Source organism: Rufibacter sp. XAAS-G3-1 (assembly GCF_013623775.1).
Taxonomy (GTDB): domain Bacteria; phylum Bacteroidota; class Bacteroidia; order Cytophagales; family Hymenobacteraceae; genus Nibribacter.
The window spans coordinates 1-57,671 of the sequence record NZ_JABFAM010000020.1; the positions used below are offsets into that span (position 1 = coordinate 1).

The following is a 57,671-nucleotide window of genomic DNA, read 5'->3' on the forward strand; positions in this document are numbered from 1 at the left end:
CAGGGTTCAGGAAGTTTATCACCACCTGATAGCCATCCTTGGTCTTGCCATCACCACCATGTACTTCATAATAGTGGTAGATGTTCCCGTACTGCTGCCGTTTGAAATAATGGGCCATGTCGAAATTTACTTTCTATTTTTCGTATATCCATCTACTTGATCTATTACATCTTCTTTTACATTAAACAGCTGTCAAATCCTATTAGCCCATAATGCCTCTTATGTAAAGCAGGCATGCTGCTCAACTCGAAAATAGTACTCTGCGCTATCCGCCACCATTCTTATAAAATTCATTTCTATAGCACATTAGGCTGTTCATTGCTTTTATACATGCTAAATATTTTAGATTTATATATCTATTTTGCTAATATTGTTCGTAAAATGCGACAAAACAAGCAGAGGCAGAATGGAAGCAGCGATCATCCCACTACACCCGATTGAGGAACAGCGGTTCCTTATAATCATTGACCAAGGCAATTCTTTGCCCCTATTCACCACCACCGTGCAGGCCGGTTTCCCTAGCCCTGCGACGGATTACTCGGCCGAGCCGATTGACCTGAACACCTACTCCTCGGCTCACCCCGCCTCCACGTTTTTGGTGGAGGTAGTGGGCGAATCCATGGTGAAAGCAGGTATAATGCCGAAGGACTTAGCCATCGTGAACCGTGACCTCAAGCCCAAGGACGGGAACATCGTGCTGGCCTTCGTGGACGGCGGGTTCACCATCAAGCGGCTGCGGCTGGAGAAGGACGCCACTTACCTGGTGGCGGAGACCGAGAGCGACAGTTTCCCGCCTATAAGGGTGGACTCCCCGGAGGACGGTATGTTCTGGGGCGTGGTCGTGGGCATCCACCGAAAATATTAGGCTATGACCTCCCTTTTCGCACTGGTTGACTGCAACAACTTCTACGCGAGCTGCGAGCGGCTCTTCAAGCCTGACTTAGCGGAGAAGCCCATCGTCGTGCTCAGCAACAATGACGGCTGTGTGATCGCCCGCAGTAACGAAGCAAAAGCGCTGGGCATCAAGATGGGCACACCCCTCTTCGAGATAAGGGACCTGCTGGCAAGGGACGGCGTGCACGTGTTCTCCAGCAACTACGAACTCTACGGCGACATGAGCAGGCGCGTGGTGCTGATCCTCTCCGAGTACTCGCCCAATGTGGAGGTATATTCCATAGACGAAAGTTTTCTAGACCTTGGCAACTTCCTGCACGTGGACATCCACCGGCATGCGAGTGCCATCTGGGAACGGGTGCCCAGGGCCACAGGCATTCCCGTCGCGGTCGGGGTAGCGGCAACCAAGACCCTGGCCAAGCTGGCAAACCGTTTGGCGAAGAAATCCAGGAAAGCCAACGGGGTGCTGGTACTCACCGAACCGGCGCACATCCAGGCGGCACTGAAGGCTACCGAGATCGGGGACGTGTGGGGCGTGGGCAGGCGCTATGCCAAGAAACTGGCTACATTCGGCGTTCATACCGCCTATGACCTCACGCGGAAACCCGACAGCTTCGTGAAGAAGCACCTGACCATCGTGGGGCTGCGCACGGTGAAAGAGTTGCGCGGCGAACCCTGCATTGACCTGGAGATGGTACCGCCCTCCAAGCAGAACATCTGCACCTCCCGCAGTTTCGGACAGCCGCTCACCGACCTCTCGGATATTGAGGAGGCCCTGGCCACGCATGCGGTGAGGTGCGCCACCAAGCTCAGGAAACAGAAGTCCTGCGCCGCCGCGCTCACCGTGTTCCTGGAGACCAGCCGCTTCGGGCAGGCAGGCCAGATGTACTTCAACAACCGGACGGTGAAGCTGGACAGCCCGAGCGCGAGTGAGTTGGTGCTCATGCCCGCCGCCCTGGAGGCACTCAGGGCCATCTTCCGGAAAGGCTTCCGCTACAAAAAGACCGGCATCATCGTCACCGGTATCTGCCCCGCGGGCCAAATCCAGGAAAGCATCTTCTCGGCCGGTACCCGGGAACGGGACACCGGACTGATGCAGGCGCTTGATTCTCTTAGGGAAAGGTATGGGCACGGCACAGTAAAATACGGGGTGCAGGGCACGGAGGGGAAGTGGCAGATGCAGAGCGGCAATGTCTCCCCCTGCTACACCACGCGGCTGGATGACCTGATAAAGGCCTGGTAAGCATACTTGGCTGCCAAGACCAAAACAATAAGCCTTTCCCTTCGTTTCCGGATGAGAGACTAAAACCATTCCGATGCATGTACCCCTACCCCGCAGGTACCGAAACCTCTGCCTGCTGCTTCTCACCGTCCTGGCCCTCGGCTGCAAGGAGGCGGAGATAGCGCCACGCAAATCGCTTACCCTGGCCGACGAGCAGCTTCTGCTGGGCAACCCGAGCGGGGCCACCGCCGAGATCGGGTACGAGGACAACCACCTCATCATGCGCCCCCAGTACGCGCTTTCCTACAGCCGCTCCCGGGCCACGCCCAACTGGGTGAGCTGGCACGTGTCACCCTACTGGCTCGGCACCTCCCCCCGGCAGGTAGATGATTTCCGGACGGATACCGGCCTGCCCGAGGGCTGGTACCGGGTCAGGGCCTCCAGCTTCCAGGGCAGCGGCTTCGACCGGGGCCACAACGCACCTTCCGCCGACCGGACCCGGACGGAGGAGGACAACTCGGCCACCTTCCTGATGACCAACATCATCCCCCAGGCACCCAGGAACAACCAGGACACGTGGGGAAACCTGGAGGCCTACACCCGGGACCTGGTGCGGGAAGGCATGGAGGTGTACGTGGTCATGGGCAGCTACGGCCGGGGCGGCACCGGGGCCAACGGACCGGCCGTGACCGTGGACAACGGGCGGGTGACCGTCCCGGCCCGCATCTGGAAGGTGCTGGTGGTCCTGCCGTTGGGGGAGAATGACCTGGAGCGCATAACTTCCGGCACCAGGGTGATCGCCGTGGACACGCCCAACAGCAACTCCGCCAGCCCGCAGTGGGGCACCTACCGCACGAGCGTGGACGCCATCGAGAAGGCCACCGGCTACGACCTGCTCTCGGCCCTGCCACAGCAGCTGCAGAAAGTGCTGGAGGCGAAGGTGGACAACGGCCCCACCTCGCTCTAGAAATTTCATATACTGATACCTAAGAAATGGAGAACAACGATACCCGGGGACTACTCGAAGAGCTGCGCAGGCTTTCCGAGGGACTGTTCTATAGGAGCGAGACGGACGCGCCGCTGGAGCCGGTCTCTATCCCAGCGCAGCGGAATGAACTCACCTTGGAAGAAGCGGTGGCTCTGTCCGGTCAGCCGGAAGGCACGAAGGCCGAGGCAGTGGAACTGGACTGGTTCCTGCGCCACATGGTGCGCGAGCCGGACGATGCGCTGGAAGAGGAAAAAAAGCAAGCGCAGGGTTTCCGGGAGCTGAAGGCGTTTCTGGAGCGGCACCTTTCGGGGATACGGGTCTACCGTGTTGGGGAGAGAAGGATTACCGCCCTTGTGCTGGGGAAAGCCCCCGGCGCTGGGTTCGCGGGCCTGAAGACGTTTCTGGTGGAGACCTGAGGCAGGTGCCTTCCGTCAACTTTACCCGAACAAGCCTCTCTGCTGGGCCACCGGCTGCAAAAGTTCCGGAGTATCGTTCTTGGGTGAGTTCACCAGAGTGGAGACTGGGTACGCCTTCATCTCTTCGGCCGGATAGGGCCGTAGCAGTTCGGCCAGCAGTTTCACGTCATCGGTGCCTGAGAGCCAGATGCGCTCCTCCTCGGGGTGCAGGATGACCGGCATGCGGTTGTGGATGCCCGCCATCAATTCGTTGGGTTCAGTGGTGATCACCGTGAAGGAATGCAGCACCTCACCCGTACTGTGGTCCACCCACGCGTCCCAAAGGCCCGCGAACGTGAACAACTGCTCATTTCTCAGCAAAATCCGGTAAGGGGTCTTGGTCTTGCCCACCCTCTTCCACTCATAGAACGAATCCGCCGGAATAAGGCATCGTTTGCTCCCTATCAGTTGCCGGAAGGTGGGCTTCTCCAGGATGGTTTCCATACGGGCGTTGATGGGCCTCAAGCCATGTTCCTTTTCCTTGGCCCAACTGGGCAGCAGCCCCCAGGAGAAATGCTGCACCTTGTCAGGCTCTCGGTTGGTGATGACCGGCAGGAGTTGGGTAGGGGCGGCGTTGTAGCGGGCCTCTTTCTGGTACTTGGCCAACACCTCCGCTACGGAGCCTTTCTGCCCGGCTACGGCTTTCTTCTTCTTGGTGATTACTGAGTAACGGCCGCACATAGAACCTGTTTTTGGTTACTGAACAAACGGAAAAGCCAAGCTACTAAGACATGGGCTAATGTCAAACCTCAGGCTGTCAACAGTTCTACCTTTGTTGGCTCTTCTCCATCTTTCTGACCCTAAGATAAAGCACCCAATCTCTCAGAAGCTGAATGCAAGCTTATATAGAATAATATGTTAAACTTAGACTGAAATTGTATCTTAAATAGCTATAGCTTCCTGTGACACGGGAGCATGCCTATTTTATATCGTATTGCAGAGCCCTGAGCAGGGCGATTTTGGATATACTTATTTTGATACACCTTCAGACATTGAGGACCTCACTTGTAAAGCACCAAGCTTCTAGGATCCTTTAAGAAATACCCCTTCCATTTCAGTAAAAGGCAAACAGAGGAGGGTGGCAATGCTTCGAAGAACCATGATTGGGGTTTGCAATGAACTTCTGGTTATGAAAAGAGCCAATTAAAGTAGAGTGGGGCTTAAAACAACTGGTGTCTGAAGTTGAAAAATTACGAGGGCAACCTCCTTTCAAAAAAGGAGGAGGCCTTAACTGATACTGAAACTGGGGTTTTAATGATAAACCGGAAGTGCGAGAGAGGTGACTTTGAAGGGGAAGCGGCTACAAATACAGAGTCATTGGTCATTGAAAAGAAGATCATTGCCTGACTGATCAGTTAGTTTTGCAGAATGTCCATTTTGCAAGGCGTTGCTTATAACCGTACCAGAAAAATTGTGAACGAGCTGATTGTAGAACTGGAGCAGCTAAAGATGTTTGCCCACTATTGGAAGTGGGCTCAAAAAGAGTGAGATACTTTGACAGTTTAGGCAAATTGATTTAATATGAGGTTTTTGGACTTGCGTTTATGGTATAACAGCTAATAATATAACCCCGTATAGCATCAAAAGAAATACCCTACTTATCCACATAATATTGTGAATATGGTTTATTTTATATTATTTCGTGCCATTACTAAGAAATATGCCAAAATACCCAAAGGCCCCCATTATTGAGGTTGTTTTTGAAATGTTCTTTCAACCTAAAAAATGGGATTTAACCATACCTGGGCTTCTCTGGAGTAGAATCCAACACGATTTTCCTACTACTCGGCCTCTTCCTAGAACCGGATTTGTGATGGGACCAGGGGGCCTAAGTGTTAGGACTGAAAATTCTGATGTAACACAATTCTTGTCTGAAGGCGGGAATTGTTTAACTCAGCTTGGGAATGGAATGTTAACAGTAAATAGGTTAGCACCCTATGAAAGCTGGGAAGAGTTTTACCCTAAGATTGCACTTGTTTTGTCTGCTTACTATGAACTGAACGGAATAGAGAAGATAACCCGTTTAGGTTTTAGGTATATAAATAAAATCAATCGGCAGGGAAAACAAGGAATAGAGAACGTTAGCCAAGTTCTAAAGCTTCATCCTACTTATCCACCTGAATTAGGTGAAAATTTCATTACCATCAATAGTGTTAACGAATTCTTGGGAGAGTCTGAAAATGAGAGGTTGATTATTCAAACGAACACTTTAAAACCAGACTCAGACGGAGAGGCTCCTATCCTACTTGATATAAGCTACGTAAATATAGCACCTACTTTCGTAAGTAAGGAAGATGTGAATGATTGGTTAGTACTGGCTCACGAAAAAGCTTCTAATGCTTTTGAGGCGGTAATAACTGAGGATTATAAAAAAGAAATAAAATAGAGAAAATGATGGGAGCTCCTGCGCTACATAATACTTATGGGAATGGTTCTGTCGCAGCGTATGTCGAATCAAATGTGCGCAACCAAAACTATTCAGCAGCTCAATTAGGAGAAGGCACACTTCTACTTGTGAATGACTTGTTTAGGCCATTAGCTGTTTCCCTACCAACACAGTCATTTGAAGGCAATTCTTCCCCTAAAACCTCTATAGCATCAAACTATGGTTTAATTGAGGATTTCTTGCGGGATTTAGAGTGTTTCTACATTGTTAGAACACCTCAAAGACTAGCGAAAGAGTTAACTAAGAATCCAGACCTATATAATATTCTTCTTGATGCTTCCTACCATGCTCAACAAAGCATGCCTGAAGCCCATGCTTTTGAACTTGAAGTGCGTGAGTATGAAGATGGTATAGCCAGTTCTATCTTCATTATTGCTGATTTCAAAAAAGCTCCAGAAGATATTGAGGAACAAAAAGACAAGTTTCTTTTTAACTGGTACTTTCCTAAGGCATTTAAGAAAGCTCCTTCATTAAACATCAGCTATCAGAATGCATGAGTTTTAAATGGGGGGAGTTTCTTGAAACAGCTAGACTTTTGGCTCAAGGCAGTAAGGAATCCGAGTATAGATGTTCAATAGGCCGATCATATTATGCTGTATACCATACACTAAAGAAACATTTTCCATTTCAAGACAGTTCTCCGAGCGCCCATCGTGGGTTCTATAACCACCTTCAGCGAAATGATGATAATTGGATAGTTGTAGCTATTGGTAAAAAGTTACAGGAGCTATATGACAATAGGCATCATGCAGATTATAAAGATTTCCCGGAGATTAAGCAGCATGCAGCCGAAGGAGCATTGAGAACAGCTGAAGACATACTTAAAAAGCTTGATGCTTATCTCAAAGAAGACGAAGAATAACTTTATAAATGATTTCTCAACGGGAGCCTTGGCAAATTTGTCGAGGTTTTTTTATTATATCTTCACGAGTAACACAAGATTAATATAATACAAGAAGCAAATAACACTCAGGATAAAGCTGATTTATGGAGATAGATTTTAGCACAGTTGGGGCCGCTATAATTAACGGTCTCAACTGTTTAAATCCCAAGAGAATGATTGATTGCCTACATAGAGTTTGCAGCAGTGACGCAACAAGCTTCCGTGCAGAATTTCATCACCTAAGTGCCGGCAGTGAAGATTTATTCACAAAATACTAGCCTTTAGAGCGGTCGGGCTGCTAATCGACTGGTGTGCCACAGCAAATGGCAAAACCAATCCACCTCAAAAAACTCGAAACACTTAGGTAGGCTAATTATTTTAGCATCCCTCATTTCTATGGCACTAATATTAGTATATTCCCGAGCCTGTTTAAAAGGCACAGAACTGGGTCAGACTAATAAAAAATAAATTGATGGCAAAAATTGGATTTGTCAGCGAGTCAGGATCGCATGGGTTTGGGATCGGCTCCTTTGAGGACACCCACTTCTTCATAACGGCTGTGCTGGTGGAGGAGGGAAAGAGAAGGGAAATAGAGGGAGAATTCCTCCGGCTCCGGGAGCACTGTTTCCCCGATGGGAACCTACCGGCCTACGATTCCGAAAAGGGCCAAGCCAGTCGCAAGAGATTATTCAAAGGTTTGCAGACGCTGGAGTTTTCGTTCCACTCGCTGCTGGTCGACAAGCGCAAGCTGCACCAGAAGTCACCCCTCCAGTACAAAGGCACGTTTTACAAGTTCCTCTCCGGGCTGATCTACAACAACCTGTACCGCACCATCCCGAACCTCTCCATCGTGGCCAACGAGCTGGGCACCCCGGAGTTCATGGAGAGCTTCCGGCGCTATGTCCAGGAAAACCACCAGGTGGACCTTTTCTCCCCGGCGATCTTCACCTTCTCCAACGGGGAAGACTCGGCCTTGCTGCAACTCGCCGACATCCTGGGCAAGGAGCTCAACGCCTTCCAGGCCGGCAAATCCAATATGGATCCCCAAAAGGAGTTGGCCGGAAAATGCGTAGGGGTGGAGCGCTGGCCCGAGCAGTACACTCCTTACACGGTAGACGCCAGTTTGGGAGAGGATCCCTATGCGGAAACCATCACGGAGGCGGCGCTGCTGCGCGCCCGGAACTACATCCAGCAGCATGCCGGGAGCGAGGACCCGATCCTTAGGAGCCGGGTGGCCTTTGTGGAGTACCTGCTGATGGTGTTCACCTATAACTACCGAACCAGGTACATCCACACGCACGAGCTGCTACAGCACCTGAACTCCTTCAAGTACGAGACCTTCACCGAGCACCGCTTCCGCTCCACGGTGGTAGGCCCGGTCCGGGACGAGGGCGTGCTGATCGTCAGCTCCAGCGCCGGCTACAAGCTGCCCTGCTGCTCCAAGGACATTTACGGGTTCTTCAACTACTACAACCAGCAGATCCAGCCGATGCTCCACCGGCTGAACCAATGCCGCCGGGCCATGGAGCTGGCGACCGGGGGTGATCTGAACATCCTGGAACAGCCTGCTTACACCAATCTGCAGAGGCTATTGCTACATATGAAAATCTGATATCTTAACAATGTATAACCCTCAGAGAAGGAAGCCGACTCTAAATCTGGCGAATGTGAATAGGTGCTCGCCTTTAGGCAGGATGCGGTAGGGAGTAAGGTGTTTAAGACGGAATTGTTTTAGATAAAGAATTACCTTTGCCGGTTCATCCCCAGCTTCAACTTTGGCTAAACAGATACCTACGTACTTCTAGAATCCTGACTGTTGTCTTTCCTCGTATGCCAAGACGTCGGACATGGCGTTGTTGGGGTTGCCCAGGGACAGGTGGTCGTTGTCGGGGAAGAAGGTCCCGAAGGGCGTTACGAAAAAGTCGTCGATGTTCAGGCGGGCGTTGTGGGCGGTGACCTTGCGCACCTCGAAGCGCACGCGCCCCGGGATGTTGACGGCGAAGGAGGAGGCCTGCAGCGCGCCGACCGTGTTCAATGCACCAGCATAGGTACTCGGGGTCTGCTCCCACCACCAGTCCTCTTCCAAACCTTCTGTTGAACTCAGGCAAGGACTGGAAGCCCCGATCTCCTGCCCCTTCTTTTGGTTGCACTCTGTCAAAGAAAGATCCAGTTCACTACCAATGTCCTCATGTAACTCCTCCAGGCTCCCATAGGGGAACTCGTTGGTATTAATACCCTTCTCACAGAAAATAAAGGCTTTAATATCCTTCTTGGTTATTTCAAAGTTATCTATTAACTGTATTGGCATGCTACTAAGACAGCCCTCATAATCAAACCTTACTTCTGTATTCAGAATGAAGTCAACGTATGCCTTCAATAAGGACCTATCTATGTTGAGGGTGCCTCTGAATACATCTATGACACTCAAACCTTTATACTTGCCGAAATATACCCTTTGTCTAATGTGCATAGAATAAAGTTTACATAGTGGTCAAACCAAAATGGATCATAGATTCGCTGAGCCATGGAGGGACTGAATTCTTCTCATAATTTAGCGTTCTATCTTGCAGAAAGTAAAAGCGGGAAGCGAAATGGACTTACAAGGTGTGTAAAATGTGATTGATATGCTTTTCTTGGTAGGGCACTTCTACTTTATAATATTTATCGTAGTCGGGACATAATACGACTAGAAACATCTTGCCCACGCGTATGTCATAATGTTTTTCAAGGATGTAGCGATACAAGCTTTGCTGAAGGCAATACCTGTTATAGCTGGTATCATCTATGCAGGAAAGTTTCCCCACACCACATTTACCCCAGTTGTCCCTGACGATTGGTGTTCCTCTGTAGGGATCGATGACCTTTTTACTTCTCTTCCAATCATAAATATCAAATTGGTGGCCATTTTTTACTATAAGGTCAATGGTACCGGCAATGTGGAAGTTATCATCAAAGATCCTCCACTCAGAACGATAGGGCTCTAAGTAGGAGTGGTCAGTCACAAATTGCTCAAATAAATGAAAATCCTCAGTTTTGGTATACGATTGCTTCAAATAGAACTTCTCGATCTGCTCGTGCAGGAAGGTACCCTTATTGGCAGCTTCCGTGCTGCGGTCATTCCAAATCTGAACTATCTGCTCCACTGGCAGACCATAAAGTGGGTTACTAGGGCTTAGCTTTCGAGCCGCCCCATAGGAATCGAACTCAGGGAAGAACTTTGATATTAATGTGCTGGCCGATGGAAAAGGGACTTGATCTATGGTGTAGATGTGCTCTTTGGGATAAAATTTAATTCGTTTGTCTCTGGAGTGTATATTCTGGGCATTGAAGCCCAAGGCTTTCTCCACTATTGCCTTTCCTGTTAAGGTTGGCGCAACCAAGGACTCCTCTTTAAGTTCCTGCTCGTTAAAATCACGCGCCAAGGTTTCTGGCTGGTCCGGTAACTCCGTGAAATTACAGCCAAGGTACTTTTCTCTGTACTTCTCCTTCTCCCATGCCTGTGCTTGAACGGTATCCCAAATGTTCTCAGGAACCAAAGTGTTAGAACTATCCAATGTGGAGGGAATAGAAAAGCTTTGGTCAAAGGAGTTAATTACCTGGGCGATAAACTTGATGCAACCTAATTCGTTAGTATGGACCTGATATTCTGAGAACCTGATGACTGCCCAACCCCGCTCTACGAAATAATTGTCACGCATTGTGTCATCCCCTTTGCAATGGGTAGGCTGCCGGGTGATTCCCGCGTATGGCTCATCGATTTCAATATCTATCCTTATATTTTTCCCTGACTTGCTGTCAATAATAGCAATGTCCGGCTCATAAGGCCTGGTGTTCTTCCCTGTATTAAGACGGATCTTGCCAGAAACAGTGTATTTTCCTTCGAAGAATCTTTTCAGGGCTTTTTCGAACTGCTCTTCCTTGTGGCCCCTCCGTTTTGTAGCGCCATCCCTGAACGTTCTGACAACACACCCTTTTTGTGGGTACCTGAAGACTGGGAAGCTTTCAAGGCTTTCTTGCCTGTTGCATTCATAGTTGACGAATAGCGTTTCATGTAATATCTTTTCTGTCTCCTTTCTGGCTTCAGGCAGATTTTCCTTTGGTTTTGTCTTTACTTTTGTCTCCGCTAGTGGGATGTCGACTACTCCCCTAGATTCAAGCTTAATAGGCATAGTTTTCGGCTCTTGAGGCTGTGCACTGATTGTTTTAGTCTGCACTCTAGCAACGGCGGGGGCTTGTACCCTAGCTACCGGGATGGGTTCCGATTTTAAAAAAACAGGTTTGGGAGCATCCAGCTTGGAAACAGGAGAGGAGTTAGGATTAACTTGAGCCGTTTCCTTTTGTATTACATTGGCCGAGGAATTCGAAACATTGACCTTAGCTGATTTACTGGCGCGACTAAGGGTGGGATCTTCTCTCCTACGCTTCTTAGTGCTTCTGAACTTCCTCTCTATAACGATCGCCAAGACTACCAGGAGTATAATAAATGCTCGGAGCTGAATAGGGTGAATTTTTATGTACTCTAAAAGTAAATCATATAAATATTCCATTTTTTAATTGATTTAGTTATTACTTGATTGATTTAAGTGTTTGTGCTCCTGAGTGGAAAGAATAGTCCAGTAGATACATGTATCTCGATTGTACTGGATATCTACCCTCTCCAAAATGTACAAACTGTATTTAATTCGGTAAGTAAATTATTGCTTAGGGTAATTTGGATAGAGATGAATTACTCATTGCTATGTGCAACTTTATAGAAAGTGCCAACGAGGGAATCAATTAGCTTCGCTTGTTTCTAAGGTCGTTGCTTCAATTGGTAAAGTTAGGGTTAGCCAAGATTTAATCTTTTTAGGCATGAGGTTAATGTTCCTATACAAGAAGCTGGAAATCTCTTTAGGACAAATTCTGAAGATATTACTTTTGTCTTGTCCATATACCTCACCTTTGGTAGTGAAAAGATATACATATCCTTCAAGGTTTGCGAAATCATCCTTGTTTAGATTATTGTATCCGTTCTTCACTTGTACAACCGCATTTTGACCAGTAGAGCGGTGTATGAGCTCGTACTCATATGCGAGTGTATCGTCTTTGCAACTACTAGGCAACATCATGAAACCATGCTCCAGTTGCAAGTAAAGGGCAAGGGCATCTTCACAGTCATCTGAAGAAAGGAGTGAGTAGATATCACCCCTGACCAAACTCTGCACTTCATATTGCGGATAATTGGATAAGCCGTTAAAGGTGATTTTTGAAAAGTTCTTTACTGAATTATCATGTACCATTTGTAATGTACGGGCAGGTATGAAGCAATTCACCAGTTTGCCTGGTACTGCTTCAATTGTTCCTACTTTTTGCCAATCACATTTCCTTACATTAACCATATCTGCCCTTGAAGCTTCCTCGCTAGTGTCGTAAAACCAATCAGATATGATTCGCCCTAAATAATAGATACCATCTTTGTCACGGGTCCAGATAAGATCATTGACCTCCATTTTGTTGTGCAAGGCATTCCATGCAGGCCACCAACTCTTGTCTTTTCCGTTGTAATAGTCCTCTCTTGCTTTTTTTTCATAGTAAGAAGAAGTTATTTGGTTATCTCCGCAGTAGACTTGCCAGCCAATTCCAACCAAGCCTTCTTCTAGACATCTTTTTCTAGCGTCTATGCCTGCCTGGGCACCGGGCTTTAGATTTATTCTCCAGATGTTCATTTACTTATATGATTTAATTAAAGATTTATTATTCAAAGTATTAAGACTTTCGGATAGCTTCAAAGATTACTATTTCATGAATCAATTTTTTATTGATATCTACCACCTATATTCTAATAAAAATTTAAAGGAGTCAAAGGACGATTACAATATAATTAATTTTTAATATTCGAGTTGAATTATTTATATTAATTCATAAATATATCTTATTGCATTTTGACTTTCTTATTTATTTGAATGGGTTTGTTTTAAAATATATCCACTTACAATAGACTTGCTTTAAGTTCATGCAATAAGTAGGAAAGGATTTAGGTCGGAATATCTTAATTTTAAATCCTGCTTCCTTAACCCATGCAGAGTATTGATACCCCTTTATGAGTACCTCGCCCAAAGAGATTACCATTCATACAAGTAGAACTCTTATGTATGCAGAGTTAGCCAAGATAATGGACTATTCTGTTGATAATGGGTTGTTTATAAATGCTTTAGAAGATAACCTGTTAAGCAAAACCACAAAATCTAATCAGGAGAAGACAAACAAATACCTTAAAACGCTTTACAGTTTTGATAATGAAGCTGTTGAATTTAAAGGCTTTGTGTATTATTGGAAGATGTCTGAGGAAAATGATAAGTCCCTTCTGGCTCTGCTTTACGCACTTGGTCGTGATTTTCTGTTAGCGGAAAGTGCTGAGACTATACTCAAGGTTCCAGTAGGAGAGAAAGTAAAAGTTGAGGCTGTTGAAGAAGCACTAGAGTCCTTCCACCCAAACAGATTCACCGCTAAAACAAGAAAATCCGTTGCACAGAACCTAATCAGTTCTTGGAAACAAGCTGGCTATATTATAGGCAAAGTTAGGGGCATAAGAACAAAAACTAACCCAACCTACTCTGTAGTAGCCTTTGCTATGCTTTTGGCTTACCTTGATCAAAAACGTGGGGAGCTCATCTTACAGAGTAAATGGGTAAGGGCATTAGATTTGTCTGAAACAAAAGTGCGGGAGCTAGCGGTGGAGGCTGCTAGGCATGACCTTGTACAATATCAATTTGCCGGCAGTGTGACCGTGATTTCCTTTGAAAAATTCTTGTCTAATCTTTAGTAATAATGGCTTCAAAAGTTGAAAGTCTTTTAGAGGCTTTTGAGCGGGTTCTGATGGAGCCATGGACTCAAACTCTATCAGCACAGGAGAGAGTGTGGTTTTTGGTCTATGACCCTGCAGACCAGCGGAGAATTGACTTGAGGCTGGGTGACTTCGAGGCCGCCGCTGTGCAGGCAGGCAAACGCTGGGTCCACATATCCTTGAAAGTGTGTTTTTCTGATTGGATGTCAAGGCATGAATACCGGGAAGAGTATTTTGCTGATCCAGAGGCGTTGGCAGACCAACTGGAAGTGGAGTTTAAGCCTTTTGTGATTGAATATATAGGCAAGGAGATTGACAAGTCAGGTACTGATTCAAATACACTAATTGTGGTCAAAGATGTGGCGGCGGTTTTTGGATTTGCCCGTCTGTCAAATATCATCAGTACTGCTTCCGAGCATGTGAAAGGAAGAATGCTGGTGCTTTTTCCAGGAGAATTTAATAAAAACCAATACAGACTTCTAGATGCCCGCGATGGTTGGAGTTATCTAGCAAGACCTATAATAGCATAATATCTAATATTATATGAATAAGAATAAAGAGCTATTTGAGCTTAATCCAGACGAAAATAACCTGGTGAATGACGGGGTAGTGGAAATAAACACAGCCCAAACAGAGAATGGGTTGAAAATTCTGCGTCATGAGTTAAAAACCTTTGTTTGCGAAGGGGAATACCAGCAAGGGCTAGTTAGGATTTTGCAAACGTACCTGAACCATATTGATTCCCCTAAACAACCGGCAGCTTGGGTAAGTGGGTTCTTCGGCAGTGGTAAATCCCATTTAGTGAAGATATTGGGGCAGCTATGGGAGAACTATGAATTCCCTGACGGCACTACTGCCAGGTCTATAAAAGCCTTGCCAGATGACGTGAACGAGCTGTTTGTTGAACTGGAAAGGAAGCAAAAAGTACAAGGAAAGCTATCAGTAGCAGGTACATTAAAGGACTTTCCAGCGGCTGACATTCGATATTCGTTTCTACAGTTGTTCCTAAATGCATTAGGGCTGCCGCAACAATACCATCACTTCAAATTCATTTACTGGGCCAAACAAGAGGGTATCCTGGAGGAACTAAAAGCTTTAGTTGAGGCAGAAGGTAAGGACTTTAGGAAAGAGTATGAGAACCTGTTTGTATCTTCCACACTAGCTAAGTGCCTACTCCAGCTTAAGCCTGATTTTGCCGAGAATGAGGCCAAAGTAAAGGAAAACTTCAAAGCCAACTTTAAACGAGTTGAGACTATTAGTAGAGAACAACTAATTGAAACCATCAAGCATGAAGCACTTCCAATGTTTCATGGTGCTAAAATACCATGCACTATCATTGTGCTAGATGAGGTACAGCAATTTATTGGTACAGATGGCAACAAAACCATAGATATCCAGAACTTGGCGCAAGAGCTTTCAAGTGGGTTTGACGGTAAGTTTTTATTGGTAGCGACTGGTCAAAATGCCTTGTCAGAAACACCGTCCCTGCAGCCCCTTCAAGACCGATTTAGCGTGAAGGTATCTCTTTCAGATACAGACGTAGAGACGGTAACCCGCAAAACAGTTCTTCAAAAGAAAGCTACTGCTGTAAAGCTGATAGAGAAAAGACTGGAAGACAGCCTTGGAGAAATTTCCAGGAATTTGGCTGGTACTGATTTCGGCTATAATACCAATGATAAAACTAACCTTGTGGCAGACTACCCTATTTTGCCCTCTACCAGGAAGTTTTGGAAGAAGGTTTTGCAGGCCATTGATACCGCAGGTACTTCAGGACAGCTCCGTAGCCAATTAAGAATTGTAGATGATAGTCTTAAGCATGTCGCAAATAAGGATGTAGGATACGTTATTCCGGCAGATTACATTTTTGTGCAGAAGCAGCAACAACTTCTACAGAATGCATTGCTGCTGAATGAAACAAATAACCTAATACAGGAGAGAAAAGCCCAGGGTGGTGATGGGGTGTTGGAAAGTCGGATACTTAGTGCTGTATTCCTTATGGAAAAACTGCCCTCAAATGGGCAGAGCAACCGCTTAAAGTCTGATGAGAATACGATTGCAGACTTGTTGATTGACAACCTGGTGGAGCCTTCTGATAAGTTCAGGACAAATGTGAAGGAGCTAATCAAGAAGCTGGTAGAAAAGAAAGTGTTGATGCCTGTAGATGATGAATTCAAGCTACAAACCAAAGTAGGGGCCGAGTGGGAGCAAGAATACAGCAAGCATGCTCAAAAGCTGAACAATTCTTCTGGGGAAGATCAAATCGACCAGTTAAGAAAGGAGAAGATTCTTGCCTTTTTCAGAGACAGAACCAAGACTATAAATATACTACAAGGTGTCTCCAAGCAAAAAAGGGACTTTGAGGTCTGGAACCAATCCGCTAAACCAAATACGGAGAACAAACTCCATTTTTGGGTAAAAGACGGATGGTTTGAGAACGAAGCCATCTTAATGCAGGACATCCGCGGAGAAGGGGCTAATACACCCCTAGCATATGCCTATGTTAACAAACAACGTGATCAGGAGCTGCGGGGGGAAATCATAAAATTCCTAGCTGCTAAGCAAACCCTAGATGCCAAAGGGCTTCCTGGTACACCGGAGGGCCAGCAGGCGCAAAGAAGCATGGAAACCCGTAAGGGACTGGCTTTGCAGGCTGTACAAGATATTATCAATAATATCTGCAAGGAGGCAAGTATATTCCTCGCGGGTGGTAATAAAGTAGATCAGGGCAACGTAGGGGAAAATATCAAAGAAGCCCTCGAGAGCACCGCTTTAAGGCAATTCTCTGATTTCACAAAAGGTGACTACAGAGACTGGGATAAAGCACTTACAAAAGCTATAGCCAATGATCTTGAAGCAATGAAGCGAATTGGTTGGGATAAAGAGCCAAAGGACCATCCTATTGCCACAGAGATTTTGCGCTTCATTGCCAACAGCACCAAAACAGGTAAGGAAATTAGAAATCACTTTACAAAGTCTCCTTATGGCTGGAGCCAAGATGCAATAGACACTATAATCTTGATGCTTCGGTTAACCGAGCATATTTCTACTCCTGAAACTAACCTTAATCAATCTAAAATAGGAGCGGCTGCATTCAAAAGAGAAACGCATACCCTCTCTGCATTGGACAGAATTAATATTAGGAAGATTTACCAGGAGGCAGGGATAAACTGTAAATCAGGAGACGAATTTGTTCACTCTAACACTTTCCTATCCCAGCTTAAATATTTGGCTAATAAGGTAAGTGGAGATTCTCCATTGCCTGAGCCTATAAGCATTCAGTTTATCAAAGATATTGAGAACCTAGACGGAAACCAGCGCCTGGTGAGTATTCTTGAGCAGCAGGAGGACCTTAAGGCTAAGTATAAGGACTGGAGCCAAAAGGATAAACTGGTGGTAAAGCGGGAACAGATGTGGGGTGTGCTCAATTCTTTGATGCACCATGTCCCTGTAGCAGCTGAAGTTGAGCAACTGCAGAAAGAAGCAGAAGCTGTGAGAGAGGATAGACTGTTGCTGCATGAGTCAGATCTAGTAGGACCATTGGTTGTTCGGATAACCGACTTGTTGAACCAATTGCTCCAACAAGTCAAAGAGAATTTCAATGCCACATATGATGCTCTCAAAGCAGAGCTTGAAGCGAACGAGCATTTCCTGAAAATAGAACCTGATGAGCGCCAAAAAATTCTGGCCAAGCACCAGATTTTACATCGACCAGAAATAAAGGTGTTAGATGCACAGGCAATGCTAAACCAACTGCAGCATGAAAGCCTGAACACATGGGAGATCAAGATAGCCGCATTGCCAGGCCAGTTTGCTTCTGCCATAGCTGAAGCAGTTAAACTGACACAGCCCAAAGCAAAAACATACTCTACTCCTAAGAAGACTATAACAAGTAAGCCCGAATTGGAGCAGTATATAATTCAATTGAAGACTGAAATTGAAGAGTTGTTGGAAAGCAGTTCTTCTGTGATTATCAATTAACAACCTTATGGCAGTTTTAACTTCCGCTCAACGCAGCTTTTTAGAAAACACAGTTATAAATGCCCGTAAGCATGCCGAGATAGGTGCTCGCAATGCATTGCAGGCCCTGGCAGTACATCACATGGAGCCATTTAGCCATATGGATGCTGAGCAGCGCTCTTTGCGTAACCGCTTGCGCCACAAAGCTCGCCTATTGGGTGATGCTGTGCTAGACAAAGGAGAACACCAGATAGACCATTTGGCGTATGAGCTCGCCTATGAATATTGGCACCAGATGCTCTTTGCTAAGTTTTTGGAGGCAAACGGGCTGCTGATGCATACAAGCGGTGTTGCGGTGAGCATGGAAGATTGCGAAGAACTTGCCCGTGAAGAAGCCTATGCGGATAAGTGGGCTGCAGCAGCAGACTATGCTTCCCGCATGTTGCCAGCTATATTCCGACCTGATGACCCAATAATGCAAATAAATTTTGCCACTGAGGACCGTTTTAAGCTGGAGGGGCTGCTAGATAGCTTGGAAGAAGAACAGTTTATAGCTGATGATAGTTTGGGTTGGGTATATCAGTATTGGCAGACAGAGGAGAAGAAGCGTCTTGATAAAAGTAGCGATAAAATAAATGGTGAAAAAGTACCAGCTAAAACTCAGTTATTTACTGAAGCTTACATGGTTAACTTTCTTATTGATAATACTATAGGCGCTTGGTGGATAAGCCGTAACCCAGGTACAACACCTCCTGTAAAGTTTGAGTACCTGCGGCTTTTAGAAGATGGCACACCAGCAGCAGGTAAATTTGAAGGCTGGCCAGATAAAATGGCTGAAGTCACTTCACTTGACCCATGCATGGGATCAGGGCACTTTGTGGCTTCTCTTTTCCCGGTGTTTGCGAAGCTGCGTATGCACGAAGAAGGGCTTACGAAGGAAGAAGCCACGGATAAAGTAATTGCCGAAAACCTGCACGGTTTAGAGCTGGATCCACGCTGTACCCAGATTGCGGCATTTAACCTAGCAATTACTGCCTGGAAGTTTTGCGGACAGTATAAGGAGCTCCCTGAAATGAATTTGGCTTGTAGTGGCGTTGCGCCAAAAGGCAAGCAGGATGACTGGGTGAAACTGGTGGGCAAGGTAGATAGAGTAGAAGATAAGGCGCGGCTGGAGAATGGCATGAGAATGCTTTATGATCTATTTCAACTTGCTCCAGAATTAGGTAGCCTGCTTGACCCTTCAACTATAAAAGCAGATGCGTTCACAGCAAGCTTTGAAGAGTTGAAACCTGTATTACAAAAAGCTCTTGATGGGGAAGTAGACAAAGATCAAGCTGAACGAGGGGTTGTTGCTGCAGGTATTGCTAAAGCAGGTGAAATCCTTGCACAAAAGTATACTCTGCAAATCACAAACGTGCCATATTTATCTCGTAGCAAACAAGATAATGTTATAGCGGACTACTGTGAAAAATATTATCCAGAAGCGAAAGCGGATTTGGCTACAGTTTTCCTAGAGAAAATGCTTAAATCAAATATCTATGGGGGAATTTCCTGTAGTGTGATACCTCAAAATTGGTTGTTTCTAACTACATATCAAAAATATAGGGAAAAGCTTTTGAAGAATGAGCAGTGGAGTGTTATTGCTAAGCTAGGAACAAAAAGCTTTCAAACACCTATGTGGGATTTTAATGTAATGCTAATTAGTATTCAGCATCTTAAGCCTATTGTTAATTATGAATTTTGTGGATTAGATGTCTCTAAATCACCAAATGCAACCACAAAAGAGAAAGCCTTAAGAAGTAGTGATATAAAAATCGTCAATCAATTAGATCAATTCAATAATCCAGATACACGAGTAGCTCTAGGTGATATTGAGAATATTGAACTATTGTCTAAGCATTCCTACTCATATCATGGTCTTACAACTGGGGATATGCCATGTATGAAGTTTTTTTTCTGGGAATTTAACAAAATTCCAAATGAGTGGATATTGTTTCAGGGGACAGTTAAGCGAAATATCAATCATGGGGGAAAGGATTCATTATTGCGATGGGAGAATGGAACAGGGTTAATTCAAACTCTTCTTGGGGCTAGAAAAGATGGATTGGAGGCTTGGGAAAAGAAAGGAGTAGTGGTAAGTCAAATGGGGTCCTTGCCTGTAACTCTATATACAGGTACTGCATTTGATAATAACACTTCTGTAATTATTCCTGAACAGGAATCTGCGTTACCTGCAATTTGGTCCTTCTGCTCTTCGACAAAATATAAGGACGCGGTAAGAATAATTGATCAAAAGTTAAATGTAACTAGTGCAACACTTGCCAAAGTCCCCTTTGACCTATCATATTGGCAGAAGATAGCAGCAGAACAGTATCCGAATGGACTGCCTAAGCCATATAGTGATGATGCCACGCAGTGGTTGTTCCACGGTCATCCTGTAAAAGCTGAAAACCCGCTACAGGTAGCTACTTCTCGAATGATTGGCTATCGCTGGCCAGCAGAGAGTGAAAAGGAGATGGAGTTGGCTGCCGAAGCCCGAGAGTTGATTGCTGCTGTTGAGGCTTTTGATGGATTAACCGATGAGGATGGTATTCTCTGCATCCCTTCTGTAAACGGGGAAATGCCCGCAGCTGAAAGGCTAAGAGAATACCTACAGGCGATTTACGGCTCTGACTACACTACCCATACTATTGAAGAGCTGCTCCAGAAGGAAGGATCCAAGAAAGCGAACTTGGATGAATGGCTGCGTGAAGAGTTCTTTGAGCAGCATTGCAAGACCTTCCAGAACCGTCCTTTCATCTGGCACATTTGGGACGGTCGCAAGGATGGATTCTCCGCGCTAATTAACTATCACAAGCTGACCAAAGAGAACCTGCAGAAGCTTATCTATACCTACCTTGGCGACTGGGTCAGGCACTGTGAGCAAAAACGCAAGCACGGTGAGAGCGGTGCTGATGGCCTGCTGATGGCGGCAAATGCTTTGAAGGAAAAGCTGGAGCTGATATTAGAGGGAGATGCCCCTTATGATGTCTTCGTTCGCTGGAAAACACTGGAGCAGCAGCCTCTCGGCTGGGACCCAGATTTGAACGATGGGGTGCGCCTGAACATCCGCCCGTTTATAGAAGCTGGTGTGCTGCGCAAAAGGGTGAATTTGAAATGGGGGGTGGATAGAGGCAAGAACCCAGCAGGAAGCCCTTGGGGAGAAGTACGTGATAATGATAAACATCTTTCATTAGAAGAAAAGAGTGCTGCCCAAGCAAATGTAAGGGTTAGTAGAGAGTCTGTTATTTCACAATGAGTTTATCTAAGAAGATAATTAAAAGCCTTACTAAGGCTAAAGAATATAATAGTGCCATCATGGTGAAGCCAGAGGTAATCCTCTGGCCTGATCCTGAGTGCCAGTGGGAGTCTGTTATACTTGAGTTGCAAAAGGAGTTTGAAGCTTTACTTGTGCTAGGAGAGTTTAACCCCGAAGCAAAGCAAGGACCTGCTATCTGGATAAAGTGCATGGTAAATAAAGCCTTACCTGAAGCTACTTGGAGCACTGACGAAACACCTATTATTTATTTACCTGGCATTTCAAAAAGTGACTTAAAGAATAGTGCAGATGATAACCTAGCGCTGCAGCCTCTCTTAGAGTACTTGTATACCGGCAACATCTGGACCCAGGAAAACGGCAAAGAGTGGACACTGTTAGCTTTCCTGCAAAACAAACAGGCTGGACTTGGTATTAAAACAGCACAGGATACACCCACTAAAGATGCCCTCAAAAAGGCGCTTCCAAGTATCTTCAATGAGGAACATGCTCTTTATAATAAACCTGTTATAGATGCTGACTACTTGCACAGCATTCTGTTCCCTGATGTAGTACCTAACATTGTGAAATGGTTGAACGAAGGGGATACGTTTCTCAATGGTTTGCCTAAAGACAAGCTGGAGATTTTTTCGAACATCTGTCAGTCACAGTATGGCTTCAAGCCAGAAAAGATCAGTCTAATAGCAGCCGCTGAAAAGCTTGGCTCCCAAAACAACAACTGGAAACAGGTGTGGGATTACTTTGCCAATGCCCCGAAAAAGTACCCTAACATTCCCACGCTACTAAGATCAGCTAAGCCGGCAGTCTTTGGTTTAGGTTTATTTGATTTACCTAAGGAAAGCTGGCCTCAAATTAATGAGGAAGAAGAAGAGAAGCTCAGAAATGGGTTGAAAGCGCTTTGTAAAGACTTTCCACTGGAGGCAACTCTAAAACTACGGAGTTTGGAAAGTGAGCATGCCCAGCGCAGAGAATGGTTATGGGCTGACTTAGGCGAGGCTCCTCTTGTTCAGGCACTAGAGCACTTAGTTTACATGGCTGAAACTTCACTTGAGCCTATACCTGCAGGCTCTATAGAAGAAATCAAGCATTACTACACAGATAGAGGCTTCAGGGTAGACCAAGGTATGCGTTTAGCACTGGCCAAGGTTAAATCAGAACAGGATAAAGAAGTAATAAAAGCTGTAATCAATTGCGTTTATAAACCCTGGCTTGAAAATACAACTTCTAAATTCCAAGCATTAGTTGAAAAGGACAGCTACATTTTTACATCGCAAACCGCTCAGGGGGAAACAGAAGGCTTTGTCCTTTTTGTGGATGCCTTCCGTTTTGAGCTAGCTAAGCAGTACACAGACAGGCTTGCAAAGAGCAACAACTATAAAGTACAGCTCCTGCCTACTTGGTCTGCCATTCCTAGTGTAACGCCAACAGCCAAGCCACATGTTTCACCAATTGCTCTTTCTCTTTCACCTGAGAGCCACTTCAATGAGTTTAGACCTCAAACCTTGGCAGCTAAGGATCTAAATACTACTGTATTCCGCAGTGCCTTACAAGAGATCGGGTTCAATTACATAGGCAATAATGTAAACATATCGTCAGAGTCTATGCAATGGCGTGAGATAGGCGATATAGATACTAAAGGGCATGATGAGCAATCTGGTATGGTTCGTAGGGTAGACGAACTTTTTGACCAGATTGATGAAGTAATCGAAACAGCTGTGTCAAAAGGTATAACTAAAATCAAAATAGTAACAGACCATGGTTGGCTGTTGCTTCCGGGTGGTCTGCCAAAGGAAAGCTTACATAAAGACTTAGCTGAGACGCGTTGGGGGAGGTGTGCGCTTATAAAGGAAGGTGCAAAAACAAACCTCCTTCATTTGCCATGGAGATGGAACAAACAAGTGCATATTGCCTATGCACCTGGTATAAGCTTCTTTATTAGAATTAACGAGGAGTACGCCCACGGCGGTATCTCATTGCATGAGTGCCTGATACCTGAACTACTGATAGAGACAAATGCTAAAACCCCTGCAAATAAGGGCAAGATCATTAACTTCAAATGGGTAAACCTTAATTGCAAAGTGGAGGTGAAAGATGAAGCGGAAGGTTATAAAATAGATGTAAGAACCAAGCCTTCAGATCCGTCTACTTCTATTGCAATTTCAAGAAACCGGGTTGTAAAAGATGGAAAATGCTCTATTATGGTTGATGATGCTGAAGAAGGAAATGCAGCTATGATAGTGCTATTAGACAAAAACGACAATATTATTGATAAGATGCCAACCCAGGTTGGTCCTGAAGCATGACTATGGAATTGGATAAAATAGACCGGATTGCCTCAGAAGCATTTGAAGGGTATATTGTTAGGAAGGATTTACTGGAACAATTTAGGAAAACATACCCTGTTCCAACTTATGTGATTGAATTCTTGCTTGGTAGGTACTGTGCTACTACAAATGAAGAGGAGATTCAGGAGGGCCTTGAAATTGTAAAACGCCAGCTACAGGATAGAACCGTCCGGCCTGGGGAGGAAGAGTATTTCAAGTCTAAAGCAAGGGAAAAAGGGTCTATCAAGATCATTGACATCATCACCGCTAAGCTTGATTCCCGCACAGATAGCTATGTTGCTTACTTACCTAGCCTACGCCTGAATAACATCCGCATTTCCCCTGAGATGGTAAGTGCAAACGATAGAATGTTGACAGGTGGGTTTTATGCTGAGCTGGAGGTAGAATATGATAACGCCATTGCCCAGGAGAATAACGGTCGCCCCTTTGGTATTACCAGTTTGAGGCCAATACAACTGTCGCAACGGAATGTTGTGGAAACGCTTTACCAAGGTAGGCAGTCTTTTACACTAGAAGAATGGAAGGACTTTCTGATTAGGAGTGTAGGCATGGAGCCTACTGCTCTATCTGAGAGAGCCAAAAATGTGCTACTTGTACGCATGATCCCTTTTGTGGAGCGGAATTACAATGCCGTTGAACTTGGGCCCAGGGGAACTGGCAAATCCCACCTATACCAGCAGATTTCTCCCTACTCGCATCTTGTGTCTGGAGGTAAGACAACGGTTTCTAAAATGTTTGTGAACTTAGGCAGCGGCGAACGCGGCTTGGTTTGCAAGTATGATGTGGTCTGCTTTGATGAAGTCTCCGGGGTTTCCTTTGACCAAAAAGATGGAGTAAACATCATGAAGGGCTACATGGAGAGCGGTGAGTTCAGCAGGGGGAAGGAGCCTATTAGAGCTGATGGAGGCGTGGTGTTAGTTGGTAACTTTGATGTAGATGTAGAGCACCAGCAACGCGTAGGTCATTTGTTTGGACCCTTGCCTCCGGAGATGCGCGATGATACCGCCTTTATGGACCGTATACACGCCTTTGTTCCGGGGTGGGATTTCCCCAAACTAAACAAGGCCTACTTTACGGACCATTTTGGCTTGGTGAGTGACTTTTTAGCTGAGTGCTGGACAAGACTTAGGGACAACAGCCGGATATCTTCTGTTTTACCAAGAGTTGATTTTGGAGGAGCAATGAGTGGTAGAGATACCACGGCTGTCTATAAGACCATGAATGGGCTCTTAAAACTCATGCAGCCAAATCCTGAAGAACCTATTTCTGATGAGCTTTTAGAATGGGCTGTAAAAGTTTCTCTAGAATATAGACGAAGAGTAAAGGAACAGCAAAAACGCATTGGGTCAGCTGAATTCCGGAATACCCATTTCAGTTACAGAATTGGTCTAGAAGGGGTTGAAACCTTTGTCACTACCCCCGAGCTTCATAGTGAGAATACTATTGGAGAAGACCCTCAGCCACCAGGGCAAGTATGGACCATTAATACCAGCAGCCAAGACGAACCAGCAGGCTTATATAAGATAGAAGTAAATGTTGGTCCAGGCAGTGGTGTGAAAATTCTAAATAGACCTGCACCTGCCCAATTTCAAGAGAGTGTAAGAATCGCTGAGCAAAACCTTTATAGTAAGACTAAGGAGTTGGTGGGAGATAGAGATTCGCGCAGTCATGAATTCTCCGTGCAACTCAGATCCTTTGATGCGTCTAAATCTGGAAGTGGGGTAGGCATGGGAGTTCTGGTGTCTCTTTGTAGTGCTCTTTTGGAGCGAAGTCTTAAAGGCGGTTTAGTGATAGTTGGGCACCTTAATCTGGGTGGCTCTACAGATTTAGTTTATAATGCTGTAAACTTAGCTGAATTGGCTGTAGAGAAGGGAGCCACAACTTTGCTAATACCTTTGAATTCCAGAAGGCAGTTAAATGATCTTTCGGATGATATGATTACGAAAATTAATATTCAATATTACACTGATTTGAGAGACTGCTTGATGAAAGCTCTATTAGAATAAATAATATGGCCTGCTAAATTTAGCAGGCCATATTATTACAAACCCAGTTGATTAGCTATTTCTATTGCCTCATCAATTATATCAATAGCTTCTCTTTGCGTTTTTGCTTCCCATGTTCTATCAATCAATTTTCTGAGTTGTTCTGTGTGTTCCGTTTTAGGGAACCTGTAGACAAGAACAGTGAGCACTGTTGTCAAGGCTCGTTGGCTACTGAAAAATTTTTCTGGATTGTTTTCATGTACAAAGCCTCCAAAAATATCCTGCGCAGCATACCCAAAAGGGTCACAATATTTGGAATTACAATCAAAAGCTGCTCGTGCAAGATCTTCGTAATTGAAGGCTGCATCGTTAGGTTTATTCAAATGCATAATTTTGCTCAGTTAAATAAAATATGTAGTAAAGGTGTGCAAATTGTGTGCAAACAAAAAAACCACTTACAAGTTTTATATCGTAAGTGACTGATTAATGAGTGGTCGCGCAGGAAGACGAACCCCAAACTTTCTGATTTGCAGCAGAATGCTTTATCCAGTTGAGCTGCTTTATTGAATTACGATTTAAAACCCATTTCCCATTTCTGCCTTGGAGTTTAGACACTCCTAGATAGGCAGCACCTTTCTATATCCTTGATAATTTTTATAGAACCACTCTATAAGTAAATGTTCCACGACCAATTAAAAAATCAAGAATGGTCCTCTTTGCTCTTTACTACAAGTCAATACTCCTTCACAAACATATGATAAGATTAATATTGAGAAAATTTTAAGTTATTTTACAAATCAGGAATGGACGTTACTGATCTGTAAAATAACACTATCTTCGCGTGGAACATAAGGGAGGGAGGGGTTTCAAGCTATGGAGTATCATAAATATATCGCCTATTACCGGGTGTCCACCGTCAAGCAGGGCAGGAGCGGGCTTGGCTTGGAGGCCCAGCGGGCAGCCGTCATCTCCTATGCCAAGGACCCGTGCGGCATCCTGCAGGAGTTCACCGAGCAGGAGTCGGGCAAGAATGACGACCGCCCGCTCCTGGAGCAGGCGATCCTGGCGGCCAAGCGGCATGAGGCCACCCTGATCATCGCCAAGCTGGACCGCCTGAGCCGGGAGGTGGCTTTCCTCTTCCAGCTCAAGAAGCGGGTGGAGCGTAACAGCATTAGCTGGCTGTGCCTAGACATCCCCGAGATGAACACGCTCAACATCGGAATCTGGGGGACCATGGCCCAGCACGAGCGGGAGCAGATCAGCAAGCGCACCAAGGCGGCGCTGCAGGCCCTGAAAGCAAGGGGCAGGAAACTGGGCAACTTGGAGAACCTGACCGACGTCGGCCGAGGGCTCGGCGTGGAGGCGATCAAGAGGAAAGCGGCCGCTAACGAAAACAACCGGAGGGCCGCGGAGCTGATCCGCCTTTACAGGGAGCAGGGGGCCACTTGGGTGACCATCGCCGGCAAACTGAACCAGTCCGGTTTCAAGGCGAGCAAGGGAGGGGTTTTCCAAGCCGTGCAGGTGAAGCGAATCTATGAGCGCTATTGTCTCGTCTCTGGCTAAGCTACCGGTCCGGTCCCGGGTGTAGCGAACCACCTTTCTCCGGTTCTTGCAGAAGCATACAATTCTTAGCTGGGGGGATTCTAGTATATGGAGCTCCCTTTGAGGTGTATTAATCCTGTCTAGCAATCCAACCTGGCCTCTATTATATATTATAAACCCAGAAGTGCGTTAGTCAAATAAAATAAAAAGCAATGGCTTGAATCGGATTTGTCAGTGATTCAGGATCCCATAGGCTTGGGTATTGATTCCTCAGAGGACTTACCCTCCTGCATTAAGGTCGTACTGGAGAAGGAGAGCAGGATAAAAATTTTAAATAATATAGCATTATACTATATTTAACTACATCTTTTTGTAGTTTGTAGTTGAATTGCTGCAGCAGCAGGCATGCCTCTCTTTGTTTAGGGTAAGGGTTATATGTGTTTCCTATCGTGCTAGCCCAACCTTAAACACTGGCTCATATCTATTCCCCCATTTACTTGGAATAATATAGTATGTCCCTACTAAAATAGCGGTGTTCACCATATTTCTCAACAAGGGATTAAGTAGTTCAAGATTAGATGCAAAACGAAAGGAAAATAGAGCGGCTTACGATAGGAGAGGCCAATGACGAGATTATAACAGCTTACCGTAAATTCAAGTCCCTTATATACAACGAGAATTACTCCCTTCCTCTCCGTTTGCAGTTGGCTAGATATGAGGCTTTAGGGATTGACAAAAAGTTAAGAATCCTCGCGAGTAAAATAGCTTCGTGCGATGACAGTTTCGTTGATAGTAAAATTGAGAGGATAAGCTTCGCTTGCTATCCGAAGCAGTTGAAGGGGGCGGAGGAGAGTAAGTTCGAGGGTGTGTTTTTTTCCAACAAAAGGAGCAGCGAGTCATATACCTGCCCCCGGCTCACCACCTTTATAGAATGCCCTGTCGAGCTCCACATTCTTTCTGTCCTTTGGGTGATGCGGCTTGGCCACAAGCTTGACAAAGACTTGGCTGACTCCTGCTTTGCGAACAGGCTGCACAGAAATACAGATGAGGAATTTTACGGGAACGGTATCCGTCTTTTTCAAAAATACTTTGAACGGTATTCAAGTTGGCGAAATGAGACCATATCTAAAGCCAAGGCGTTACACCAGCAGGGGCTGAACACAGCTATCTTGAACCTGGACCTTAAGGACTTCTACCATTCGGTTGATTTTGACCTTTCAAAAGAAATCCCAACTCAAGGGGGTTCTTTCGATGAATGGCTGAATAGGAAGCTTGCTGATATCCATCAAAAATATGCCGACTGTCTTTTTGAGGAGGGCCTTATCAGGGAACCCAGGCGCATTCTGCCTGTTGGGCTAGTGTCCTCAAGTATCCTTGCAAACCACTACCTCAAAGATTTTGACCAGTGCATAGAAGACTTTGTGAACCCATATTTCTATGGGAGGTATGTAGATGATATTATGCTTGTTTTCAAGTCGCCCTCCGACTTGGAAAAACAAACAGACCCGGTGGCCTCTTTTGTGAAAAGATTCATCCAGCAGCCTTTGGATAACAGCGAGGGTTGCCTGAAGGTAGATGAGGCAAAGGGAGGGGAGGGAAGTCCTGAAGATACTGTATTCAGTATTGACTATAAGGGGAATAAACTCACCTTCCAACAATCAAAGGTGAAACTATTCAACTTTCAAAAGGATGAGCCTTTAAGCTTGCTTGAAGAATTTGAGGAGAACATCCGAAAGAACAGTAGTGAATTCCGGATGTTACCGGAAGAGGACAGTCTAATGGATTCATTCGACAAAGCCTCTTCGCATATCAGCTATTCAGACTCAATAAATAAGATAAGGGCTATAGAAGGCTTTCGTTATGACAGGCTGCAGGCTTCTAAGCACTTAAGCTTCCTGATAAATTCGTCCAAAAACACGCACGCGTTTGATGACGGGAAGATCAGGAAAGTATGTGAGAATATTGAGGAGTTCTTCAGGGGGGTCAACTGTATCGACCTGAATGGGATGTGGGAGAAGGTGTTTACATTCTTTATCATCAATCGGCAGTATGATAAGGTTATAGACTTCACCAAAGCCATTATCTCCGAAATTGAAAAAGTAAAATATGCTCCGGAAGGAAAACTAGAGGCTAAAGAAATAGAGCAAATAGGCTCTTGGGTTAGGGGAGACTTGGTACTTCAACTTTTCGATAGCCTAGCCATGGCGGCAACCTTAGACCTCAAGGCATTTGAGGAAAAGGTTATAAAGTACCTTGAAGGGGACTTCAAGGAACACACTGGATATGCTGCAAATCTGCTGAAGAGGCAACTGGGACTGATCACGAGGAAAGCTGAGCGGCTTATCAAGTCAAACATGCTCAGGCACAATTACATTTCCTACCCTTTGCTGAATTATTGCGAAATAGTGGGGGCAGAGGAGAACCCAAGGGTTAATTTTCTGGATGCAAGCTTTACTCTTTCATTCCACCCAAAATTGGAAAACGAAGATTCCCCTAAGATAAGATTTTCCCCAAGGTTCATCCACTACCACGAGGTTTGCATTTTCTATGCTGCCACTAGGCACAACCAGGAGAAGCTGGGACCTGTTTTTGAGGAGGAGTTCATCAACATGGAGTATTGGAGACTGAACCGTTCCACCCAGGACGGAGCCAAGGAATATCCGAGCTCCTCTGCAGAAAAGACAAGTATAGAATCCACCATTGATCAGATCGAAGTTGAATTACAGGCAGAGGATGAGAGTGTAGACCAATTCCTTGCAGGTTTTCCCCAGCATCAGAAGGGAAATGAAAAAGAAAGCGTCAAAGACGAGGACTTTAAAATCATCACTTTAGGTAAAAGACCGGGCAAAGGGATACTCAGAGTGGGTATGGCAAATATCAAAGTAAAGCCTTCCGATTCTATAAATTCTTTCCTAGGCAAGCCTAACATCAGCTTCAGTAGACAGTTGGATCTCTTTTGTATTTTAAATGAGGCTCTCAGGACTAAATCAGACATAGTGGTTTTCCCTGAGATTTCGGTACCTTTCTCCTGGCTGAGTACAATCACGGAGTTCGTCAGGAAGAGCAATGTGGCCTTAGTCTGCGGGTTAGAGCATGTCACAAGCTCAGACGGGAAGGTACTGAACTATGTCGCGACTATTTTGCCATTTAAACATGGCAAATACAGAAACGCCTTCGTGGACCTACGTTTGAAAAGAGACTATTCCCATAGTGAGGAGAAGCTTATCAAAGGCCACAAGGGCTTTTCAATACCTGATTTGGAGGAGCGGAGACGTCACAGGTTAAGGATCTACGACTGGAACGGGATTGCCTTCAGTGTGTTCAACTGCTTTGAATTCTCCGATATCAGCAAAAGGGCACCTTTGAAGGGAAACGTAGATTTTGTGGTCGCAGTGGAGTACAATAAAGATACAACGTATTTTTCCAATATCTCAGAGTCCGCAGCAAGGGATATCCATTCCTATGTCATTCAGGTGAACGATTCCACTTGGGGGGACAGCCGCATAGTCCAGCCTTCCATGACAGAAACTAAGGACATCGTACGGATTAAGGGGGGAGACCATATCCACATCGTCACTGGTGAGATCAACATCAATGAGCTTCGTGAGTTCCAGATGAAGGAGTATTCCCTACAGGAACACAGCCAAAGTTTTAAACCTACTCCTCCTGGTTTTACGATCAGTGAAGAAAGGAAGCCTTGGTAAGGCTATACACAAGGGCAGTATTCTCTCCAACTGCTCATACCTGAGATAAAAGCAATTTAATAGTAGTAAGGCCATTGAGCTGGCACAGGTGAAGAACGAGTAGTGATTAGCTTATACATATTTTTTAGATAGATCCTCGGTACGTATATAATTCATTACTAATGCCCAACAAACCCCCGATGTGTATGGATTGGCCGGAATAGGTAAAGAGAAAGATGCCGTATTAAAAAACATTTGGAAGAACTTGTATATGATAATCTACAGACTCCATAAATACATCTTTTTCCAAATATGCAGAGTTACGACCCACCATCTTTACATCCTCCAACCTCATCAGGGTGTCATATTCAGGAATATGGGATTTGAAGTGTCAAATTTCGACTGATCGGGATCATTCTTAATCCTATATAGTCAGCATATTACTTATCCGGGTAGTGGAGCCTTTATTTTCATTTCACCCATTAATTATTACATTGGAAATAAAAATTGTCAAATGATGAACACAAATACCGTAAAACAGGCAATTGATTACGTTTTAGCAAATCCGCAAGTACAACAGCACGTTGCCGCGCTGGAGTCGCATCCCAGAAGTTTCGTAATACACCATGTCACTGCCGAGGTAGGGAACGTTCAAACAAACACAATGAGGGTAACTCTCAATTTCTATGATGTTGCCAACACAAGCTATAAAGAAGATGTCGTTGTCGATCTGCAAGGAACAACATATGCAAATTTTAGAGTTATAAATATTTATCAGGTGCAACTCTAGGAAGGTGCTGCAAGGCTAGATCTCTGGCGCAGCATGTAGGCTTAACTAACGGCTCATCGATGCCGAATAAACCAATTATTATATTAACTCCAATTCCCCTTCATTCATTGCCTATAATAATTGATTCTAGGCAATGACTATTATATATATGGAAGAAAATATAGCTAATTTAGAAAACACCAATGATTTCAAAATAGTCTTCGCCAGTGATCTTCATGAGATAGATGCCAATACATTGGCTAATTTTCTCATAAGTATGAACTCTATAATTCAAGAAGTAAATCGAGAATTAGAGTCAAACTCTACAGTTAATGTCCATATCACGGGTTTTAGGAAGGGTAGTTTTCATGTTTATTTTAGGGTAATAAGACGCTTTTTATCCTCTACACCAGGACCTCTTACGAGTTCAAAATTTACAAATGCAGCTGACCTTATTACAATTTTAAGCGGATTATATGGTTTTGCGGTATTTATAGGTGGGCAGGAACCGGCAAAGGAAATCCCGAACAATAACGGAGTAACTATTCAAAACCAGCAAGGCGCTAATATTACGGTCAATAATATTGTTTATAACATATATACAACCAATTCGGTCGTAAGTAAGGCCATTGCGAAAAGTTCTAAGGTTCTAGAAAATGACAAATCAATTGAAGGTTTTGTTATTGCTAATTCCGAAGCTATGGAAATTATAAGCATACCGAGGAAAAATTTTAGTGCGTTGTCTAAACCTAATCAGTTCCTTAAAAAACAGACGAAAAGGCTTGCAAACCCAGAATATATTCAGGAGAAAATATCGGTACAAAAAGAACTGAATGATAATCGCATAGAAACACTTGAAATTAAGAATGCAGCCCTAAGTATTATTATGCTATCTTTTGATTCCGAGCAGGAGTCGTATTTTCTTTATGATGGACAAAAAATAAGTGCAAAAATTAGCGACAAGCAATTCATCGACAGCATCAATCAGGGCAGACGTTTTTCTAAAGATGACGTCTTTATTGTGGATCTAAAATTAAAGCGTGAACATTACCAATCGGAAAAACCTATGGTAGTTAACAATTATGAAATCACTAATGTTATAGAACACATTCCTGGGGGCACGCATAACAGCCGTGTTCAAAATAATGATTGAATTTAAACCATAAGGTAAATTATTCTACTCAAATGAATAAACTTAAAGAATTACGTCCATAAAATAGATTTTAACCACTTTAAGGAAAATATTCAGCAATAAGATACTCACTCTACATGAATGCAATTGATACTATATTGGCTAATAACATATTTACGGAGCAGCGTCTTCATAAAACGGAATGGAAAGGCGATCAGACGAATTATGTTATTTTCGACGGCATGGTACCTTTTTGAATCCAGTCCTGCCTACCTAGAGACTGGCAAGGCTACATGACGCCGTATAATACCTTACTTTCGAAAAGAGGGCTATTAGAGTTGAAGGGATCTCTTTGATAATTTTAAAGTATTTTAAAACTGGTATAAATAGCCTATAGAGAGAAACCATCCTGTATCAATTCTTGAAACGGTGAGGTTCCCAGGGACTTTAGGATACGATTCCCCCACCACTATTTTATCACTGTGCTTATCAACATATCCTGCAATTAAACCACCGTCCAAAGCAAGCATGTGCTTTTTACCAAAGGATAAGCCACCCCCAAACAAGCCTCTAGGTTTTATTTTATTAGCCACGGATACGCCCGCTCCAATACTAGCGTGATAACCAAAGTTATTTTTTTCTCCTATTTTCTTGCCAAACCGAAGCATAGCCGCCAATCCAATTTCAACTTTATCAACGTTTTCTTTATCAAAGGTGAAGGTTGATGAGGAGTCCGCAGGATTAAAGTTTTCTGTCGTAGAGAAAGCCCTATCGTAAATGTTTGCTGTATAAAACGACATTCCAGCCGAAATGTATTTTCGCATAACGGTAGGGAACGTGATGGGTATCGAATGGCTGTGTTGGTTCAAGGCATCATTTCTTGGAACGATGGTTAGCTGTACCTTTGTCTGCTCACCCATAAATTGTATAGGAAGGGAGGTATATGAGTTTATTTTATTGTTCTCAATTGACACAAGCGGAGCTAGAAGCTCGTTTGTTTTATCAGCTGAAATTGATCCCTGAATAGTAGTCAGGGCTGTTCCATAACCCGCATATTTTTCCTTGATAATCTTGTCTGCTTTAGCGAACTCAGGATTTGCAGAAATTGAAGTTGCGTTCTTTTCCGAAAAAGCTTCATATCTTTTCTCGGTTTTGGAAATTTCTTCAGTCATCTGTGATAAATGAGTCCTGATTTGCTGGACATACTTCAAAGCTTTGGTGAAATCAAATTCATCATTCCTGGGGTTATTCAATTTTAACGATTGCAATCTTCTTTCGTAAACTGCTAACTTTAAGTTATCTATTGATTGGGTTGCCCATATAAGTCCGTCTGAATATTGATCTATCCTTTCCATTTCAGCTTTTATGCTGTCTTCAACTGCGCTATATCGTTTAGCGACGCCATCGAAATCTATTCCATAGATATCCATTTTTTTAAAAGCTGAAGGATCTACTAGGGGCGAGCTCGTAGTTGAGCTAAAAGGGCCAATCCCGCCTATCAGCTTTGCTAACACGTCAAGTTGGAGTGATCCAAAAGTCGGGGTCTCTTGGCGTTTGCTTAATACTGAATCTGACTTAGTAAGGGAAACTTTCCATATATTTTGATTTATGCTGTCTATTCTTATGCGAAAAAACTCACCTTCCTCGATATTACCCAATGTGATTTCAGGCGGAAGTTTTTTTTGAAAATCTATTACAAGCAGCTTATCAAAAGCTTCGTCAGCCGCCTTCTGAGCCGCCTTTGCAGTTTTATTAGCTTTTTTCATTGCCTTTTTAGCTTCAGTGATATGGCTTTTATCTGGGTTGGCTCTCAAAGCGGTGGCGGCGGCTGTGGCTTCATCAGAGGCTGATTGGGCTTTGGCAGCTAGCCTTTTAGCCTCATCGGCTTCATCTTCTTTACCTACTGATTCGCCTGATTCTGCTGCAGCTGTAGCTCTACTAAAGGCTTTTTCGGCTCTTTTAGCTGCTTTTTCAGTTTTCTCCGCAACTTTTTCAACGGCTTTGCTAATCGGAGTTGTTACTGCAACAGGTTTCACAACTGGGAGTTCGGCGGGAGGATCTGTTAATCTAACTTCAAGGTCTTGAGCATTCACCAATCCGGCAAAGCAGAAAATTAAAAATAAAATTGTAAAGGTTGTTTTCATATCAAAGATTAAAAAGTTATTCATCTTTCAATAATCTAAAAATACATCAATAAATCAATATTAAAGTTTTAAGTATATAAATTTTAAATATTTTTAATCTTCTTTAAACTAGCTATTTATAGAAGACTTGACCAACGGTTAAGCACATGATATAAGGCCATAAACCCCCACTAAAGGAGCCGCCTATCATGAAGAATATCTAATACAATAAACTGACAAAGAAATCGACGCACAGGTCGAAAAAGAGATGAAAGAACTGTTCTGTGAAAACATGGAAAGTGAGCTATTCTTAGCAGCTTGGCGCGGTAGTATCTTTTAGCAGCGCGGCATGAGAGAAAACATGAACCGCACCCTCCTCAATTCTAAATGAATATCGCAGACGCAAAGGCAGTATTTGGTACATCCACCAGGAGCTGCTCGGCAAGCAGCGGGTTAAGTACGGGAGCGAGTAATATCCTCCCTGGCCTCTTGGCTTACTAGGGCTTATGGAGGGGGCTGGGGCAAGCGCCACCTGTGGCATTGTGTAGGCGTTGCGGACACTTTTCCGGAAGGCCAGATAGTGAACGCACTGCGTACACAATTGAGCTGGACGCACCTGCGCCTGCTGGCCAGGATGGGGTTGCACAAAGCTATCGAGCTGGCAAAAGTGAAAAAGAAGGTGTGATATACTTTATTGGAGCTTCATTACCTACACGGGTTCTCATACCGGAACCTGCTTCAGATGCGGAATCTCGCCTCCGCCCATTCCGGTCCTAAATTCACGCAACAGCTGGTTGCGCAATGGTCTTTGGGTGGGAGGCTGAGGGCTCATTATCTTTAATATTATTTAACATAAGGTAAATTATAAGACATTTATAAGTACCTGACTTTCAATTTTTTACATTGTATATTATATTAACTGATTTAAGGAAATATATACATCTTGTAAGTTTAACCTGGTTAACTAATCAGAATTCTATCTCATCTTTCCTTTTGATGAAGTACCTTTCCAATTGTAAAACTAACCAATCACCCGTCAGTGAATTGATCCATTCATTCATTTGCAAGGAGACAAAGTCCTTATAATTAGAAGCTTGTGTAAAGCTGGGGACAAAAAAGCAACTTTCGAAAATCCCTTCCAGTAGTTTTGGGGACAAAAAGGCAACATTCGCCTGGAGAAATGTTGTTTTCCGTGTTTTCTTTGGAGATAAGGCTCCCAGAATAGGGTAATGCCGGTTGTTTTCGCCTTTTTTTCCCTTTCCTTTAATGATTTATCTGATTTCAGGTACGCTAAAAGAGAAATAGATTATAGTTGTTAAATAGTAGATAAGTAGTACGGGCTGTAACTCGTTGACTTATAATTTCTTATCCCTGTTTTTAGAGACAAAAAGGCAACATTTTAGGGACAAGAAAGCAACATTCGGGAGACGAAAAGGCAACATTTTGGGGGCAAAAAGGCAACATTCCGGCTCTTCTTATGGCTTTAGGGGACCAAAAGGCAACATTCCCGCTTTTTTGGCTGCCCTTGGGGACAATAAGGCAACATTCCCTCCTGTAGGGTCGCCATGGGGACCAAAAGGCAACATTTATAGTATAGAGGCTACCCTGGGGACAATAAGGCAACCTTCCATATTACGGGTTACTTGGGGACGAAAAGGCAACATTTAGGCTCTTACCCTTCCTCCAGGGGACAAAAAGGTAACATTCCTTCCTTTCCAGGCACTTTGGGGGACAAAAAGGCAACTTTAGAACGCTCCTGTGGACGGATTTAAAGGAAAAGAGAAAGGCTGGGAAGGCTCTGGCCAGCTCTGAGACCATGGCCAGAGTCTACTTTTGAAGGCATAATCAGCATCGGGGACAAAAAGGCAACTTTTCCAATTAGGAAACCTCGTTCTTTCCAGGAAAGGGAAAGGATGCCTACTCTAGCATGATCGCTTCCGTCTCCACATCTTCACTTTCGAAAAAGGCCGCTACCTCGTTCTGCAGGGCTTTCAGCACGTAATCAGCCACATTCTTTACCTTGGCCGTATCGATGGACCCGGTCAGCATGGCGGCTTTGGTGTGGAGCGGGTTGATGGTCTCCTCGTTGAGGATCATATACAACGCCTTCAGGTGGTGGTCCTTGAATTGGTGGTGCGTCTTGCACCAGTTGATCAGCTGGTCGCTTTTCGCATCATAGATCTTCCGCTCCTGCTCGGTCATGATCTTGATGATCTTAAAGTTGAGGTGGGTGACCTCTTTCCCTTTTTTCTCCACCTCCGCCATTTCAAACCAGCAATCCGCCTTCTCAAACAGTTCATCGTAAGCCGGCTTGATCACCCGCTTGTACAGGTCTTTGTACTCGGCATACCGGTCCCCGATGCCAAGCATCTTCCGGAAGTCCGCATACGGGATCCGCAGGCCACCCTTCCGTTTCCAGCTGCTGATGAGGATGTAGATCCGAAACGTATACTTGTTGTTGGACTGGTTCACGATCTCGTACATGAACTTGGACCAGCCTGGTTTGGTGTCCAGGAGATACTTGGCAATGGGTTTCTCGATTTCGATGATGACTTCCCGGGAATACTTCTCCTTCGGGATGTAGGCCGTGAACAGGCCCTTGACCACCCAGTACTCTTTGCCCGATTCCGGGTCCCGGGCATCCAGCTCCACGGGAATGGCGGCGATCTTGCGCATCGCCATCTTGAGTTCATTGTATTTATCGGGGGTTACCCCGAACTTCTTGATGGGAATGGTCAAGCGGATGCTGTCACCCTTGCTGCGCTGGAACAGGTTCAGTTGCTCTACCTCCTTGCCTTGGATCACCTCTTCCATGTGGCCCTGCAATTCCACCAGGATCGACAGGAAGACCCGGAGCTGCAGGACGGTAAAGTCATACCCCATCTTGGTGACCTTGTTGGGCTGCTTGATCCAGGTCATGGTATCCGGCAGTTTCACCACCCCCGTCCTTTTGTTGCCCTTGCCTTTCTTATCAACTGTTGACATATGCCGTGCCCTTTGTGTTGGTGGTAGACTTTTCCCAGCCCTTAATTTCGATTCCCTCCAGCCGGAGGTATTTGTAGATGGTAGCGGTGCTGCGGATCTGCAGCGCCTCCTGGATCTCCGTGATGGTGCTGCCCGCCTTGTAAAGCTTGGACGCGCTGGAGGCCTTCCGTTTGGCCTTCTCTGACAAGCCGGGGGTACGCCCCCCCTTTCTCCCCCGTGCCCGGGCCGAGGCGAGGCCTGGGGAGGTGTCCTCCTTGATCCAGTCAGCCTGCAGCTCGGCCAGGGAGGCGAACATGCGGAAAATGAAGCGACCCATGCTGGAGCTGGTGTCGATGGCATCCGTCAAACTGACCAGGTCAATGCCCCTTTCCTCCAGCTCCCCCATCAGCTTGATGAGGTGGTTGAAGTTCCGGCCCAAACGGTTGAGTTTGTAGATGACCAACTGGTCCCCCTTCCGGAGTACTTTTAGCAACTGGGTCAGCTCGGGCCGGTCTGCCTTGCGCCCGGTGACCTTCTCCTGGAAGATCTGCTCACAGCCGTATTTCTCCAGGGCATCTACCTGCCGGTCCAACTTTTGGTCTACCGTGGAGACGCGCGCGTACCCTATCTTTGCCATTTTTCAAGAAACTCAATAAAGTCCCAATATATGAAATTTGTTTAAACAAAAGGCAATCCTGAAAGGGAAAACCGGGGGTTTATGGTGGGGTCAGGGGAAGAACCGGATTTTCATTTATACGATCGTTTAAATGAAAATCTGAACAGATGTAAACTGGAATAATAGGTAGGTAAATCTTCAAGGCTGCACACGATACAAATATCCTCTACTTAGCAACTAGAGGATATGGAAGAAACCCGCTGATGGGTTCCAACTACGGTTAGTGGTTTTGATACTCCAAGGGGGAGCTCACCCCTTCGTAAAGCAAAAGCTTACCGGTAACTGATGCCAAGAAGCCATGTTCTAGACTTTTAACTGGAGTCCGCTTGTTCGCCCGTTCACCAGGCTGATGATGTTTTTTTTTGCGGCGGCGGTCCTTGGCGTTTTTACTGAAATCCGCCATACATATTTTTTCCCCTAGTAAGGCTGCTGGCAGTGCATCCGACTGTAGAACAGCAGGTCTGTGATACCGAGCCGCCCCATGCTACGACGATAAACTAGCAGTGTCCGCTTGCATAATGACATGCTTGATATGGTACTAGGGCGCAAGCTTAGACCCTAAGAAGACATTCCCCGGGGACATTGAATATCTTAATTATCGCAGTCCATCGTATTCCGCAGTACGGCTAAGTCCAAGATACTGGCTAGGGTTCTGGATTAACGTCCAACGACATCAGGAAGGGAACAGGTGCTTCTAGAACGAGTATCCGAAATCAACCTAAAACCAAGGCAAAGGCCTTTATGAACATAAGCGCTGAAATATCCGTAGCAGTTGCTAGTGCAACCGTGTTTGGCTTTCCGAGGGAATACAAAGATCAGTCACCCCCAAATTAAGCAAGATGCTTTTTAAAATGCTTTTATGGCTCAAGGCACAATAATTTCACTGGGTAGCGTCAACGCAGATTTCCAGGTCCGGGTAGATGAGAAGCCGGGGAATACGACCACCCTGCTAGGGCATGACTTCCTGCGGCTCAGCGGAGGGAAAGGAGCTAACGTGGCCTTTTTGGCTTGTCATTTGGGGGCTTCCGCCTCCCTGATCGCGCACGTGGGCGATGATGACCTGCAGGAGCAGGCCTTAAGGCCACTCCGGGAGAAGGGAATTGACTTAGAAGGGGTAAAATCCGTTAAAAACCAACCTACCGGGGTATCCATGATCGCTGTTTCCCCAGACGGGAAGAAACAGATCATACTGGCTCCCAATGCCAACGATGTTTGGGAAGAGAGCGACGCGGACGGGGTGCAGGAGGCCCTTGAGCAGGCACCGGAGGGATCAGTCCTGGTGGTGGATTACGAGGTAGCCGCTTTCATCGTGGTGAGAGCCATCAAGGCCGCCAAAAAAAGGAACTTCCCGGTCATCCTTGACCCCTCGCCCTACGACCGGGTAGACCGGAAACTCCTCTCCCAGGTCGATTACCTGGTACCTGACGACTCCGAGACAGAAGGCCTAACCGGTATTCTGCCAGACTCCGTGGAAAACGCAAAAAAGGCCGCCTTGAAATTAAGGGAGGAGGGCGTGGCCAATGTGCTGGTAAAGATGAAGGACGGGGGCTGCGTGGCGGCAACGAAGGAATTTATCCTGCACATTCCCCCTGTTCCGGCGGAAGCGGTAGACACCACCGGGGCCGGCGATGCCTTTGCGGGGGCGCTCTCTGTTGCGGTGCTGGAGAATCGCCCCTTAAAGGAGGCGGCCTGCTTTGCCTCCTCCGCTTCCTTGGCGGCTATCACGGGGTATGGCTCCCAGCCAGCTTATCCCAACAGGGAGCAGATAGGTCACTATTTTGACCAGGTTTTCGGAAAAATCCAGGAGCTTTGATGGGCATTGACAAGAAATCGGTAAATGCCTGGTGCATCCATTTTGACCACTATGATCCCGAGGACGAAGGGCGCCGCGAGTCCCTCCTGGCTCTTGGCAACGGGTTATTGGTGTCCAGGGCCGCGGCTCCGGAGTCCAAAGATGATCCGATCCACTATCCGGGTACGTACCTGGTGGGCTGCTACAACGAGCTGACCACCCATATCCAGGGAAAGGACGTGCGGAACGAATCCATGGTGAACCTGCCCAACTGGTTGCCCCTTTCCTTTAAGGTGAACGGCGGCGATTGGTTCTCTCTGGAGAAAGTCACCATACAGACCTACAGCCAAACCCTGGACCTACAGCAGAGTCTGCTCACCCGGCAAGTGCTATTCACTGATGGCCAAGGACAAGAGACCTTGCTGAACGAGCGTCGGTTCGTGAGCATGGCTGACCCTCATCTGATGGGGTTGGCCCTTGAAGTAACCGCCAAGAATTGGACAGGCACCCTCGAGGTGGCCTCTGGCTTAGACGGGCGTGTCTTCAACAACAAGGTGAAAAGGTACTCTCCCTACAACCGGCACCACCTGCAGGTCTCTCATGCCGGGGTCTGGGGCGAGGACGGCATGGAGCTTCTCTCCAGCACTTCCCAATCCAAGACCACCATTGCTCTGGCCGCCCGCACGCAGGTACGGAAAGGTGAGTTGCAGGCGGACCTTACTCGGGAAGAGAAATTGGAGCCTGACCAAGTGTTCACCTATTACCAGGTACCTCTGGAAGAAGGTGAATGTGTGGCCATCGAGAAAATAGCCGCTCTTTACTCTTCCCTCAACTACCCCCCGGAGGAATGCCGGCCCAAAGCCTGCAAGTCTCTCCAGCTGGCATCCGGGTTTGAAAAGCTGTTGGAGGCCCATACAAAGGCTTGGGAGCATCTCTGGCGCAAATGCCAGTTCGAGACAGAGGACCAGCAGCAACTGCGTTTCTTCCGGCTGCATATCTTCCAGATCCTGCAGAACTTCTCCCCGCATACGGTGGGGATTGATGCCGGGGTGGCCCCCAGCGGCTGGCAGGGCGAGGAGTACAACGGGCAGGTGTTCTGGGATGAGTTATTTGTGTTTCCGTTCCTCACGTTCCATTTTCCGGAATCCGCCCGCTCCCTGCTGCGGTACCGCTACCGGAGGCTAGGGGCCGCCAGGCAGATGGCCCAACAGGACGGCTATGCGGGGGCCATGTTTCCCTGGCGCAGCGCCAGCGACGGGCATGAGGAAACACCCTCTTTCCAGCTGAACCTGCTTTCCGGCCGTTGGATGGAAGACCATACCTGCCTACAGCGCCACATCGGGGCCATCATCGCCTACAACGTCTGGTACTACGTGCAGGTCACCGGGGATGAGGAGTTCCTGGCGGAGTGCGGGGCCGAGCTGTTTCTGGAGATCGCCCGCTTCTGGGCCAGTATCGCCCAACTCAACCCAGCCACAGGAAGGTACGAGATCCATGGGGTGGCCGGTCCGGATGAGTACCACACCCTGCACCCGCAGACCCAGAAACCGGGCCTAAGCAACAACACCTACACCAATGTGATGGCGGTTTGGGTGCTCAGCCAAGCCGAGCCACTCCTGGGGCAACTCCCTCCCAACCGCCAGCAGGAGTTGCAGGATAAGCTGAAGCTTACCCCTGAAGAGTTTGAGTTGTGGGACACCATCAGCCGAAAGATGCGCATCGTTTTTAACCCAGACGGTACCCTATGTCAATTTGAGGGGTTTGATCAGCTTAGGGAATTTGACATTGAGGAATTTAGAGTAAAGCACGGGAAGGAGCGGCTGGATTGGGCGCTGGAAGCAATGGGAGATTCGGTGCAGCGGTACCGGGTAGCCAAACAGGCGGACACGCCCCTGCTCCTGTATCTTTTCAGCCCCGCGGAGGTAATCTCATTGCTGGACCAGCTAGGCTATCATATGGACGAGGACTTACTGCTGCGCACGTTGGAGCGGCATCTTTCTTTCACCTCGCACGAGTCCACCCTTTCCAGGGTGGTGTACGCGGGCGCCTATGCCCATTTTGACTTGGCCACTTCCTGGGACTTCTTTTGGGAGGCGCAGCAGGTGGATTGGTCCCCGGAGGACAAAGGCACCGCCGAAGGCATCCACTTGGGGCCCATGGGCGGCACGCTGGCTGTTCTGCAGCACCATTACCTAGGCTGGAAAGTGCGAGCGGAGGAATTGGAGGCAAACCCTTCCTTGCCTGATTCCCTTGCTTGGGTAAACTTTTCGGTGTGCTTCAGGAACAGCGACCTTTTGTGTAAGGCTGTCAATAGCGACGGACATTCCCTCTTTTTGGGCAGGCAGGCCTAAGGAAAAATCCTTGGCGGATGGCAATTGAGCGGCAAGGATTTAATTCTGCTATCAATCCTCTCCGTATCCCTTTACCAGGAAGTTCTCGGAGCAGAACCGATTCAGGGCATACATATAGGCCTCGTAGAAGCTCCCGAACCCGCTAATGGCAGTACCGTCTTTCACGACATAAAACCGGGGTGAGGTACTTTTCGGTCTTCTCTTCATCTAGGTTTTGGAATAAATTGTTTGCAAGGGACAGGTGCGGGGGCATTGGGGTAGACGTGAAACGTAGGGCAAGGTTTCACACTTATTTTACGTTTACCGTTCCCCGAGTCTTCTGACGCTACTATCCAACAGCGAGACGAAGAACTTGAACTGGGGAAGGGAGAAAGGCTCTCCTTGGGAGAGCCGGCCCAGACCAAAGATTACGGCTTTGGATTCAAACTCCTCAAAGAGGATGCTCAGCAAAGCCAGGTGGTTCCGCTCCGCCTCTCCCTCCGGGGAGAATTCATAGGGCGAAAGGTCCCGGACGGTGATTCTCTTGACAGGATCGGCCAGGCTCTGAACCCAGAGGGTCCGCTCCACATACAGCCTCCTCTCGTCCAGGGTAAGGCGGATTCCCGGCTGGGCCTTGGTGATGCGAAGATACTTCTCCAAAGCGTCCGGGGGCAGGTTACGCTGCGGATCATCAAAGAGCCCGAAGGCCATCCCCAGGATGTTCTCGCTCAGGCCATCGTACCTTTCCGCCTCCACCTCCAGCTCCAAGGCCAGGGCCCAGAGAGCCAGGCTGATCTCTTCCACTTTTCGCATACTTATCTTTTTCTTTACCAAGGATTTACAACTCATAATCGTATGAAGATGTTTCACCACGGCTTCAAATACAGGGTAAATTCTAGGAGGTATTTGTACCTCATTCCAATACATTAGAACAGCTGAGTAGCTCTTCAACCTACTTCCATTCTAAAAACCTAGGCTTACACAACATCCTTCCGCAAGCAACCATAGCGCCTGTTCCAAGTAAAAGACTAAACACCAACACCAAAACGATGGAACTACTGAAATTCAAAACCAACATCGGCCAGGAGGATGAGATAGGCAAAGTCGCTCCTTACCTGGATAGGGTAGCGGAGGTTAGCAAATGGAAGGTGGACACCGAAACAGAGGATAATATACTGAGCGTCTCAGGCGACAACCTGGATCCCCAGAAAGTCAAGAACGCCGTGGGGGAAGCCGGGTTCAGTGCCGAGCTGCTCCGGGTGCTGGGCATTGGCGGGGAGGAGTTATGATCTGAACGGTCGAATTTTTACCTATAAAGAAAACCGTCTGCCTATAGAAGCAAGAATTGCATAGGCAGACGGTTTGTTTATGAAGGCACTGCTAGGGTACTATGTCCTGTTTTCGGCATTTCAAGAAAATCAGCCCTATAACAGAAAAGTGGCTTTATAATCAGCTTTGACTTTCCGCCAAGGGTACCCTGAAGATATGGAAGTCCAGCCCCGAGATGTCGCCCACCGCCTCATGGATGCGCGAGGTGGTGAAGTAGAAATTGTCGTGCTGGTCTATGGTGAAGGTGTCGGGCCACTTCACTTCTTTCCCTTCCACCAAGGTCCTCAGCTCACCATCCGGGGTGCGGCACATGATCGCGTTCTTTTCAAGGTCACCTAAATAGAGGTTTCCGTGCCGGTCAAAAATCATTCCGTCCGGGGCCGTTGTCTTGCCCAGGTTCTCCACCTGTGAGGCCAGGGCAGCGGCATCCAAAGACGTATCATTCAAGGCCGCGGCAGGAACCCGGTACAGCGTATAGCCGGTAAGGGCATGATAGTAGAGGTACGTTCTGTCATTGGAAAGCGCGATGCCGTCTGCGTGCATGCTTGGCTTCTCACCGTCTTTCACCCAACGCTCGCCCTCCACGGTTAGCCACACGTCCTCTGATTTGGTAGAGGGATGGTCGTCCAGCAGGCGGCGAGGCACGCCGGTTTCCAGGTCCAGCACAATGATGGCCCCTATTCCAGACTCAGTGATGTAGATCTTGCCCGCCTCCCGGTCAATGCGCAGGTCGTTGAGGTAAGACTTCTCCGGCGCGATGGCTTTGTCAAAGGCCCAGTTGTTTTTAAGTGTGTTGGACTCCAGGTCAAACTCGTAGAGCATGGCGTTGCCCACCACCCCCTTCATCATGGGGCTGGCCGGGTCCAATACAAAAAGGGAGTCTCCGTTCGCCACTACCGACTGCACGCAAGTGAAGGTGTTGGGCTCCGGCTGTCCGTGCCAGGCGTTCCAGGCCTCATCCGGGTAGGCTCGGTATTGGCCATTCGCTTGTACTTCCACCACGGAGAATGGGATATCGTTGTGCCACCGGGGGAAGTTGGCGAACAGTCTTCCCGTCTGGCTGATGGTGACGCCCGTTATTTGGGCTCCTTTGAAGGTGGCTATGTTGGTGAGGTTAGCAGTGGCCATGGTTTGCTTTGAAGGTCCTTGCAATATTACTTATCAGGATAGAAAATGGTTATGGGCGTCCAGCCTAAGCGAGCAATATCTTTCAATTAAGTGATAAAAGAGCATCGTTTATGGCTTAGGTGTAGACGGTAAATATCAATCAACAGACATTCTGAGTTGGGCCCACAGTAGAAATCCCCCTATCACCAGAATCAAAGCCATACCCAAATCAAATAATAATTCCATCATCCTTACCTTAAGTACATATCATACGGGACTTGTAGGAAAAGTCATTGGATTACCCTTCTATTTCTGACCTAATTGCTTCATAGAAGTATAGGAATTATCCACAGTATCCGCTTTGTGTCCCAACAGAAATTTAGCGGAAGATATCGCTACAGGCATAGGCTGGGGAAAAGGCAAGTTTCTGTTTTCCATTGGGATAGATGTCAAGCACCTTGAATCTTAAGCCCTTACCATACGTAGAACTTTTCTCAGAGCATTTAGCAAGAATCTACACATTTTATCCAGAAAGCATGAAATATTCACTGAAGCCGCTCAATGAGCAGGTGATCGTCATTACAGGGGCCTCCAGCGGCATAGGGCTGGCAACCGCCAAGGCCGCGGCAAAGAAAGGTGCTGCCGTTATACTGGTAGCCCGCAACCGCGAGGCCCTGATCGGCATTGAGCAGCAGATCAGGGACGAAGGCGGCAAGGCCTTCCACTGCGTGGCTGACGTAGGCCGCAAGGAGGAACTGCAGTGGGCCGCGGATGTGGCCATCCGGGAATGCGGCGGCTTTGACACCTGGGTGAACGATGCCGGGGTATCCATCTACGGCCGGTTGGACGAGGTGACGGATGAAGACAACCGCCGCCTGTTTGACACCAACTTCTGGGGCGTGGTTTATGGCTCCCAGATAGCCGCCCAGCACCTGAAAACCAAGGGAGGTGCCATCATCAACGTGGGCAGCGAACTGTCAGACATGGCCATTCCCCTGCAAGGCATGTACTCAGCCAGCAAGCATGCCGTGAAAGGTTTCACCGATGCCCTGCGTGTGGAACTGATGGAAGACGAAGCCCCGGTTTCCGTCACCCTTATCAAGCCCGCCGGGATAGACTCCCCCTACCCTCAGCACGCCAGAAACTACACTGACCGGGAACTGACGCTGCCTGCCCCGGTCTATACACCTGAGGAGGTGGCCAACGCCATCCTGCACGCCGCCGTACACCCGCACCGCGACATCATGGTAGGAGGCGGCGGGAAGGCGATGAGCGCCCTCAACAAACGGTTCCCCGCCGCTATGGACTGGATAAGTTCCAAGATGATGTCGGGTGAGCAAGTACGCGAAGAGCCAGCCAAGCACCGGGAAGGCTCCCTGCACCAGCCAACTACCGGTGGCGAAGTACGTGGAAACCACCAGGGCTACGTTATGAAGACAAGCCTTTACACCCGGGCCAAACTACACCCGGTGGCAACCGGGGCGATTGTTGCCGCTGCCGGCGCTGCCGCTTTCGCTTTGCTGAACCAGTCAAAAAAGAACGGAAAAAGAAATGGCTACACGGCCAGTAATCAGAACCTTGCTGGGCAGAGTCCTATAGACCAAGACCTGGATATCCAAAGAACCGTCATCATCAGGGAGGTAGACCTGTAATACAACTTGCTTTAAAGAGAAAACGAGTGCCTCCGGCGTACGTTAAGATACCGGAGACACTCGTTTTTTTTTTACCTTTTAGATGTATTGCGCCTGAAAATCAAAATTTTCAAGGCACATTGAATCAGTGACGAGACACTTTGCTTTCTATCACTTGCGGATAGAGGTATGACCATCTTTGGAGTGGTTCAGGTCCAGCTCACCCTCCGGTGCCTGCGTGAAGGAAGAATCTGCTTCCTCTCCGGCCGGTCCCTTGGCGATGGTGATACCGCCGTCCACCATATAGAGAGCCCCGGTCACAAAGGAGGCCTCCTCTGAGGCCAGGAACAGGTACACGTTGGCTACCTCTTCGGGAGTTCCCCGGCGGCCCGTCAGGTTAGCCTGCTTGTTCAGCTTCTCCATCTTGGCGTCCATGGGGCCCAGTTCCTTGTGGGTCCAGGCGGTGTCAATGGGTCCGGGTCCAACCACGTTGCAGCGCACCCCGTAGGCCGCCTGCTCTGCCGCCAAGCCCTTTGTGAACGCGATTACAAACCCCTTGGTGCCTCCGTAGGGCGCGTTCTGCGGTATGCCCAGCAACCCCGCCTCTGACCCGGCCGAGACAATGTTGCCTTTGGTTTTCTGCAGTTGGGGCAGGGCGGCTTTGGACATCAGGAAGGTGGACTTGACGTTGTTCTTCATCATATAATCGAAGGACTCTTCCGAGTAGTCGGTCAGGTAATTTGTTTCCACGAAGACCCCGGCATTGTTGATGAGGATGTCCAGCTTACCGTATTGCTTCACCGCCAGGTCCACGCAGCTCTGGGCCACCGGCCACAGGGAAAGGTCCCCAGTGAAATGGATGGCCGTTCCGCCTTGCTCCATGATCTCTTTGGCGACTGCCTCTACCGGATCATCGGGTAGCCCGGCCACTACTACACTCGCCCCTTCTTTCGCGAATTTCTTGCAGATGGCCTCGCCAATTCCGGCTCCGCCGCCGGTCACGATGGCTACTTTTCCTTCTAATCTGTTTCCCATTACAGTACTTTTTGGATGTTTTGTGTGAGTCTTTCCCTCCTACCAACCCGCTAAGGTTTACGGGAAAACCTCCTAATGTTTTCAGCCCAGTTTTGAGTATTCAGCCCTAAAATGAATCTACATACTTTTGTTGAGGACCATTGGAGACTGAATGGTTTGCCAATCAGTAGTGGTTTTCTTAGCGGAGATACAGGAAGGCAAGAAGAAACCAGCCCTAAACCACTGGTTTGTTTCAGGGCTGGTTTTAGAAAATGACACGCTTTCATGAATTGCGAAACGGCGACTTAGCCTCCCCCATCAAGGTTTTAAAACGACCTTCACGCAGTTGTCTTCCTTTTTCTTGAAGATATCGTAGCCGTGCGGGGCATCTACTAGCGGCATAGTATGCGTGATGATATCGTCCAGCCTTACTTTCCCGTCCACCACCAGTTGCATGAGGTGGTCTATGTAGTGCTGCACCGGAGCCTGGGTCCCCATGAGGGTAACGCCTTTGTCAAACCAGCGGTAGATAGGGAAGTTGTCGAACGGGGAGCCGTAGACGCCCACCACGCTCACCACCCCGGCTCTCCTGACTGCCCGCAGGCACGTCTCCAGCACCTTGGGCGTCCCCTTCTCCAGGTTGATGACCGCCTTGGCTTTTTCCAGAATCGTTCTGTCCGCCTCCATGCCTACGGCATCAATGCACACATCTGCTCCACGGCCTTCGGTGATGCTCCTGATGTATTCCACCACCTGGTCTTCGCTCTCCCACAGCAATGTCTCTGAGTTAGCCGATTGGCGGGCCATGTCCAGGCGGTATTGCTGAATATCGATGTTGATGACCCTACCCGCACCCATGAGCCAAGCCGACTTGGCGGCCATGATGCCCACCGGGCCGGCCCCGAAGACGGCCACTGTCTCGCCGCCCCTGATGCGGCCCCAGTCCGCCGCGGCCCAACCGGTGGGGAAGATATCCGTCAGGAACAGCACCTGCTCATCGGTGAGGCCCTCCGGAACCTTGCGCGGCCCGAAGTCTGAGTAAGGCACCCGCACATACTCCGCCTGCCCGCCCGCGATTCCCCCGTACAGGTCCGTGTAGCCGAACAGGGCAGCCCCTTTCTGGTCCATGAAGCCCCCGTCTGGCCCATATTTACTGTTGGAGTTCTCGCACTGGGTTGGCCAGCTGTTGCTGCAGAAAAAGCAGTGGCCGCAGGCGATGGGGAAAGGAACCACCACTCGGTCGCCTTTCCTGAGGTTCGTCACGCCACTGCCTACCTCCTCCACGATTCCCATGAACTCATGCCCCAAGACCATGTCTTCCATCTGGGGAACGAAGCCGTCGTAGATGTGGAGGTCAGACCCGCAGATGGCGGTGGAGGTGACCCGAATGATGGAGTCGCGGGGATCTTCAATGATTGGGTCTGGAACGTTGTCTACGCTTACGTCACCGATTTTGTGAAACACGAGTGCTTTCATAAAGAATGGGGTAAAATGATATAATATCCTTTTAATATGAATTATACCTTTTACAGGCTTCACCACCCTTTAGTTGTAATTTTAAGCACAAAAAAGCGTACTAAATCTCAGGCCGATGCGGAAGGGCAGAAATAAAGAAAGAAGAAAGTGGCTAGAGTAATACAGAAAGGCATCTGGACTACTAATTCGCCTTTTATGATTGGACATCCCTGGCTTGTGGGTCATATGCCACTCTCCTGGTTTATCGGGTGTTTTATAGATACTAACGGAAAACGACAGCTTCCCTCTCGGAGCAAAGGGTGAGTAATTTGTCAGTGCTTCTTTTCTGCGTACCGCATCAATTGCCTCACCATGGTATCAGCTGTCTGCAGGTAATCCTTCTCATACTTCTGGTTCAGTTCTTCCTTTGTGGTATCTGCCCCTTTCTTCTGTTTCTCCCAAAGTACAGATAGGGAGGCATAGGGAGGTAGAACTAAGCCTACGGCATTGAAGAAATTGGCAACGCCGGCAATCACATGCTGCGCCCCATCTGAGTCACCGGTGACAACAATCCCCCCAGCTTTCCCCTCCAACTTAGATTTTTGCCCTTTGAGTATCTCGTCGTGCAACTCGTCAAGCCGCTCAATCACCCGCTGGATCTCAGAAGAGTAGTTGCTCCACCAGATGGGGGTGGCGAAAACGAGGATGTCGGCCGCAAGTACCTTCCCCAGTATCGCCGGCCACTCGTCCCCTGCCCCCATTTCGCTTTTAGTCCCGGGAAGGATTCTGTAGTTAACCAGCTTTATGATATTGCAGGTTATACCGTGTGCCTTGAACCGTTGCGAGAGGAACTCTGACAGTGTCTCCGTATTTGAAAGACCTTCTTTCTTCAATGTCCCAAGTAGTATCAGTGCTTTCATGTTAAGTCAGTATTTTAAATAAAACTTGCCTTTGATTCTTAGCGGCTTGGCCTAGGGGGGTGAAACCTTGTTGTTCCTAAACCTAGGGGGATGCCTAATGTGAAGTAGTCGTAAAAATGAAAAGCAGGAATTTAATTTCCTCCAAGCTTCTGAAACCATGCGGATAATGGCCATTCCCTCTGGTCATTTCCTGGAACTCGCCAAACAGGGCCTTGAGCCTTTCCAGTACAACCTTATCATTGGGACCACTCAGCAGGAAGTTGAGACGAGGCATCGCTTTTACGATTAGCTCCTTTTTTCCTAATAATTCGGACACCACCAACTCTCCTTCCATTAGGAAGGAGTCTTTCAAAACCTCAACCCTGATGCGCGGCTTGATGTGATACCTATCAATGCCTTCCGGCATATTAGAGACTCCATTCTGCATCAAATGGTTAGCTATGGCAATTATCCGGTTTGTGGCCGAGTTGAATTTCACCTGCTCCGCCTCCAGCTCCTCTGCCAGGTCATGCAGCGCCACACGGATCGCTTCCAGTTTCTTCATACGTTTATCCCTTTAGGTTAACGGGACTATGAGAACAGGATATACCACGCCAGCCAACCCAGGCTGACGGACCTCCTCAACCGTTCTTTAGGCGCAAGGTTCTGCCGGTTGGGCAGGAAGAAGAACAGCAGCCCCAAGGTTGTCCCCTTCAGGAACAGCTCAAGCAGGGCCTCGCCGGTCCCTTGCCCTTCGGCCAGGGAGGAGAGGGTGAACGCGGGGTACCTTGCCTCCACCAGTCGGTTTGCGATCAGCAGAGGATAGAGTAGGAAAACACTGTACCACCGCAGGCCATAATACTGTACTATTTCTTTCACGCCTAATTAGTTACGGACTTCTCTCATTCCGGTTGACTGGGTGTAACACCACTCCTCTTACCAGTGGCTAATCCATAGGTTGGAAAACAGGGTACTTGCACGTAAAATTCAGGGTTAATACGTACTCTAGCCTAACCACTCCCCCTAATTGCCTCCTTGGCGCTTTCTACGCAGGTTTACTGCCGTAACTGGCAACTCCGGCTGTCCCTTTCAATTGCCCTTGTACCCAACTCCCCCACAACCAAAACGGGCGAAGCAGGGTAGCATAGGTAAAAACTTTCTACCCCTATGGGAACAAGCAAGCAGGAAATGATGGAAAGGCACCTCATAGACAGGGGCATCTCTGACCCCAGGGTGCTGCAGGCCATGTGGGAGGTGGACCGCAGCCTGTTCGTGCCCGAGGAGATCCGGCAGCAGTCCTATGAAGACAAGGCCCTGCCCATCGGAATGGGGCAAACCATCAGCCAGCCCTACATCGTAGCCTACATGGCGCAGGCCATGGGGCTGGGGCCGGAGGACGTGGTACTGGAGGTAGGCACCGGGTGTGGCTACAACGCGGCAGTCCTGGCCCGAATCGTCTCACGCGTCTACAGCATAGAAGTCATCGAATGGCTGGCCCGCCTGGCACCGGAAAACCTGACGAGATCCGGCACCGGGAACGTCACTACCCGCCAGGGCGATGGGTACCTGGGCTGGCCCGAGGCGGCCCCGTTTGACGCCATCATGCTCACCGCGGCCCCGCCCGTTATCCCGAAGCCCCTGACGCAACAACTCAAAATCGGGGGCAGGCTGTTGGCACCGGTCGGCACCAACCTACAGCGGCTGGTCATGCTGGTCAGGGCAAGGGAAAACTACTTCGTGGAGAAAGAGCTTATGCCCGTAAAGTTCGTTCCAATGACCGGGGAGGCGCAAAGGAGGCACTGACCTCAAAGACATCCTTCCCATAATACCTTTTAGAGACACAATTCTTAAAGTATGGATGTAGTACACTACATCCATACTTGGCAAACCTTAAAACTCACAACTAATGGCTAAGGAAAAAAGAGAAGTAATCCCTAACTCACAGGCAACCCGGGTGATTCCCCAGGGCAGGCTGCTCATCATTGGCGGAAAGGAGGACAAAGGGGACACGCCCGAAAGGGAGAAGGAGCATAACGTAAACTTCATCAGCGAGCAGATCCTGAAGCGGTTCGTGGAGGAACTGAAGGGCGAAAATCCCTTGGTGGTGGTGATCCCGACGGCTTCCCGAATCCCGGAGGAAACCGCCCAGGACTATCTGGATGTGTTCCAGAGCCTGGGGGCCAAGAATGTGCAGGTGGCGGATATCCGCACCCGTCCCGATGCCAACAAACCCGAGTATGTGGAACTGATAAGGCAAGCGGCCGGCATCATGTTCACCGGCGGCGACCAGCTCCGCCTCACCGCCATCTTCGGCGGCTCTGAGATGCTGGTGGCCATGAAGGAGCATTATGCGTTCACCCAGGTGATCATCGCCGGGACCAGCGCCGGCGCCACGGCCATGTCCACGCCCATGATCTACGAGGGAGAGTCTGAGGGCGGCTACATCAAAGGTGACGTGCGGGTCACCACCGGACTGGAGTTCCTCAAGAACGTGGCCATTGACACCCACTTCCTGACAAGGGGCCGCATTGTGCGCCTTACCCAGGCTATCTGCACCAACCCCGAGTGCATCGGGATAGGTCTGGAGGAGGACACGGCCATCTTCGTGACCCAAGGGGGAAACGTGGAGGTGGTGGGCAGCGGCCTGGTGACGGTGGTGGACGGGATGGGCATCACGGAGACCAACATCTACGACATTGGCAACGGACAGCCTTTCACGGCCAAGGGCCTGCGGATGCACATGCTGGGTAATGGAGATGAGTACGTGGTTCCTTCCTATAAAAGGTTCCAGCTGCAGTAAGCCTTTGCAGCTTTTAGGCTAATTCTTAAAAAGAAGGCCTATAGCAGAGACCCCATTACCGCTGTCACTCTCTTCAGGGATATGCCTGGAAGAGTTCAGAGGGTTTCTTCATTGAAAATGGAAAGGGGTTGCATTCAATAGTAGTATCTATATTTCCCATAACGTGATTTACATTAAATGAACAACGTCTCCATCTACCGCGCCAACGCAGTACTGCTTCTGGGCATACTGACCATCGTAGCCTTATACTACGGCAAGGTCTTTTTTATTCCGTTGGCCTTTGCCATCATTTTCGCCATGCTCATGACTCCGGTGAGTCGCTGGCTGGAGGCAAGGGGCGTGGGCCGCATACCCGCCACCCTTCTCTGCATCCTTATCATACTGCTGTTTATTGCCGGCATCTTGTTAATCATCTCTCTGCAGGCCGCCAGTTTTTCCGAGGATTTGCCTCAGATACAAAGCAAACTGCAGCAGACTCTCGGCCAGGTGCAGCAATGGATTCAGCAGCGGTACGGAGTGGCGCCCCAGGAGCAGATCACCTTTGTCCAGGAGCAGATCTCCAAGTTCTCCCAGTCCGCAAACAAGTTCCTGACCACGGCGGTGAAAGGCGCCATGGGCCTCATCACTTCCTTTGCCCTCATCATCCTTTACCTTTTCTTTCTGATGTGGAAACGGGAGAAGTACGAGGCCTTTTTCCTGAAGGTCTTCTCTGGGGAGGAAAAGCCGGTGACCAGGGAGACCCTGCAGCAGATCACCAAGGTGGCGGCGCAGTACTTGGTGGGAAGGCTCATCTCCATGGCCTTTTTGGCCGTTTGCTACGCCATCGGGTTCTCCATCATCGGCGTGAAAAACGCCTTGCTCATCAGCCTCATCGCGGTGCTGCCCACCATCATTCCGTATGTTGGTTCCATCATCGGCGGTATTTTCCCCATCTTGATGGCGTTTGTGAGCGGGTCCACCGGTATGGTGATCCCGGTGGTCTGCGTCATAGTGGCGGCCCAGGTCATTGACAACAACTTGATTGAGCCCATTGTCATGGGAAACAAGCTCAACATAAGTCCAATCATGACCATTTTCGCCATTGTGCTGGGGGAGCTGATCTGGGGCATCCCCGGCATGATCCTGTTTGAGCCTCTTTTTGCCATCATCCGGATCGTGTGTGACCATGTCCCCAAACTGCACCCTTATGGGTTCCTGCTGGAGGATGATGTGGAAGAGCCTAAGTGGATTGAAAAGATAAAGCAGGTATTCTCCAAAGGATAGAGGTAAACCAGGTTTGAAAGCAAGTTGCCAAGTATCCCATACACCCAATAGTTATGGAATACTTGGCAACTTGCTTTTTTAGTTAAAATCCGATTTAAAAACTTACGGCTGCCCGCTTCCGCCTCCCGCACCATAGACCTGGCCAGTGGCGTAGCTGGCGTCACTGGCGGCCAATTGCACGTAGATGGAGGCAAGCTCCACCGGCTGACCGGGTCGGCCCAGCGGGGTGTCGCCCCCGAACTTCTTCAGCTTCTCCTGGGTTGCCCCACCGCTGACCTGCAGGGGCGTCCAGATGGGTCCGGGGGCCACCCCATTCACTCGGATCCCTTTCGGCCCGAGTTGTTTGGCCAGGGACTTCACGTAGCTCATGTTGGCGGCCTTCGTCTGGGCGTAGTCATGCAGCTCTGCCGACGGGTCGTAGGCCTGCTCGGAGGTGGTGCAGATGATGGCGGCCCCGGGCCTCAGGTGCGGCAGGGCGGCCTTGGTGATCCAGAAAGGCGCGTACACGTTGGTCTTCATGGTCCGGTCAAACTGATCGGAGGTAATGTCCAGGATGGAAGGCTGGGTCTGTTGCAGGGCCGCGTTGTTGACCAGGATGTCCAGGCCGCCCAGGCCTTTCACGGCCTCCTCCACCAGCCGCTTGCAAAAGGCCTCGGTCTGTATGTCCCCCGGGATGGCGATGGCTTTGCGGCCCTCGGCTTTGATGAGCGCGATGACTTCCCGGGCGTCCGGCTCCTCGGCGGGCAGGTAGTTGATGGCCACGTCCGCGCCCTCCCGGGCGTAGGCGATGGCGGCGGCCCGCCCCATGCCCGAGTCCCCGCCCGTGATCAGAGCCTTGCGGCCCTTCAGGCGCCCTGACCCTTTGTAGCTCTTCTCGCCGTGGTCCGGGCGCGGGTCCATCTGGCTGGCCAGCCCCGGCCAAGGCTGTGACTGCGCCTTGAAGGGGGGCTTGGGGTATTTGGTGGTGGGGTCCTCCATTTTGTCGGGGGCCGCTTCTGCCCCGAAGGGGGATGCCTGGCCGGAAAGGACCGGCCCGACAGTGGCCAGGGCCAGCCCGGCCCCCAGCCCGCCGATCGCCTTGCGCCGGCTCAGCATACTTTTATCTTCCATGTCTGTGAAATCTTTGAAAAAATGTTCTGGTAAAGTTTTTTCCTGCAATATGATGATGGACGGTGCTGCCCACCCTAGCCGCTGGGGAACCCCAATGAAGTCCCTTCCTTCTGGAGAATACCCCATTGGGGTTCCCTAAGCACGTCTAACCGGGCTTCTACATCCCGAAGGCTTTCCTCAGCTCGTCAGCCGCCATCTTCTGGGCTTCCCTCGCCTCCGGGACCACGGTGGCCATCCCGAAGAACTCGTGGGTCACACCCTCATATACTTTGGAGGAGACATTGATGCCGGCAGCCCTCAGCTTGGCGGCGTACAACTGTCCTTCGCTCAGCAGCGGATCAATCTCGGCGTTGATCACGGTGGCGGCAGGGAGCCCGTTCACGCTCGCCACGTCCACCAGGGAGATCCAGGGAGTGTTACCATCGGCGGGGGTTCTGAGGTAATGCATGAAGAACCACTCCATCAACGGCTTGCTCAGGGGCTTGGCGCTCGCGTACTGGATATAGGAAGGGGTGTTGGTGTCATTGTTGGCGATGGGGTACACCAGCAGCTGATGCACCGGCAGGGGAACATTGTTGTCACGGGCCATGATGCTGACGGCGGAGGCAAGGTTGCCCCCGGCGCTCTCCCCGGCTACGGCTATCTTGGCGGGGTTGATGTTGAGCATGGCTGCGTTCTGCCTTACCCACATATACGCGGCATAGGAGTCGTTGTGGGCGGTGGGGTACTTGAACTCGGGGCCTTTGCGGTACTCGACGGAGACCACCACGGCCCCCACCTGCTCGGCCAGGGCGCGCGCCGAGGCATCATACGTGTCGATGGTGGCGATCACCCATCCGCCGCCGTGGTAATAGACGATTCCGGGCAGGGTGCCGGTCGCGTTCTTGGGGCGGTAGCTGCGCACGTGGATGGTCCCGCCCTGCACCGGCACCTTGTAACCCATGGTGTCTGACATGGAGGCGGGCATGGGAATATTGTACTCGTCCATCACGGCCTTCACCGCGTCGGTGGGCGAGGGGGCCATGCGGGCCTGCTGCGGGGAAAGGGTGTGCAGGGGCACGCCGTTGGAGAGCGAGTCGAGCTTCTCGATCACGCGCAGCATCTCGGGCTTGATGGTGGGGCCCCAGTCTGGCTGCGGTCCTTTGGGGGTGATGCCGGAGGCCGTGCCCTCGTCATCATCGTCGCAGGCGGTAAAGACTAGACCTATTACTAAAAACAGACTGATTCGGCGCAACCAGTTGGTTAGAGATAGAGGTTTATGGGAGTTAGGCCTTGGGAGGGAGGAAATGTCTTTTTGGTCAACGTTAATCTTCATGGTTTCTAGGGTTCTTTGATAAGTACAAATAATAGGTATAACAGGTTTTTACCTGAAAGCCCGACAGAAGTTTCCTATATTCAGTGATTCCTTGATTTACCGTATTTGTACCTAGGGACAAATACCCTGCCCGTCTAACCTGGCTTTGCGGAGGCGGAAACCCAAGAAAGTATCCAAGGCAGGGAGAAATCCTATATGGATTCATTGCTATAAAGCACCTAGGGCACAAGGTTTCTTTCTCCCAGCACTGATCCCAGGGCTGATCCATTCAGGCTTTCCGGCGCTGGCACGAAGGGTAAAGGGAGCCCGGCGGCTTCCTTTCGGTCCGGGTCCCAGACGTGGCGCCGTTTGAACCCTTTCCCCGCCTACGCTGTATAGAGGTCAGGAGCGGCCCATGGGATAACAGCGTTTCTACGGACGCATGCCCTTGAGCACCCCTGAACCCGGCTTTCTGGATTCCCTGGCCGCGGAAAGCGATCAGGTTTTCTTCTCTTTCAGCATCCCTGAGCAACGGCTCACCTACCTCAACCCAGCCTTCGAGCGGGTATGGCAGCAGACCCGCCAAAGCGTGGCCAGCAGCCCGGAGGCCCTGCTGAAGGCGGTCCACCCCGAGGACCAAGCGCACGTGCGGGAGATCTTCCAGGACCTGCTCCAAGGAAAGATCATCCCCGATGTCGAGTTCCGCATCCGCCTGCGGGGCGGCACGGAGAAGTGGGTCTGCGTCTGGCCCAGGATCCTGGAGGATCACTCCGCGGTCGTGGGGCTGGCCAGCGACATCACTGACCAGAAGCGCTACAACGACACGCTCAAGAAGTTCTCCGACAAGAAGAACTCCATCCTCAACATCCTCTCCCACGATCTGGCTGGCCCCCTGGGCATGATCCACAGCCTCTCCCAGATGCTGGGGGACGGCAAGGAGGAGGACGCCCGGGAGATCATCGGCATCATCGAAAAAAGCAGCCGCCAGGGCATGCAGCTGATTCAGGACTTCATCAAGCAGGAGTTCCTGGAGTCTTCCGAGGTAAAGCTGATCAAGCGCCGGGTAGACCTGGCCCAGGCCATCCGGGAATGTATGGAGGAGTACCGGCAGACCCAAGGGATGACGGGCAAGAACTTCCGCTTTCACGCCTCCCCCGAGAAGGTCTACCTAGAGGTGGACGACACCAAGCTCATGCAGGTCGTCAACAACCTCCTCTCCAACGCTCTCAAGTTCACCCCGGACGGCGGGCAGATCACTGTGTCGCTGGAGGAGCGGGAAGACTCGGTGCTGGTCACCGTGGCCGACACGGGCGTGGGCATCCCCGAGAAATACCACCACACCCTCTTCGACAAATTCACCCGGGCAAGGCGGCCCGGCATCAAGGGGGAGCCGTCCGTGGGCCTGGGCATGTCCATCATCAGGACCATCGTGGAATGGCACGGG

Annotated in this window: 46 protein-coding genes (1 of these 46 running past the window's edge); 28 read left to right on the forward strand and 18 right to left on the reverse strand. The window is 48.4% G+C overall.

What is annotated here, in order from left to right; genetic code table 11:
* Positions 1-406 precede the first annotated feature (406 nt).
* The 4 genes from HHO50_RS18400 to HHO50_RS18415 all read left to right on the forward strand — a co-directional run bounded on the left by HHO50_RS18400 (position 407) and on the right by HHO50_RS18415 (position 3,520).
* On the forward strand, positions 407-865 hold the full coding sequence (locus HHO50_RS18400; protein WP_181308230.1) for a LexA family transcriptional regulator: 459 nt from the start codon (positions 407-409) through the stop codon (positions 863-865).
* Positions 866-868: 3 nt separating this feature from the next.
* The gene (locus tag HHO50_RS18405; RefSeq protein ID WP_181308232.1) at positions 869-2,137 is read left to right on the forward strand and encodes a Y-family DNA polymerase; all 1,269 of its coding nucleotides are present in this window, start codon (positions 869-871) and stop codon (positions 2,135-2,137) included.
* Between the two features lie 73 nt (positions 2,138-2,210).
* Complete coding sequence (locus HHO50_RS18410) at positions 2,211-3,083, forward strand: DNA/RNA non-specific endonuclease (RefSeq protein WP_181308234.1); 873 nt, start codon at positions 2,211-2,213, stop codon at positions 3,081-3,083.
* Positions 3,084-3,109: 26 nt separating this feature from the next.
* Positions 3,110-3,520 carry a nuclease A inhibitor family protein gene (locus tag HHO50_RS18415; protein WP_181308236.1) on the forward strand — a complete coding sequence of 137 codons (411 nt, stop codon included), beginning with the start codon at positions 3,110-3,112 and terminating at the stop codon, positions 3,518-3,520.
* Between the two features lie 21 nt (positions 3,521-3,541).
* On the opposite strand, the gene HHO50_RS18420 is transcribed toward HHO50_RS18415, so the two are convergent.
* On the reverse strand, positions 3,542-4,240 hold the full coding sequence (locus tag HHO50_RS18420) for an SOS response-associated peptidase (protein ID WP_181308238.1): 699 nt from the start codon (positions 4,238-4,240) through the stop codon (positions 3,542-3,544).
* Positions 4,241-4,741: 501 nt separating this feature from the next.
* Here HHO50_RS18420 and HHO50_RS18425 point away from each other — a divergent pair.
* The 5 genes from HHO50_RS18425 to HHO50_RS18445 all read left to right on the forward strand — a co-directional run bounded on the left by HHO50_RS18425 (position 4,742) and on the right by HHO50_RS18445 (position 8,500).
* The gene (locus HHO50_RS18425; protein WP_181308240.1) at positions 4,742-4,906 is read left to right on the forward strand and encodes a hypothetical protein; all 165 of its coding nucleotides are present in this window, start codon (positions 4,742-4,744) and stop codon (positions 4,904-4,906) included.
* A 313-nt stretch (positions 4,907-5,219) separates the two neighbouring features.
* Positions 5,220-5,945 (forward strand): TIGR04255 family protein, encoded by a 726-nt coding sequence (locus HHO50_RS18430; protein WP_181308242.1) that lies wholly within the window; start codon positions 5,220-5,222, stop codon positions 5,943-5,945.
* Positions 5,946-5,950: 5 nt separating this feature from the next.
* Positions 5,951-6,502, forward strand: a complete 552-nt coding sequence (locus tag HHO50_RS18435; RefSeq protein WP_181308244.1) for a hypothetical protein — start codon at positions 5,951-5,953, stop codon at positions 6,500-6,502.
* Positions 6,499-6,867, forward strand: a complete 369-nt coding sequence (locus HHO50_RS18440) for a HEPN domain-containing protein (protein WP_181308246.1) — start codon at positions 6,499-6,501, stop codon at positions 6,865-6,867. Before HHO50_RS18435 ends, HHO50_RS18440 begins: the two co-directional genes overlap by 4 nt.
* 493 nt (positions 6,868-7,360) lie before the next feature.
* Complete coding sequence (locus HHO50_RS18445) at positions 7,361-8,500, forward strand: hypothetical protein (RefSeq protein ID WP_181308248.1); 1,140 nt, start codon at positions 7,361-7,363, stop codon at positions 8,498-8,500.
* Positions 8,501-8,689: 189 nt separating this feature from the next.
* Here HHO50_RS18445 and HHO50_RS18450 read toward each other — a convergent pair whose 3' ends face one another.
* The 3 genes from HHO50_RS18450 to HHO50_RS18460 form a co-directional block, all read right to left on the reverse strand.
* Positions 8,690-9,358, reverse strand: coding sequence for a hypothetical protein (locus HHO50_RS18450; protein WP_181308249.1), 669 nt, complete (start codon positions 9,356-9,358; stop codon positions 8,690-8,692).
* Between the two features lie 127 nt (positions 9,359-9,485).
* Entirely contained in the window at positions 9,486-11,435 is a 1,950-nt protein-coding gene (locus HHO50_RS18455) for a hypothetical protein (RefSeq protein ID WP_181308251.1), read from the reverse strand.
* A 225-nt stretch (positions 11,436-11,660) separates the two neighbouring features.
* Complete coding sequence (locus HHO50_RS18460) at positions 11,661-12,593, reverse strand: hypothetical protein (protein ID WP_181308253.1); 933 nt, start codon at positions 12,591-12,593, stop codon at positions 11,661-11,663.
* Between the two features lie 422 nt (positions 12,594-13,015).
* Here HHO50_RS18460 and HHO50_RS18465 point away from each other — a divergent pair, with 422 nt between their 5' ends.
* The 6 genes from HHO50_RS18465 to brxL are packed head-to-tail and all read left to right on the forward strand — an operon-like array spanning position 13,016 to position 25,335.
* Positions 13,016-13,690: a hypothetical protein gene (locus tag HHO50_RS18465; protein ID WP_181308255.1), complete on the forward strand. Its 675-nt coding sequence runs from the start codon at positions 13,016-13,018 to the stop codon at positions 13,688-13,690.
* Positions 13,691-13,695: 5 nt separating this feature from the next.
* Entirely contained in the window at positions 13,696-14,241 is a 546-nt protein-coding gene (locus HHO50_RS18470) for a BREX protein BrxB domain-containing protein (protein ID WP_181308257.1), read from the forward strand.
* Positions 14,242-14,254: 13 nt separating this feature from the next.
* Positions 14,255-17,689 carry a BREX system P-loop protein BrxC gene (gene brxC, locus HHO50_RS18475; RefSeq protein ID WP_181308258.1) on the forward strand — a complete coding sequence of 1,145 codons (3,435 nt, stop codon included), beginning with the start codon at positions 14,255-14,257 and terminating at the stop codon, positions 17,687-17,689.
* A gap of 7 nt (positions 17,690-17,696) precedes the next feature.
* A complete protein-coding gene (locus HHO50_RS18480) occupies positions 17,697-20,966 on the forward strand; it encodes a type II restriction endonuclease subunit M (protein ID WP_181308259.1) in 3,270 nt (1,089 codons plus the stop codon).
* Positions 20,963-23,287: a BREX-1 system phosphatase PglZ type B gene (gene pglZ / locus HHO50_RS18485; RefSeq protein WP_181308261.1), complete on the forward strand. Its 2,325-nt coding sequence runs from the start codon at positions 20,963-20,965 to the stop codon at positions 23,285-23,287. Before HHO50_RS18480 ends, pglZ begins: the two co-directional genes overlap by 4 nt.
* A 2-nt stretch (positions 23,288-23,289) precedes the next feature.
* Positions 23,290-25,335, forward strand: a complete 2,046-nt coding sequence (gene brxL / locus HHO50_RS18490; RefSeq protein WP_181308263.1) for a protease Lon-related BREX system protein BrxL — start codon at positions 23,290-23,292, stop codon at positions 25,333-25,335.
* 35 nt (positions 25,336-25,370) lie between these two features.
* Here the strand turns inward: brxL and HHO50_RS18495 are convergent, their stop codons facing one another.
* Entirely contained in the window at positions 25,371-25,703 is a 333-nt protein-coding gene (locus HHO50_RS18495; protein WP_181308265.1) for a hypothetical protein, read from the reverse strand.
* A 484-nt stretch (positions 25,704-26,187) separates the two neighbouring features.
* Between HHO50_RS18495 and HHO50_RS18500 the strand changes: the two genes are divergently transcribed.
* The 4 genes from HHO50_RS18500 (at position 26,188) to HHO50_RS18515 (ending at position 32,461) form a co-directional block, all read left to right on the forward strand.
* Positions 26,188-26,877, forward strand: coding sequence for a recombinase family protein (locus HHO50_RS18500; RefSeq protein ID WP_181308267.1), 690 nt, complete (start codon positions 26,188-26,190; stop codon positions 26,875-26,877).
* 557 nt (positions 26,878-27,434) lie between these two features.
* Positions 27,435-30,560: an RNA-directed DNA polymerase gene (locus tag HHO50_RS18505; RefSeq protein WP_181308269.1), complete on the forward strand. Its 3,126-nt coding sequence runs from the start codon at positions 27,435-27,437 to the stop codon at positions 30,558-30,560.
* Between the two features lie 493 nt (positions 30,561-31,053).
* A complete protein-coding gene (locus tag HHO50_RS18510) occupies positions 31,054-31,329 on the forward strand; it encodes a hypothetical protein (RefSeq protein ID WP_181308271.1) in 276 nt (91 codons plus the stop codon).
* 148 nt (positions 31,330-31,477) lie between these two features.
* Entirely contained in the window at positions 31,478-32,461 is a 984-nt protein-coding gene (locus HHO50_RS18515) for a hypothetical protein (protein ID WP_181308273.1), read from the forward strand.
* A 350-nt stretch (positions 32,462-32,811) separates the two neighbouring features.
* Here the strand turns inward: HHO50_RS18515 and HHO50_RS18520 are convergent, their stop codons facing one another.
* Positions 32,812-34,608 carry a hypothetical protein gene (locus tag HHO50_RS18520; protein ID WP_181308275.1) on the reverse strand — a complete coding sequence of 599 codons (1,797 nt, stop codon included), beginning with the start codon at positions 34,606-34,608 and terminating at the stop codon, positions 32,812-32,814.
* A 427-nt stretch (positions 34,609-35,035) separates the two neighbouring features.
* Between HHO50_RS18520 and HHO50_RS21605 the strand changes: the two genes are divergently transcribed.
* The gene (locus HHO50_RS21605; protein ID WP_181308382.1) at positions 35,036-35,248 is read left to right on the forward strand and encodes a hypothetical protein; all 213 of its coding nucleotides are present in this window, start codon (positions 35,036-35,038) and stop codon (positions 35,246-35,248) included.
* Positions 35,249-36,480: 1,232 nt separating this feature from the next.
* Here HHO50_RS21605 and HHO50_RS18530 read toward each other — a convergent pair.
* The 3 genes from HHO50_RS18530 to HHO50_RS18540 form a co-directional block, all read right to left on the reverse strand.
* Positions 36,481-37,548, reverse strand: a complete 1,068-nt coding sequence (locus tag HHO50_RS18530; RefSeq protein WP_123128130.1) for a replication initiation protein — start codon at positions 37,546-37,548, stop codon at positions 36,481-36,483.
* Entirely contained in the window at positions 37,535-38,164 is a 630-nt protein-coding gene (locus HHO50_RS18535; RefSeq protein ID WP_181308277.1) for a recombinase family protein, read from the reverse strand. The genes HHO50_RS18530 and HHO50_RS18535 overlap by 14 nt, the downstream gene beginning before the upstream one ends.
* Before the next feature lie 259 nt (positions 38,165-38,423).
* Entirely contained in the window at positions 38,424-38,606 is a 183-nt protein-coding gene (locus HHO50_RS18540) for a hypothetical protein (protein ID WP_181308279.1), read from the reverse strand.
* 456 nt (positions 38,607-39,062) lie between these two features.
* Between HHO50_RS18540 and HHO50_RS18545 the strand changes: the two genes are divergently transcribed.
* Complete coding sequence (locus HHO50_RS18545) at positions 39,063-40,016, forward strand: ribokinase (protein WP_181308281.1); 954 nt, start codon at positions 39,063-39,065, stop codon at positions 40,014-40,016.
* Positions 40,016-42,346 carry a glycoside hydrolase family 65 protein gene (locus tag HHO50_RS18550; RefSeq protein WP_255478818.1) on the forward strand — a complete coding sequence of 777 codons (2,331 nt, stop codon included), beginning with the start codon at positions 40,016-40,018 and terminating at the stop codon, positions 42,344-42,346. Before HHO50_RS18545 ends, HHO50_RS18550 begins: the two co-directional genes overlap by 1 nt.
* Positions 42,347-42,646: 300 nt before the next feature.
* Here the strand turns inward: HHO50_RS18550 and HHO50_RS18555 are convergent, their stop codons facing one another.
* Positions 42,647-43,159 (reverse strand): hypothetical protein, encoded by a 513-nt coding sequence (locus tag HHO50_RS18555; protein ID WP_181308285.1) that lies wholly within the window; start codon positions 43,157-43,159, stop codon positions 42,647-42,649.
* A gap of 215 nt (positions 43,160-43,374) precedes the next feature.
* Between HHO50_RS18555 and HHO50_RS18560 the strand changes: the two genes are divergently transcribed.
* Positions 43,375-43,614, forward strand: coding sequence for a copper chaperone (locus HHO50_RS18560; RefSeq protein ID WP_181308287.1), 240 nt, complete (start codon positions 43,375-43,377; stop codon positions 43,612-43,614).
* A gap of 160 nt (positions 43,615-43,774) precedes the next feature.
* On the opposite strand, the gene HHO50_RS18565 is transcribed toward HHO50_RS18560, so the two are convergent.
* The gene (locus HHO50_RS18565; RefSeq protein ID WP_181308289.1) at positions 43,775-44,782 is read right to left on the reverse strand and encodes an SMP-30/gluconolactonase/LRE family protein; all 1,008 of its coding nucleotides are present in this window, start codon (positions 44,780-44,782) and stop codon (positions 43,775-43,777) included.
* A gap of 515 nt (positions 44,783-45,297) precedes the next feature.
* On the opposite strand from HHO50_RS18565, the gene HHO50_RS18570 reads away from it, so the two are divergent.
* Entirely contained in the window at positions 45,298-46,413 is a 1,116-nt protein-coding gene (locus HHO50_RS18570) for an SDR family oxidoreductase (protein ID WP_181308290.1), read from the forward strand.
* A 150-nt stretch (positions 46,414-46,563) separates the two neighbouring features.
* Here HHO50_RS18570 and HHO50_RS18575 read toward each other — a convergent pair whose 3' ends face one another.
* From HHO50_RS18575 to HHO50_RS18595, 5 genes are all read right to left on the reverse strand, one after another.
* Positions 46,564-47,427: an SDR family NAD(P)-dependent oxidoreductase gene (locus HHO50_RS18575; protein ID WP_181308292.1), complete on the reverse strand. Its 864-nt coding sequence runs from the start codon at positions 47,425-47,427 to the stop codon at positions 46,564-46,566.
* A 297-nt stretch (positions 47,428-47,724) separates the two neighbouring features.
* Positions 47,725-48,882: a zinc-dependent alcohol dehydrogenase gene (locus HHO50_RS18580; RefSeq protein WP_181308294.1), complete on the reverse strand. Its 1,158-nt coding sequence runs from the start codon at positions 48,880-48,882 to the stop codon at positions 47,725-47,727.
* Between the two features lie 311 nt (positions 48,883-49,193).
* Complete coding sequence (locus HHO50_RS18585; protein WP_181308296.1) at positions 49,194-49,781, reverse strand: flavodoxin family protein; 588 nt, start codon at positions 49,779-49,781, stop codon at positions 49,194-49,196.
* Between the two features lie 94 nt (positions 49,782-49,875).
* Complete coding sequence (locus HHO50_RS18590; RefSeq protein WP_181308298.1) at positions 49,876-50,325, reverse strand: hypothetical protein; 450 nt, start codon at positions 50,323-50,325, stop codon at positions 49,876-49,878.
* A 26-nt stretch (positions 50,326-50,351) separates the two neighbouring features.
* Positions 50,352-50,639 carry a hypothetical protein gene (locus tag HHO50_RS18595; RefSeq protein ID WP_181308300.1) on the reverse strand — a complete coding sequence of 96 codons (288 nt, stop codon included), beginning with the start codon at positions 50,637-50,639 and terminating at the stop codon, positions 50,352-50,354.
* A 288-nt stretch (positions 50,640-50,927) separates the two neighbouring features.
* Here HHO50_RS18595 and HHO50_RS18600 point away from each other — a divergent pair, with 288 nt between their 5' ends.
* The 3 genes from HHO50_RS18600 to HHO50_RS18610 all read left to right on the forward strand — a co-directional run bounded on the left by HHO50_RS18600 (position 50,928) and on the right by HHO50_RS18610 (position 53,823).
* On the forward strand, positions 50,928-51,563 hold the full coding sequence (locus HHO50_RS18600) for a protein-L-isoaspartate(D-aspartate) O-methyltransferase (RefSeq protein WP_181308302.1): 636 nt from the start codon (positions 50,928-50,930) through the stop codon (positions 51,561-51,563).
* 103 nt (positions 51,564-51,666) lie between these two features.
* Entirely contained in the window at positions 51,667-52,560 is an 894-nt protein-coding gene (locus HHO50_RS18605; RefSeq protein ID WP_181308304.1) for a cyanophycinase, read from the forward strand.
* Between the two features lie 177 nt (positions 52,561-52,737).
* On the forward strand, positions 52,738-53,823 hold the full coding sequence (locus HHO50_RS18610) for an AI-2E family transporter (protein ID WP_181308306.1): 1,086 nt from the start codon (positions 52,738-52,740) through the stop codon (positions 53,821-53,823).
* Between the two features lie 102 nt (positions 53,824-53,925).
* On the opposite strand, the gene HHO50_RS18615 is transcribed toward HHO50_RS18610, so the two are convergent.
* The gene (locus HHO50_RS18615; protein ID WP_181308308.1) at positions 53,926-54,933 is read right to left on the reverse strand and encodes an SDR family oxidoreductase; all 1,008 of its coding nucleotides are present in this window, start codon (positions 54,931-54,933) and stop codon (positions 53,926-53,928) included.
* Between the two features lie 157 nt (positions 54,934-55,090).
* Complete coding sequence (locus HHO50_RS18620; protein ID WP_219921586.1) at positions 55,091-56,248, reverse strand: alpha/beta hydrolase; 1,158 nt, start codon at positions 56,246-56,248, stop codon at positions 55,091-55,093.
* A gap of 427 nt (positions 56,249-56,675) precedes the next feature.
* On the opposite strand from HHO50_RS18620, the gene HHO50_RS18625 reads away from it, so the two are divergent.
* Positions 56,676-57,671, forward strand: the 5' portion of a protein-coding gene (locus tag HHO50_RS18625; protein WP_255478816.1) for a PAS domain-containing sensor histidine kinase. Its footprint extends 69 nt past the window's final position; 996 of the gene's 1,065 nt are visible here — the first part of the coding sequence; its start codon is at positions 56,676-56,678; its stop codon lies beyond the right edge, outside the window.

Coding starts and splice junctions, on each gene's coding strand:
- HHO50_RS18560 (WP_181308287.1), top strand. CDS start 43,375: ATGGAACTACTGAAATTCAAAACCAACATCGGCCAGGAGGATGAGATA.
- HHO50_RS18530 (WP_123128130.1), bottom strand. CDS start 37,548: ATGTCAACAGTTGATAAGAAAGGCAAGGGCAACAAAAGGACGGGGGTG.
- HHO50_RS18400 (WP_181308230.1), top strand. CDS start 407: ATGGAAGCAGCGATCATCCCACTACACCCGATTGAGGAACAGCGGTTC.
- HHO50_RS18470 (WP_181308257.1), top strand. CDS start 13,696: ATGGCTTCAAAAGTTGAAAGTCTTTTAGAGGCTTTTGAGCGGGTTCTG.
- HHO50_RS18480 (WP_181308259.1), top strand. CDS start 17,697: ATGGCAGTTTTAACTTCCGCTCAACGCAGCTTTTTAGAAAACACAGTT.
- HHO50_RS18505 (WP_181308269.1), top strand. CDS start 27,435: ATGCAAAACGAAAGGAAAATAGAGCGGCTTACGATAGGAGAGGCCAAT.
- HHO50_RS18420 (WP_181308238.1), bottom strand. CDS start 4,240: ATGTGCGGCCGTTACTCAGTAATCACCAAGAAGAAGAAAGCCGTAGCC.
- HHO50_RS18445 (WP_181308248.1), top strand. CDS start 7,361: ATGGCAAAAATTGGATTTGTCAGCGAGTCAGGATCGCATGGGTTTGGG.
- HHO50_RS18460 (WP_181308253.1), bottom strand. CDS start 12,593: ATGAACATCTGGAGAATAAATCTAAAGCCCGGTGCCCAGGCAGGCATA.
- HHO50_RS18495 (WP_181308265.1), bottom strand. CDS start 25,703: ATGCATTTGAATAAACCTAACGATGCAGCCTTCAATTACGAAGATCTT.
- HHO50_RS18575 (WP_181308292.1), bottom strand. CDS start 47,427: ATGGGAAACAGATTAGAAGGAAAAGTAGCCATCGTGACCGGCGGCGGA.
- brxL (WP_181308263.1), top strand. CDS start 23,290: ATGGAATTGGATAAAATAGACCGGATTGCCTCAGAAGCATTTGAAGGG.
- HHO50_RS18405 (WP_181308232.1), top strand. CDS start 869: ATGACCTCCCTTTTCGCACTGGTTGACTGCAACAACTTCTACGCGAGC.
- HHO50_RS18580 (WP_181308294.1), bottom strand. CDS start 48,882: ATGAAAGCACTCGTGTTTCACAAAATCGGTGACGTAAGCGTAGACAAC.
- pglZ (WP_181308261.1), top strand. CDS start 20,963: ATGAGTTTATCTAAGAAGATAATTAAAAGCCTTACTAAGGCTAAAGAA.
- HHO50_RS18620 (WP_219921586.1), bottom strand. CDS start 56,248: ATGAAGATTAACGTTGACCAAAAAGACATTTCCTCCCTCCCAAGGCCT.
- HHO50_RS18465 (WP_181308255.1), top strand. CDS start 13,016: ATGTATGCAGAGTTAGCCAAGATAATGGACTATTCTGTTGATAATGGG.
- HHO50_RS18415 (WP_181308236.1), top strand. CDS start 3,110: ATGGAGAACAACGATACCCGGGGACTACTCGAAGAGCTGCGCAGGCTT.
- HHO50_RS18535 (WP_181308277.1), bottom strand. CDS start 38,164: ATGGCAAAGATAGGGTACGCGCGCGTCTCCACGGTAGACCAAAAGTTG.
- HHO50_RS18585 (WP_181308296.1), bottom strand. CDS start 49,781: ATGAAAGCACTGATACTACTTGGGACATTGAAGAAAGAAGGTCTTTCA.
- HHO50_RS18450 (WP_181308249.1), bottom strand. CDS start 9,358: ATGCACATTAGACAAAGGGTATATTTCGGCAAGTATAAAGGTTTGAGT.
- HHO50_RS18520 (WP_181308275.1), bottom strand. CDS start 34,608: ATGAATAACTTTTTAATCTTTGATATGAAAACAACCTTTACAATTTTA.
- brxC (WP_181308258.1), top strand. CDS start 14,255: ATGAATAAGAATAAAGAGCTATTTGAGCTTAATCCAGACGAAAATAAC.
- HHO50_RS18515 (WP_181308273.1), top strand. CDS start 31,478: ATGGAAGAAAATATAGCTAATTTAGAAAACACCAATGATTTCAAAATA.
- HHO50_RS18605 (WP_181308304.1), top strand. CDS start 51,667: ATGGCTAAGGAAAAAAGAGAAGTAATCCCTAACTCACAGGCAACCCGG.
- HHO50_RS18500 (WP_181308267.1), top strand. CDS start 26,188: ATGGAGTATCATAAATATATCGCCTATTACCGGGTGTCCACCGTCAAG.
- HHO50_RS18435 (WP_181308244.1), top strand. CDS start 5,951: ATGATGGGAGCTCCTGCGCTACATAATACTTATGGGAATGGTTCTGTC.
- HHO50_RS18570 (WP_181308290.1), top strand. CDS start 45,298: ATGAAATATTCACTGAAGCCGCTCAATGAGCAGGTGATCGTCATTACA.
- HHO50_RS18550 (WP_255478818.1), top strand. CDS start 40,016: ATGGGCATTGACAAGAAATCGGTAAATGCCTGGTGCATCCATTTTGAC.
- HHO50_RS18440 (WP_181308246.1), top strand. CDS start 6,499: ATGAGTTTTAAATGGGGGGAGTTTCTTGAAACAGCTAGACTTTTGGCT.
- HHO50_RS18590 (WP_181308298.1), bottom strand. CDS start 50,325: ATGAAGAAACTGGAAGCGATCCGTGTGGCGCTGCATGACCTGGCAGAG.
- HHO50_RS18600 (WP_181308302.1), top strand. CDS start 50,928: ATGGGAACAAGCAAGCAGGAAATGATGGAAAGGCACCTCATAGACAGG.
- HHO50_RS18510 (WP_181308271.1), top strand. CDS start 31,054: ATGATGAACACAAATACCGTAAAACAGGCAATTGATTACGTTTTAGCA.
- HHO50_RS18545 (WP_181308281.1), top strand. CDS start 39,063: ATGGCTCAAGGCACAATAATTTCACTGGGTAGCGTCAACGCAGATTTC.
- HHO50_RS18540 (WP_181308279.1), bottom strand. CDS start 38,606: ATGGCGGATTTCAGTAAAAACGCCAAGGACCGCCGCCGCAAAAAAAAA.
- HHO50_RS18610 (WP_181308306.1), top strand. CDS start 52,738: ATGAACAACGTCTCCATCTACCGCGCCAACGCAGTACTGCTTCTGGGC.
- HHO50_RS18565 (WP_181308289.1), bottom strand. CDS start 44,782: ATGGCCACTGCTAACCTCACCAACATAGCCACCTTCAAAGGAGCCCAA.
- HHO50_RS18410 (WP_181308234.1), top strand. CDS start 2,211: ATGCATGTACCCCTACCCCGCAGGTACCGAAACCTCTGCCTGCTGCTT.
- HHO50_RS18455 (WP_181308251.1), bottom strand. CDS start 11,435: ATGGAATATTTATATGATTTACTTTTAGAGTACATAAAAATTCACCCT.
- HHO50_RS18615 (WP_181308308.1), bottom strand. CDS start 54,933: ATGGAAGATAAAAGTATGCTGAGCCGGCGCAAGGCGATCGGCGGGCTG.
- HHO50_RS18430 (WP_181308242.1), top strand. CDS start 5,220: ATGCCAAAATACCCAAAGGCCCCCATTATTGAGGTTGTTTTTGAAATG.